This window comes from Bradyrhizobium sp. Ken64, assembly GCF_055807555.1.
On the sequence record NZ_JBVVPA010000002.1, the window covers coordinates 172788 to 229343 of the forward strand.

General features: G+C 64.3%; 54 protein-coding genes (2 of these 54 running past the window's edge). 25 read left to right on the forward strand and 29 right to left on the reverse strand.

Annotation, left to right across the window (positions count from 1 at the left end):
• Together AC0L2F_RS03980 and AC0L2F_RS03985 are read left to right on the forward strand one after the other, a co-directional pair.
• Positions 1-617, forward strand: partial view of an SDR family oxidoreductase gene (locus tag AC0L2F_RS03980; protein WP_007607946.1) — the 3' portion only. Its footprint begins 160 nt before the window's first position; the window shows 617 of its 777 coding nt (coding positions 161-777); its start codon lies beyond the left edge, outside the window; the stop codon is at positions 615-617.
• A gap of 126 nt (positions 618-743) precedes the next feature.
• Positions 744-2162, forward strand: a complete 1419-nt coding sequence (locus AC0L2F_RS03985; RefSeq protein WP_473247563.1) for an amidase — start codon at positions 744-746, stop codon at positions 2160-2162.
• 175 nt (positions 2163-2337) lie between these two features.
• Here AC0L2F_RS03985 and AC0L2F_RS03990 read toward each other — a convergent pair whose 3' ends face one another.
• Together AC0L2F_RS03990 and AC0L2F_RS03995 are read right to left on the reverse strand one after the other, a co-directional pair.
• Entirely contained in the window at positions 2338-3444 is a 1107-nt protein-coding gene (locus AC0L2F_RS03990; protein WP_473247564.1) for an amino acid ABC transporter permease, read from the reverse strand.
• 2 nt (positions 3445-3446) lie between these two features.
• On the reverse strand, positions 3447-4634 hold the full coding sequence (locus tag AC0L2F_RS03995) for an amino acid ABC transporter permease (protein WP_473247565.1): 1188 nt from the start codon (positions 4632-4634) through the stop codon (positions 3447-3449).
• 86 nt (positions 4635-4720) lie between these two features.
• Between AC0L2F_RS03995 and AC0L2F_RS04000 the strand changes: the two genes are divergently transcribed.
• From AC0L2F_RS04000 to AC0L2F_RS04015, 4 genes are all read left to right on the forward strand, one after another.
• Positions 4721-5593, forward strand: a complete 873-nt coding sequence (locus AC0L2F_RS04000) for a MurR/RpiR family transcriptional regulator (RefSeq protein ID WP_473247566.1) — start codon at positions 4721-4723, stop codon at positions 5591-5593.
• 3 nt (positions 5594-5596) lie between these two features.
• Complete coding sequence (locus AC0L2F_RS04005; RefSeq protein ID WP_473247567.1) at positions 5597-6946, forward strand: aspartate aminotransferase family protein; 1350 nt, start codon at positions 5597-5599, stop codon at positions 6944-6946.
• Between the two features lie 12 nt (positions 6947-6958).
• A complete protein-coding gene (locus tag AC0L2F_RS04010) occupies positions 6959-7972 on the forward strand; it encodes an amino acid ABC transporter substrate-binding protein (RefSeq protein ID WP_473247568.1) in 1014 nt (337 codons plus the stop codon).
• A gap of 63 nt (positions 7973-8035) precedes the next feature.
• A complete protein-coding gene (locus tag AC0L2F_RS04015; protein WP_473247569.1) occupies positions 8036-8686 on the forward strand; it encodes an aspartate/glutamate racemase family protein in 651 nt (216 codons plus the stop codon).
• Here AC0L2F_RS04015 and AC0L2F_RS04020 read toward each other — a convergent pair.
• A complete protein-coding gene (locus AC0L2F_RS04020) occupies positions 8683-9330 on the reverse strand; it encodes a TetR/AcrR family transcriptional regulator (protein WP_473247570.1) in 648 nt (215 codons plus the stop codon). The two genes, AC0L2F_RS04015 and AC0L2F_RS04020, sit on opposite strands and share 4 nt — an antisense overlap.
• 134 nt (positions 9331-9464) lie before the next feature.
• On the opposite strand from AC0L2F_RS04020, the gene AC0L2F_RS04025 reads away from it, so the two are divergent.
• The 5 genes from AC0L2F_RS04025 to AC0L2F_RS04045 are packed head-to-tail and all read left to right on the forward strand — an operon-like array spanning position 9465 to position 14226.
• Positions 9465-9674 (forward strand): ferredoxin, encoded by a 210-nt coding sequence (locus tag AC0L2F_RS04025; RefSeq protein ID WP_007607931.1) that lies wholly within the window; start codon positions 9465-9467, stop codon positions 9672-9674.
• 56 nt (positions 9675-9730) lie between these two features.
• Positions 9731-10954, forward strand: coding sequence for a cytochrome P450 (locus AC0L2F_RS04030; protein ID WP_473247571.1), 1224 nt, complete (start codon positions 9731-9733; stop codon positions 10952-10954).
• A gap of 33 nt (positions 10955-10987) precedes the next feature.
• Entirely contained in the window at positions 10988-12310 is a 1323-nt protein-coding gene (locus AC0L2F_RS04035; protein ID WP_473247572.1) for an MFS transporter, read from the forward strand.
• A gap of 3 nt (positions 12311-12313) precedes the next feature.
• Entirely contained in the window at positions 12314-12976 is a 663-nt protein-coding gene (locus AC0L2F_RS04040) for a sulfite oxidase-like oxidoreductase (protein ID WP_473247573.1), read from the forward strand.
• 26 nt (positions 12977-13002) lie between these two features.
• A complete protein-coding gene (locus AC0L2F_RS04045; protein WP_473247574.1) occupies positions 13003-14226 on the forward strand; it encodes a bifunctional alpha/beta hydrolase/OsmC family protein in 1224 nt (407 codons plus the stop codon).
• A gap of 1 nt (position 14227) precedes the next feature.
• Here AC0L2F_RS04045 and AC0L2F_RS04050 read toward each other — a convergent pair whose 3' ends face one another.
• The 16 genes from AC0L2F_RS04050 to AC0L2F_RS04125 all read right to left on the reverse strand — a co-directional run bounded on the left by AC0L2F_RS04050 (position 14228) and on the right by AC0L2F_RS04125 (position 28466).
• Positions 14228-15310 carry a YeeE/YedE family protein gene (locus tag AC0L2F_RS04050; RefSeq protein ID WP_473247575.1) on the reverse strand — a complete coding sequence of 361 codons (1083 nt, stop codon included), beginning with the start codon at positions 15308-15310 and terminating at the stop codon, positions 14228-14230.
• A 2-nt stretch (positions 15311-15312) separates the two neighbouring features.
• Complete coding sequence (locus AC0L2F_RS04055) at positions 15313-16317, reverse strand: quinone oxidoreductase family protein (protein ID WP_473247576.1); 1005 nt, start codon at positions 16315-16317, stop codon at positions 15313-15315.
• A 181-nt stretch (positions 16318-16498) separates the two neighbouring features.
• Positions 16499-17830 carry a phenylacetate--CoA ligase PaaK gene (gene paaK, locus AC0L2F_RS04060; RefSeq protein WP_473247577.1) on the reverse strand — a complete coding sequence of 444 codons (1332 nt, stop codon included), beginning with the start codon at positions 17828-17830 and terminating at the stop codon, positions 16499-16501.
• A gap of 28 nt (positions 17831-17858) precedes the next feature.
• Positions 17859-18308: a hydroxyphenylacetyl-CoA thioesterase PaaI gene (gene paaI / locus AC0L2F_RS04065; protein WP_473247578.1), complete on the reverse strand. Its 450-nt coding sequence runs from the start codon at positions 18306-18308 to the stop codon at positions 17859-17861.
• A 55-nt stretch (positions 18309-18363) separates the two neighbouring features.
• Complete coding sequence (gene paaE, locus AC0L2F_RS04070; RefSeq protein WP_473247579.1) at positions 18364-19446, reverse strand: 1,2-phenylacetyl-CoA epoxidase subunit PaaE; 1083 nt, start codon at positions 19444-19446, stop codon at positions 18364-18366.
• Between the two features lie 2 nt (positions 19447-19448).
• On the reverse strand, positions 19449-19952 hold the full coding sequence (gene paaD / locus AC0L2F_RS04075; RefSeq protein WP_473247580.1) for a 1,2-phenylacetyl-CoA epoxidase subunit PaaD: 504 nt from the start codon (positions 19950-19952) through the stop codon (positions 19449-19451).
• Positions 19946-20722, reverse strand: a complete 777-nt coding sequence (gene paaC, locus AC0L2F_RS04080) for a 1,2-phenylacetyl-CoA epoxidase subunit PaaC (RefSeq protein WP_473247581.1) — start codon at positions 20720-20722, stop codon at positions 19946-19948. The genes paaD and paaC overlap by 7 nt, the downstream gene beginning before the upstream one ends.
• Positions 20723-20852: 130 nt before the next feature.
• Positions 20853-21140, reverse strand: coding sequence for a 1,2-phenylacetyl-CoA epoxidase subunit PaaB (paaB, locus tag AC0L2F_RS04085; RefSeq protein ID WP_007607912.1), 288 nt, complete (start codon positions 21138-21140; stop codon positions 20853-20855).
• 10 nt (positions 21141-21150) lie between these two features.
• The gene (gene paaA, locus AC0L2F_RS04090) at positions 21151-22143 is read right to left on the reverse strand and encodes a 1,2-phenylacetyl-CoA epoxidase subunit PaaA (protein WP_473247801.1); all 993 of its coding nucleotides are present in this window, start codon (positions 22141-22143) and stop codon (positions 21151-21153) included.
• Positions 22144-22219: 76 nt separating this feature from the next.
• Positions 22220-23086 (reverse strand): phenylacetic acid degradation operon negative regulatory protein PaaX, encoded by an 867-nt coding sequence (gene paaX / locus AC0L2F_RS04095; RefSeq protein ID WP_473247582.1) that lies wholly within the window; start codon positions 23084-23086, stop codon positions 22220-22222.
• A 197-nt stretch (positions 23087-23283) separates the two neighbouring features.
• Entirely contained in the window at positions 23284-24054 is a 771-nt protein-coding gene (locus AC0L2F_RS04100) for an esterase/lipase family protein (RefSeq protein ID WP_007607906.1), read from the reverse strand.
• A gap of 201 nt (positions 24055-24255) precedes the next feature.
• On the reverse strand, positions 24256-25542 hold the full coding sequence (locus tag AC0L2F_RS04105) for a DUF445 domain-containing protein (protein WP_473247583.1): 1287 nt from the start codon (positions 25540-25542) through the stop codon (positions 24256-24258).
• Positions 25543-25754: 212 nt separating this feature from the next.
• Positions 25755-26210 (reverse strand): phasin, encoded by a 456-nt coding sequence (locus tag AC0L2F_RS04110; RefSeq protein WP_007607904.1) that lies wholly within the window; start codon positions 26208-26210, stop codon positions 25755-25757.
• A gap of 203 nt (positions 26211-26413) precedes the next feature.
• Positions 26414-27007 (reverse strand): GNAT family N-acetyltransferase, encoded by a 594-nt coding sequence (locus tag AC0L2F_RS04115; RefSeq protein ID WP_007593821.1) that lies wholly within the window; start codon positions 27005-27007, stop codon positions 26414-26416.
• Positions 27004-28086 carry a PHA/PHB synthase family protein gene (locus tag AC0L2F_RS04120; RefSeq protein ID WP_007607902.1) on the reverse strand — a complete coding sequence of 361 codons (1083 nt, stop codon included), beginning with the start codon at positions 28084-28086 and terminating at the stop codon, positions 27004-27006. Before AC0L2F_RS04120 ends, AC0L2F_RS04115 begins: the two co-directional genes overlap by 4 nt.
• Positions 28083-28466 (reverse strand): hypothetical protein, encoded by a 384-nt coding sequence (locus AC0L2F_RS04125; protein WP_007607901.1) that lies wholly within the window; start codon positions 28464-28466, stop codon positions 28083-28085. Before AC0L2F_RS04125 ends, AC0L2F_RS04120 begins: the two co-directional genes overlap by 4 nt.
• Positions 28467-28637: 171 nt before the next feature.
• Here AC0L2F_RS04125 and AC0L2F_RS04130 point away from each other — a divergent pair, with 171 nt between their 5' ends.
• Together AC0L2F_RS04130 and AC0L2F_RS04135 are read left to right on the forward strand one after the other, a co-directional pair.
• Positions 28638-29552, forward strand: coding sequence for an alpha/beta fold hydrolase (locus AC0L2F_RS04130; protein WP_007607895.1), 915 nt, complete (start codon positions 28638-28640; stop codon positions 29550-29552).
• Positions 29553-29698: 146 nt separating this feature from the next.
• Complete coding sequence (locus AC0L2F_RS04135) at positions 29699-30163, forward strand: nuclear transport factor 2 family protein (RefSeq protein WP_007607893.1); 465 nt, start codon at positions 29699-29701, stop codon at positions 30161-30163.
• 100 nt (positions 30164-30263) lie between these two features.
• Here the strand turns inward: AC0L2F_RS04135 and AC0L2F_RS04140 are convergent, their stop codons facing one another.
• The 6 genes from AC0L2F_RS04140 to AC0L2F_RS04165 all read right to left on the reverse strand — a co-directional run bounded on the left by AC0L2F_RS04140 (position 30264) and on the right by AC0L2F_RS04165 (position 37994).
• A complete protein-coding gene (locus tag AC0L2F_RS04140; protein ID WP_007607886.1) occupies positions 30264-30938 on the reverse strand; it encodes a spermidine synthase in 675 nt (224 codons plus the stop codon).
• Between the two features lie 31 nt (positions 30939-30969).
• Positions 30970-34203, reverse strand: coding sequence for a bifunctional cytochrome P450/NADPH--P450 reductase (locus AC0L2F_RS04145; RefSeq protein ID WP_473247584.1), 3234 nt, complete (start codon positions 34201-34203; stop codon positions 30970-30972).
• A 130-nt stretch (positions 34204-34333) separates the two neighbouring features.
• Complete coding sequence (locus tag AC0L2F_RS04150) at positions 34334-35329, reverse strand: alpha/beta fold hydrolase (protein ID WP_473247585.1); 996 nt, start codon at positions 35327-35329, stop codon at positions 34334-34336.
• 10 nt (positions 35330-35339) lie between these two features.
• Complete coding sequence (locus AC0L2F_RS04155) at positions 35340-36890, reverse strand: WS/DGAT/MGAT family O-acyltransferase (protein ID WP_007607880.1); 1551 nt, start codon at positions 36888-36890, stop codon at positions 35340-35342.
• A gap of 46 nt (positions 36891-36936) precedes the next feature.
• On the reverse strand, positions 36937-37737 hold the full coding sequence (locus tag AC0L2F_RS04160) for an esterase/lipase family protein (protein ID WP_473247586.1): 801 nt from the start codon (positions 37735-37737) through the stop codon (positions 36937-36939).
• Positions 37737-37994 (reverse strand): DUF6489 family protein, encoded by a 258-nt coding sequence (locus tag AC0L2F_RS04165; protein WP_007593837.1) that lies wholly within the window; start codon positions 37992-37994, stop codon positions 37737-37739. Before AC0L2F_RS04165 ends, AC0L2F_RS04160 begins: the two co-directional genes overlap by 1 nt.
• 302 nt (positions 37995-38296) lie before the next feature.
• On the opposite strand from AC0L2F_RS04165, the gene AC0L2F_RS04170 reads away from it, so the two are divergent.
• From AC0L2F_RS04170 to AC0L2F_RS04225, 12 genes are all read left to right on the forward strand, one after another.
• Positions 38297-39892: an ABC transporter substrate-binding protein gene (locus AC0L2F_RS04170; protein WP_007607878.1), complete on the forward strand. Its 1596-nt coding sequence runs from the start codon at positions 38297-38299 to the stop codon at positions 39890-39892.
• 105 nt (positions 39893-39997) lie between these two features.
• On the forward strand, positions 39998-40978 hold the full coding sequence (locus tag AC0L2F_RS04175) for an ABC transporter permease (RefSeq protein WP_063993200.1): 981 nt from the start codon (positions 39998-40000) through the stop codon (positions 40976-40978).
• 10 nt (positions 40979-40988) lie between these two features.
• A complete protein-coding gene (locus AC0L2F_RS04180) occupies positions 40989-41960 on the forward strand; it encodes an ABC transporter permease (RefSeq protein WP_007607876.1) in 972 nt (323 codons plus the stop codon).
• 73 nt (positions 41961-42033) lie between these two features.
• A complete protein-coding gene (locus tag AC0L2F_RS04185) occupies positions 42034-43020 on the forward strand; it encodes an ABC transporter ATP-binding protein (protein WP_473247587.1) in 987 nt (328 codons plus the stop codon).
• Positions 43017-44006 carry an ABC transporter ATP-binding protein gene (locus AC0L2F_RS04190; RefSeq protein ID WP_007607874.1) on the forward strand — a complete coding sequence of 330 codons (990 nt, stop codon included), beginning with the start codon at positions 43017-43019 and terminating at the stop codon, positions 44004-44006. The genes AC0L2F_RS04185 and AC0L2F_RS04190 overlap by 4 nt, the downstream gene beginning before the upstream one ends.
• 81 nt (positions 44007-44087) lie before the next feature.
• On the forward strand, positions 44088-45893 hold the full coding sequence (locus AC0L2F_RS04195; RefSeq protein ID WP_473247588.1) for a gamma-glutamyltransferase family protein: 1806 nt from the start codon (positions 44088-44090) through the stop codon (positions 45891-45893).
• A gap of 9 nt (positions 45894-45902) precedes the next feature.
• Positions 45903-46613, forward strand: a complete 711-nt coding sequence (locus tag AC0L2F_RS04200) for a DUF1028 domain-containing protein (RefSeq protein WP_473247589.1) — start codon at positions 45903-45905, stop codon at positions 46611-46613.
• Positions 46610-47599: an ABC transporter ATP-binding protein gene (locus tag AC0L2F_RS04205; RefSeq protein WP_473247590.1), complete on the forward strand. Its 990-nt coding sequence runs from the start codon at positions 46610-46612 to the stop codon at positions 47597-47599. The genes AC0L2F_RS04200 and AC0L2F_RS04205 overlap by 4 nt, the downstream gene beginning before the upstream one ends.
• Positions 47599-48699, forward strand: a complete 1101-nt coding sequence (locus tag AC0L2F_RS04210; protein ID WP_473247591.1) for an ABC transporter ATP-binding protein — start codon at positions 47599-47601, stop codon at positions 48697-48699. The genes AC0L2F_RS04205 and AC0L2F_RS04210 overlap by 1 nt, the downstream gene beginning before the upstream one ends.
• Positions 48700-48722: 23 nt before the next feature.
• Entirely contained in the window at positions 48723-50240 is a 1518-nt protein-coding gene (locus tag AC0L2F_RS04215) for an ABC transporter substrate-binding protein (protein ID WP_007607866.1), read from the forward strand.
• A 157-nt stretch (positions 50241-50397) separates the two neighbouring features.
• On the forward strand, positions 50398-51339 hold the full coding sequence (locus AC0L2F_RS04220; protein ID WP_063996596.1) for an ABC transporter permease: 942 nt from the start codon (positions 50398-50400) through the stop codon (positions 51337-51339).
• A gap of 4 nt (positions 51340-51343) precedes the next feature.
• Complete coding sequence (locus AC0L2F_RS04225) at positions 51344-52231, forward strand: ABC transporter permease (RefSeq protein WP_007607862.1); 888 nt, start codon at positions 51344-51346, stop codon at positions 52229-52231.
• Between the two features lie 217 nt (positions 52232-52448).
• Here the strand turns inward: AC0L2F_RS04225 and cnbZ are convergent, their stop codons facing one another.
• The 4 genes in view from cnbZ to AC0L2F_RS04245 are tightly spaced (at most 9 nt apart) and all read right to left on the reverse strand, a layout consistent with a single transcriptional unit that may run on beyond the window.
• Positions 52449-53195, reverse strand: a complete 747-nt coding sequence (gene cnbZ, locus AC0L2F_RS04230) for a 2-amino-5-chloromuconate deaminase CnbZ (protein ID WP_473247592.1) — start codon at positions 53193-53195, stop codon at positions 52449-52451.
• Between the two features lie 9 nt (positions 53196-53204).
• Positions 53205-54455: an adenylate/guanylate cyclase domain-containing protein gene (locus AC0L2F_RS04235; protein ID WP_007607859.1), complete on the reverse strand. Its 1251-nt coding sequence runs from the start codon at positions 54453-54455 to the stop codon at positions 53205-53207.
• Entirely contained in the window at positions 54452-54841 is a 390-nt protein-coding gene (locus AC0L2F_RS04240; protein WP_007607857.1) for a response regulator, read from the reverse strand. The genes AC0L2F_RS04235 and AC0L2F_RS04240 overlap by 4 nt, the downstream gene beginning before the upstream one ends.
• Positions 54838-56556: the 3' portion of a sensor histidine kinase gene (locus AC0L2F_RS04245; protein WP_473247593.1), read on the reverse strand. It continues 330 nt past the right edge of the window; 1719 of the gene's 2049 nt are visible here — the last part of the coding sequence; its start codon lies off the right edge, out of view — the gene reads right to left on this strand; its stop codon occupies positions 54838-54840. Before AC0L2F_RS04245 ends, AC0L2F_RS04240 begins: the two co-directional genes overlap by 4 nt.

The following is a 56556-nucleotide window of genomic DNA, read 5'->3' on the forward strand; positions in this document are numbered from 1 at the left end:
CGCACCAGATCGATGCCGCCACGTGCATCGTGGATCTGCGCAAGAGCGAGGATTTGACGCGGCTCGCCAAGGAAGCCGCCGACATCGACGTCCTCGTCAACAATGCCGGCGATATTCCCGGTGGCTCCATCGACAAGATCGACGAGGCGACCTGGCGCCACGCCTGGGAATTGAAAGTGTTCGGCTACATCAACCTCACGCGCATGATCTATGCGCAGATGAAGGCGAAGGGCGGCGGCGTGATCGTCAACGACATCGGCGCGGCCGGCGAGAAATTCGACGCCAACTACATTTGCGGCAGCGCCGGTAATGCGGCGCTGATGGCCTTCACCCGCGCGCTCGGGGGCAAGAGCCTCGCCGACAACATCCGCGTGGTCGGCATCAATCCCGGCCCTGTCGGCACCGACCGTCACGTCACCCTGCTGAAGACGCGGGCAAAGCACCAGTTCGGCGACGAGAGCCGCTACAAGGAATTTCAGAAGAGCCTGCCGCTCGGCAGGCCTGCCCATGCGCGCGAGATCGGCGACCTCATGGCGTTCCTGGCGTCGGATCGCGCGGGGTATACGTCGGGCGTGATTTACACGGTGGATGGCGGAATCAGCGCGGGATGGGGTTGATTGCCCCGAGATGATTTAGACGCGGTCATTCCGGGGCGATGCGAAGCATCGAACCCGGAATCTCGAGATTCCGGGTTCGCCCTTCGGTCACCCCGGAATGACAGTCCAGAGTTAGGAGTAAAATAGTTGTCTCAAGACCTGATCCGCGAAACCGCGTGCACCGTCGTCGACAAGCTGCGGTCCGGCGACGTCTCGCCACTGGAGCTCCTGGATGCACTGGAGAAGCGCATCGGTGAAGTCGACGGCAAGGTCAACGCGCTGCCGACGCTGTGCTTCGATCGCGCGCGGGAGAGCGCAAAGGCGCTGATGCGGAAGCCGGCCGGGGCGCGCGGGCTGCTTGCAGGCCTGCCGGTGCCAATCAAGGACCTGACCGATGTTGCTGGCGTGCTGAACACCCAGGGCTCGCCGATTTTCAAGGACAACATCCCGGCGACGTCCGACATCCTGGTCGAGAATCTCGAGGCCAACGGCGCGGTCGTCTATGCCAAGTCGAACACGCCGGAATTCGGTGCGGGCGCCAACACCTTCAACGAGGTGTTCGGCGCGACCCTCAATCCCTGGGATACGTCCAAATCGGCAGCCGGCTCGTCAGGCGGCGCGGCCGTTGCGCTCGCCACCGGCATGGCCTGGCTCGCGCAAGGCTCCGACATGGGAGGCAGTCTGCGCAGTCCGGCAGCTTTCTGCGGCGTCGTGGGCATGCGGCCCAGCATTGGCCGGGTCGCGCATACTCCAAAATCAGCCATCGATCGTAACCTCGGCGTCGTCGGTCCGATGGCACGCAACGTCGAGGATCTCGCGCTGCTGCTCGATGCCATGAGTGGCGACTATGCGGCCGATCCATTGTCGCTTCCCGCGCCTGCGACCTCATTCCTGTTAGCGGCACAATCGGGCAAGAAGCCGAAGCGCATCGCCTACTCGCCAGACCTCGGCATCACACCGGTGGATCCCGAAGTCAAAGCGATCACGCGGAAGGCGGCGGAACGCTTCGCCGAAGCCGGCACCATCGTCGAGGAGGCGCATCCGGATTGGCGCGAGGCGCATGAGTGCTTCCACGTACTGCGCGCGTTCGACTTCGCGATCAGCAAGGCGCAGCTGCTGCGCACCAAGCGCGACCTGCTCAAGCCCGAAGTGATCTGGAACATCGAGGAAGGCCTCAAGCTCACGATCGAGCAGCTCGAACGCGCCGAGGCGCAGCGCGTCGGCATGACCGCGCGTGCGGTCGAGTTCTTCAAGAGCTACGATCTGCTGCTGGTACCGACCACGATCGTGCCGCCCTTCCCAATCGAGCACCGCTATGTCGCCGAATGCGCCGGCAAGAGGTTCGACAATTACGTCGAGTGGCTCGGCATCGTCTATGCCATCACGCTCGCCTGCTGTCCCGCGCTGTCGCTGCCGTGCGGCTTCACCGCGTCGGGCCTGCCGGTCGGGCTGCAAATCGTCGGGGCTCCGCGCGCGGATGCGCAGGTGATCGCCGGCGCGAAGGTGCTGGAGGATATTCTGGGCGTGCGCGGCACGACGCCGATTGATCCGCGGGTGAAGAAGTAGAACGAGGAAGACGCAGCGGGCTCGGTAGACTCCCTCGCCCCGCTCTTGCGGGGAGAGGGTTGGGGTGAGGGGCTGCTTCCGCGAAGACGGTGACAGTTCAACTCGCGGAGATTCCCCCTCACCCGATCGCTTCGCGATCGACCTCTCCCCGCAAACGGGACGAGGTGAAGAATCCTCACCTTCCGCTCGTCGCCTCCAGGCTCCGGCTATACCGCGACATCGCGAAGCAGAAGACAAAATAGATCCCGGCGACGAAGATGTAGACTTCGACGGAGAATTGCTGCCACGCCGGATCGATGATCGCGGTCTTGGCCGTGGTCAGCAGGTCGAAGATACCGATGATCAGAACGAGGCTGGTGTCCTTGAAGAAGGCGATGAAGGTGTTGACCAGCGGCGGGATGACGTGGCGGATCGCCTGCGGCAGGACGATCAGCCGGTTCTTGCGCCAGTAGGACAGGCCGAGCGCGTCGGCGGCCTCGTATTGTCCGCGGGGCACGGCCTGAAGGCCGCCGCGAATGACTTCGGCAAGATAGGCACCCGCGAACAGGATGATCGCGACCTGCGCGCGCAGGAGCTTGTCGATGTTGAATCCGTTCGGCATGAATAGCGGAAACATCACGCTCGCCATGAACAGCAGACTGACCAGCGGCACGCCGCGGATCAGCTCGACATAGAGCACGCTGAGCGAGCGGATCGCCGGCAGTTTTGAGCGCCGGCCTAGTGCGACGAGGATGCCGAGCGGGAAGCCGAAGGCCAGACCGAAGGTCGCCAGGATCAGCGTCACCGGCAAGCCGCCCCAACGGTCCTGCGAGACGAACGACAAGCCGAGTATGCCGCCCCACATCAGCACGCTGATCAGCGCGAGCGCTCCGATCCAGAGATAGGCCAACTCGCGCCGCCATAAGGCGCGGCGGCCGGAGAGATAGAACAGGGTAATGAACAGCAGTACCGCCAGCGCCGGCCGCCACTGCTCGTCGAACGGATAGGTGCCAAACAGGATGAAGCGGTATTTCTCGGGGATGATCGCCCAGCATGCGCCGACGCCGCGTACCGCGCGGCAGGCGCTGGAATCGTTCGCGGGGGTGAGCCAGACCGCATTGGCGATGCCCCACTGCGCGAAGCTGAAGATGGCCTTTGCGAGCACCGCCAGCAAGATGACCGAGACGATGCCGTTCGGGATCGACGAGAACAAATTGGTGCGCAGCCAGCGGAGCACCGGGTTGCCGATCTGCGGGCGCCGGGCGGCGCGCGGTGCTTCCGGAATATCGGCGATCGCCGTCATGGTCAGCGCTCCACCAGCGCGATGCGCGAATTGTACCAGTTCATGAAGAAGCTGATGCCGAGGCTGATGGTGAGAAACACCGCCATGATCAAGGCAATGGCCTCGATCGCCTGCCCGGTCTGGTTCAACGTCGTGTTGGCGATCGAGACCACGTCCTGATAGCCGATCGCCACCGCGAGCGAGGAGTTCTTGGTCAGATTGAGGTACTGGCTCGTCATCGGCGGCACGATGACGCGCAGCGCCTGCGGCAGGATGATCTGCCGCAGCATGAAGCTGCGGCGCAATCCGAGCGCATTGGCGGCATCCCATTGGCCGCGCGGCACCGACTGGATGCCGCTGCGTACGATCTCGGCGATGAAGGCCGAAGTGTAAGTGACGAGCGCGATCAGCAGCGCAAAATATTCCGGCGCCAGCGTCAGCCCGCCGACGAAGTTGAAGCCGCGCAACTCAGGCCATTCGATCGACCAGGACACGCCGAGCAGCACGGACACCGCCGCAGGCAGCACAACGAGCAATCCGAGTCCGAAAGGCCAGGCCGGCCGCGGCTTGCCGTCGCGCATTTGCTGCGCGATGAGCCGCCGCTGGATGACATAGAATACGACAAGTCCGAGCACTGCGGTGCCGAGCACCCAAAGCTGCGGCGTCCCGATCGGAATCGCCGGCAGGATCAGACCGCGATTGGACAGGAACACGCCCTCGATCGGCCGCCATGCCGCGCGCGCGGCCGGCAGCGCCTGCATCAGCACGTACCAGAACAGGAGCTGGAGCAGCAGCGGGATGTCGCGGAGCGTTTCGACATACACCGCGGCCAGCCGCGACAGCAGCCAGTTGGCCGATAGCCGCAAGATGCCGATCACCGTGCCCAGGATCGTTGCAAGCACGATTCCGATCACGGCGACGCGCAGGGTGTTGGCGATGCCGACGACGAAGGCCCAGAGATATGAGTCTCTCGGATTGTAGGCCAGCAGGCTGTCGGAGATGGGCATGCCGGCCTCACGGCCGAGGAAGGCAAAACCGGTCGTGATGCGGCGCGCGGAGAGATTGGTGACGGTGTTGGACCAGAGAAAGACGATGACCGCGACCGCGATCCCGACCACCAGGGCCTGCCAGAACAGGCCTTTCAGCTCGCGCTGCCCGAAGGCGCCGAAGAAGCGGCGGCGCGGCGGCGGTCTCGGAGCGTCTGACGTCACAGCACAAAAATCCTTCTCGAGACAGCGATTTCCGGCGGCGTACGTCAAGTGTTGCACCAAACTCTACTTCGTGCAACAAATGTTTCATGGCCGAGCCCGCGAAATCCTCGCCGCTGAGCGAACTGCGCATTGCATTGCCATCGCTTCCGATGCGGTTGCAGGAGGTCGGGCGTTTCGTCGCGGCCAATGATTACGACGCCACGACGCGTTCGATGCGCGATCTCGCAGCGGTTGCCGGTGCCGATCCCGCCGCGTTCACGCGGCTTGCCAAGGCGATCGGCTATTCGGGCTGGGATGAGTTGCGTGCGGCGTTGACGGAGGCACGGCGGCCTTCGCAGATTGCGCCGTTCTCCGGCCGCGCCAAGGGTCGCCGCCACGGTCCGAACGCCGATGTCGCGCTGGTCACCGACAAGCTGGAGGCCGAGGCCGCCGGCCTTCCGCGCATCCCGGCCCAGCCGATTACGGAGGCGGCGCGCGCGCTGCACGACGCAAAGCGGATCTGGATCACCGGCTACCGAAGCTGCCGCAGCGTCGCGGAACTGTTGAACTACGAGCTCCGGCTGTTTCGTCCCGAACAGGTGCAACTCGTCGGCGCGTCCGGCCCCGATGATCTCGACATGGGCGCGTTCCGGCCCGGCGAGGCCGTCATCGTCGTCGGCTTCATGCCCTACACCCATGCGAGCGTCCGGGTTGCGCAGGCCGCCTATCGCTCCGGCGCGGCCTTGATCGCGATCGCCGATAGCCCTTCGGCGCCGATGGCTGAAGGCGCCGACCACGTGCTGCTGTTCGAAGCGGCCTCCTCTCCCGGCTTTTTCCCGAGCCTCACCGGCGCCATTGCGATCGCGCAATCGCTCGCCGCCGTGACGTTTTCGCTCGGCGGCACGGCGGCGAAGAAGCGCCTGGAGAATACCGAGGCGCGGCTGGCCGCGGCCTCAACTTACGTTTCAGAGAAAGGTTGACCCATGGCCGCTCGCACCAGCCGCGTGCTGCATCGCTCGCTGCGCGAAACGCCGCCCAAGGCGATCGGCGGCGAAGGCGTCTATCTCTTTGCCGAGGATGGACGCCGCGTGATCGACGCCTCCGGCGGCGCGGCAGTCTCTTGCCTCGGCCACCAGCATCCACGCGTCATCGCGGCGATGACGAAGCAGGCCTCGACGCTGGCGTACGCCCACACAGCCTTCTTCTCGTCCGAGCCGGCGGAGGCCCTTGCCGAGACGCTGGTCGGCCATGAGCCCGGCGGCCTCGCCTACGCCTATTTCGTCAGCGGCGGGTCGGAGGCGATCGAGGCCAGCATCAAGCTCGCGCGGCAGTATTTCATCGAACGCGGCGAGCCGCAGCGGCAGCATTTCATCGCCCGGCGGCAGAGCTATCACGGCAACACGCTCGGCGCGCTGGCCGCCGGCGGCAATGCCTGGCGGCGTGCGCCCTATGCGCCGCTGCTCTCCGACGCCTTCAGCCATGTGACCCCGGCCTTCGCCTATCACGAGAAGCACGAGGGCGAATCCGATGCGCAATTCGTCGCCCGGCTTGTGGCGGAGCTCGAAGCCGAGTTTCAGCGCCTCGGTCCCAATACGGTCGCCGCGTTCCTCGCCGAGCCCGTCGTCGGCGCCACCGCAGGTGCCGTGACGGCGCCGGACGGCTACTTCAAGGCGGTGCGCGAAATCTGCGACCGACACGGCGCGCTGCTCATCCTCGACGAGGTCATGTGCGGCATGGGCCGCACCGGCACCACGCATGCCTGGGAGCAGGAAGGCATCGCGCCCGACATCCAGGCGATCGCCAAGGGCCTCGGCGGCGGCTACCAGCCGATCGGCGCGATGCTCGCGAGCGGCAGGATCATCGACACAATCCGCTCAGGCTCGGGCGCCTTCCTGCACGGCCACACTTATCTCGCTCATCCCCTCGCTTGCGCCGCCGCCCTCGCGGTGCAGGACGTGATCCGCGAGGACAGCCTGCTCGACCGAGTCAAGGAGCGCGGCAAGCAGCTCGAGCAGCGGCTCACCGAGCGATTCGGCAATCACCACCATGTCGGCGATATCAGGGGCCGCGGGCTGTTCTGGGCCATCGAGCTCGTCGCCGATCGCGCCAGCCGGACCTCGTTCGATCCCGCGCTGAAGCTGAACCAGAAGATCAAGGCGGAGGCCTTCGCCAACGGCCTCGGCTGCTATCCCGGCGGCGGCACCGCGGACGGCGTCCGTGGCGACCACGTGCTGCTGGCGCCGCCCTATATCACCTCCGCGGAGGAGATCGATCTGATCGTCGACAAGCTCGGCACGGCCGTCGACAGCGTATTGCGTCGTGTCAATCACTGAGGGGAGAATAGCATGATGAGAAGAGTGGTTATCATAGCCGGCGTGCTCGCGGCATCGACGGTGGTCGCGTCGGCGGCAACGCTCGACACGGTGAAAAGCCGCGGCACGCTGATATGCGGCGTCAGCGCCGGTTTTGCCGGCTTCTCCGCGCCGGATTCGCAAGGCAACTACAAGGGTCTCGACGTCGATTATTGCCGCGCGCTCGCCGCCGGCGTGCTCGGCGATGCCAGCAAGGTGCGTTACGTCTCGCTGACCGCGCAGAACCGCTTCACCGCGCTCCAGTCCGGCGAGATCGACGTGCTCTACCGCAACTCGACGCAGACCTATCTGCGCGGCGTCACGCTGGGCCTGCGGCAAGGCCCAATCAACTTCTACGACGGTCAGGGCTTTGTCGTGAAGAAGGACCTCGGCGTGAAGGAGATCAAGGATCTCAAGGGCGCCACCGTCTGCGTCGCGCAGGGCACTACGCATGAGGTCACGCTCGGTGACTACGGCCGCGCCAACGGCATCGACTGGAAGCCACTGGTGTTCGACCGCGTCGACACCATGTACCAGACCTTCTTCGGCGGGCGTTGCGATGCCATGACCCAGGACGCTTCCGCGCTCGCAGGCGCCGTGACGACCGCGGCGCCGAGCGCGGCCGACTACGTCGTGCTGCCGCAGACCATCAGCAAGGAGCCGCTCGGCCCCTTCACCCGCAATGGCGACGAGGTCTGGAGCGACATCATCACCTGGCTGCATTACGGCTTGATCGAGGCCGAAGAGCTTGGCGTCACACAGGGCAATGTCGACGAGATGGCGAAGTCGCAGACGCCCGCGATCCAGCGCCTGCTCGGTGCTTCCGGCGATCTCGGCTCGCGGCTCGGGCTCGACAACAAATGGCTGGTCACGGCCATCAAGGCCACCGGCAATTACGGCGAGATCTACGAGCGCAATGTCGGCAAGGCGAGCCCGCTCAAGCTCGAGCGCGGCCTCAACGGCCTCTGGAGCAAGGGCGGCTTGATGTACGCGGTGCCGTTCAAGTAAACGCTTCTCGTGTCCCGGACGCGCGGCGTCCGGGGCACGCGACCTCCCATCAGGTAACGTTCAATGCCGACGTCTCCTCGCATCACCCTGATCCACGCCCTCGAGCATTCCATCGCTCCGATCGAAGCTGCGTTCGCGAAGGCGTGGCCGGAAGCGCGGCTGATGAACCTGCTCGATGACAGCCTGTCGTCGGATCTGGCGCGTGACGGCAAGCTCAACGATGCCATGACCGAACGCTTTCTTGCGCTCGGTCGTTACGCCGCGGCGACAGGCGCGGATGCGATCCTGTTCACCTGCTCGGCCTTCGGTCCCTGCATCGAGGCGGTCGCGCGCGCGCATGCGCCGATGCCGGTGCTCAAGCCGAACCAAGCCATGATCGAACGGGCGGTGACGATGGGCCAGCGCATCGGCCTGCTCTCGACCTTCCCGCCGACGCTGGCCTCGATGCCGCCGGAGTTTCCTTCCTCCGTCCAGATCGTACCGAAGCTTGCCGAAGGCGCGCTGGCCGCGCTCGACCGCGGCGACCGCGCTACGCATGACCGGCTGATCGTGGAAGCCGCACGCGATTTGCGCGATTGCGACGTCGTCGCGCTCGCGCAATTCAGCATCGCGGCAACTGCGCCCCTCGTGGCAGAAGCCACCGGCCGCGCTGTGGTGACGACGCCTGACAGCGCCGTCGAGAAGCTGATGAAGCTGTTCGCGGCGAAGGCTTAAGCGCCGGCCTTTTTCCGGCGTCGCGCGCCCTTGATCGCCGCCGCAAGCGCGACCTTGGTTTCGCTGACAAAATCCTCGACAAGGTCCTCGCGCGTGGCATGGGCCGCCTCGCCGGTGAGCAGTCCCTGCTCAGCCAGCATCACCACGCCGTGCACCGCCGCCCAGATCTTGAGCGCCTGCCGCTCGCGCAAGTAATCAACTGCCGGAGCTTCCAGCGCCTCGACCACGAGCGCAAAGGTTTCGCGCGTCGCTTCGTGCAGCTCGCTGCCTTTCGCCGCACAGGACACCGTGCGCGAGGCGAACATCAAGCGATAAATGCCATTGCGGCGTAAGCCGAAATCCAGCGTCGCCTGGGCCAGCAGCGAGAGCTTCGAGCGCTTCGACGGCTTTGCCATCGCCGCCCGCAAGATCCCGCTGAGCTGCCGGAACGCCTCCGCCGTCACCGCCGTTAGCAGCGCCTCGCGATCGGCAAAATGCCGGTAGGGCGCCGGCTGCGAGACGCCCAGCTGCTTTGCAAGCGCCTTGATGCTGATCGCCTCCGTCCCGCCCTGCTCGGCTTCGCGCAGCGCGGCCTTGATCAAGGCGTCGCGGAGATCGCCATGGTGGTAGGTATTCTCGGGCTTGCGGGCAAGTTGTGAACGCATGTTGCGCAGAGCCTATAAGTTTGCGCTTGACAGGGGAAGCCTGTCGCGAATGTAATAGCCTATAACTTGAACAAGAACTCAAATGGGAGCGCGCGCCGGCTTCGGCCGGGGCGCACACGACCGAGGAAGCCGCCATGACAGAGCGACTGAGGGTTCACGTCGATCCGGACAAATGCCAGGGGCACGCGCGCTGCAAGGCGCTGGCGCCGGAGCTGTTCGAGCTCGACGAATACGGCAACGCCCACGAAGCCGGCGACGGCACCGTCCCGCCCGGCCTCGAAGACAAGGCCTGGCTTGCCAAATCCAATTGTCCGGAAATCGCGATCGACGTGATCGAGGAGTAGCGCAGCCGCTGCCGCCCGCGTGCCTTCCACGACCACGAGCCCCAGGGGATTTCGAGATGTCCGACATCAGCCAGCCCGCCGCCCATCCGCCCGTGACCGACTGGGTCCATGATTTCGACCACACCGATCCGCAATGGACCGAAGATCCCTTCCCGATCTGGGACGAGCTGCGCGCCGCAAGCCCGGTCGTGCACACCGAGCGCTTCCTCGGCTGCTACCTGCCGACGACCTATGAAGCGGTGCGCGAGATCGCCAACGACAGCGAGCATTTCTCCTCACGCCGCATCATCGTCCGCGACGTTCGGCCGGAGATCACCAGCAGAAACTCCGCCCCGCCGATCACGTCCGATCCGCCGGTGCACAAGCCAGCCAAGCAATTGCTGCTGCCGCCGTTCACGCCGGACGCGATGAAGAAGCTGGAGCCGCGGGTGCGCGCGATCTGTAACGAGTTGATCGACGGTTTCATCGCTGAAGGCCGACTGGACGCGGCAGAGCGCTACACCAAGCACATTCCGGTTCGCGCGATCGCACACATGCTCGGCATCCCCGAGACAGACAGCGATCTCTTCATCCGCTGGATCCACATGATCCTGGAACTTGGCATCAAGGACGAAAATACGCTGCTCCAGGCGGTGCAGGAGATGACCGTCTATTTCAGCGGCCATATCGAGGCGCGCAAGACCAAGCCGACCGACGATCTTATTTCCTACCTGATGAATGCCAGGGACAAGGACGGCAACCCGCTCGAGGATTCACACGTGCTGGGCTCGCTGCGCCTGCTCCTGATTGCCGGCATCGACACCACCTGGAGCGCGATCGGCTCCTCGCTCTGGCACCTCGCCCGGACGCCCGCCGACCGCGAGCGCCTGACTGCCGAGCCCGAGTTGATCCCGACCGCGGTGGAAGAGCTCCTGCGCGCCTATTCGCCGGTGACGATGGCGCGCGAAGTGGTCAAGGAGACCACGATTTCCGGCTGCCCGGTCAAGGCGGGCAACATGGTGCTGCTGTCCTTCCCGGCCGCCAACCGTGACCCGAAAATGTTTCCGGATGCTGACAAGGTCGTGATTGACCGCCGCGAGAACCGGCACGCCGCCTTCGGCCTCGGCATCCACCGCTGCGTCGGCTCGAACCTTGCGCGCATGGAAATGCAGGTTGCACTGGAGGAATGGCTGAAGCGAATTCCGGACTTCGCCCTCGATCCGGCAGGCACGGTGACCTGGTCACAGGGAACCGTCAGAGGTCCCCGCCAGTTGCCATTTTTGCTTGGAAAGGCGATGTAGACCTCTCCAAACAGCGATACGGAGAGGCCGGACGTGACTGAGCAACTAACGCGACCGGCCTCCGACCACATTGACGTTGCCGACGCCAAGCGCCGGATCAAGGCGATCTTCATCGGCTCGATCGGCAATTTGGTCGAGTGGTACGACTTCTACGCCTACACCGCGTTTGCGCTCTATTTCGCTCCCGCCTTCTTTCCCGGCAACGACCCCGTCGTCCAGCAGTTGAATGTCGCCGTCGTATTCGCGGCGACCTTCCTGATGCGGCCCCTGGGCGGCTGGCTGTTCGGCTATATCGCCGATCATTACGGGCGGCGCATCTCGCTGACGCTGTCGGTCGTCTTCATGTGCTTCGGCTCGCTGATCATCGCGCTGACGCCGACCTACGCAACGATCGGCTTCGCCGCACCGGTGATCCTGGCGCTCGCCCGCGTCATCGAAGGCTTGAGTCTCGGCGGCGAATACGGTGCCAGCGCCACCTACCTCAGCGAGGTCGCCGACCCCAAGCATCGCGGCTTCTATTCGAGCTTCCAATACGTCACCCTGATCGGCGGCCAGCTCACCGCGATCATCGTGCTGCTGCTTCTGCAAAAGATCTTCCTCACGCCAGAGGAGCTGAGAGCCTGGGGCTGGCGCATCCCGTTTGCGATCGGTGCGGCGCTCGCGATCTTTGCCGCGGTGATGCGGCGCGGCTTGCACGAGACCGAGGCCTTCGAGGAAGCCAGGAAGGTGGTGAAGCCGACCGGCTCGCTGACCAATTTGCTGCGCTATCCCCGTGAGTTGCTCCTGGTGGTCGGCCTGACCGCGGGCGGCACCGCGGCGTTCTACACCTTCACCACCTATATGCAGACCTTCGTCAAGCTTTCGGTGGGGTTGACCGCGGACCAGACCACTTTCGTGATCTTCGGCACGCTGATCTTCGCGACCATCCTGCAGCCGATCTATGGCGCCATCTCCGACAAGATCGGCCGCAAGCCGCTGCTGATCTTCTTCGGCGTCGCGGGCACGCTCGCCACCGTGCCGCTGCTGATGACGCTGAAGGAGACCAAGTCGCCCTTCATTGCGTTCATCCTGATCTGCGCGGCCTGGCTGTTCGTCGCCGGATACACCTCGATCAACGCGGTAGTGAAGGCCGAGCTGTTCCCGACCAATGTCCGCGCCCTCGGCGTCGGCCTGCCTTATGCGATCACCGTCTCGATGTTCGGCGGCACGGCGCCGGCGATCGCGCTCTATTTCAAGAGCATCGGGCATGAGGCGTGGTTCTACTACTATCTTGCCAGCATCATCTTCCTGTCGCTGGTGATCTATTCTACCATGCGCGACACCAAGCACGCCTCCGCGATGCATCGCCACGAGTAGCCGATGGCCGAAGACAACGAGCCGCCCGACAGCAAGCTGACGCGCACCAAGGAAAAATGGGCGCGCGAAGGCCGGTTTTTGACCGGCAAGATCACGCGCTCGGAGGATCAGCGCCTGCCGCCGGGCCAGCATCTGACAAAGGACTGGCCGGTACTCGATCTCGGGGTCGTGCCGCCGGTGTCGCGCGAGCGCTGGCGGCTCGACGTCTACGGCGCAATCGAGACCCCCGTGTTCTGGACCTTTGCCGAGTTCGCCGCCCAGAAGCAGGCGCGGTTCACCTCCGACATCCACTGCGTCACCACCTGGTCGCGCTACGACAATGAGTGGGAAGGGCTCGCCACGCGCGAGCTGCTCGCGGCCTGCAAGCCGCGCGAGGACGCGCGCTTCGTCGTGCTGCATTCCCATGACGGCTACACCACCAACCTCGCGCTGGACGACTTCGCCGCCGAGGACGCATTGCTCGCCCATAGCTGGTCCGGTGAGCCATTGTCGGCCGAACATGGCGGCCCGGTGCGGCTGGTCGTGCCACATCTGTATTTCTGGAAGAGCGCCAAATGGGTTCAGTCGATCGAATTCCTGACCGAGGACGCGCCGGGCTTCTGGGAAGTCCGCGGCTATCATAATCGCGGCGACCCCTGGGCAGAGCAGCGCTATTCGGGCGATTAGGTTCAAGCAAGGAACGGGGGAAGCCCATGCCGGCAGAGCGCTTTCAATTTACCGGCGAAGGCGGCCATCAACTTTCGGCCGCGCTGGAGCTACCCGACGGCGAGCCCGCGGCCTTCGCGCTGTTCGCGCATTGCTTCACCTGCGGCAAGGACACGCTGGCCGCCAAACGCATCTCGGTCGCGCTCGCCGCCAAGGGCATCGCGGTGCTTCGCTTCGACTTCACCGGGCTCGGTTCCAGTGAAGGGGATTTTGCCAATTCGACGTTTTCCTCCAACATCGCCGATCTCGTCCGCGCCGCCGATCACCTGCGTAGCGTCCGCAAGGTGCCGTCGATCCTGATCGGTCACAGCCTCGGCGGCGCCGCGATCCTTGCGGCAGCAGGACAAATCCCGGAAGCCAAGGCGGTTGTGACCATTGCGGCACCATCCGATCCCGCCCACGTCACCGGCCTTTTCAAAGAGCATCTCGACGACATTCGCACGCAAGGTGAGGTCGAAGTCTCGCTTGCGGGACGCCCGTTCCGGATCAAGCGCGAATTCCTCGACGATGTCGCCGAGCACGAGCTGATGAAGGACGTCACCGGCCTGCACAAGGCGCTGTTGGTGATGCATTCTCCGGTCGACGATACCGTCGGCATCGACAATGCGACGAAGCTCTTCGTTTCCGCCCGGCATCCCAAGAGCTTCGTCTCGCTCGATCATGCCGATCATCTCCTGACCAAGCCGGCCGACGCGCTCTACGCAGCCGACGTGATCGCGGCCTGGGCGAGCCGATACATCGACACGGCGAAACCTGCGCAGGCGATGGATCTCCCCGAGGCGCCGCGCCGGGTCGTGGTGCAGGAGACCCGCAAGAGCAAGTTCAACCAGACCATCTCCGTCGGTCCGCATCAGCTCATCGCGGACGAGCCGGTCGCCGCCGGCGGCGAGGATGCCGGCCCTGGTCCCTACGATCTCCTGCTCGCTGGCCTCGGGGCCTGTACCTCCATGACCATGCGCCTCTATGCCGACCGCAAGTCGCTGCCGCTCGATCGTGTCACCGTCTCGCTGAAGCATTCCAAGATCTATGCAAAAGACTGCGCGGAGTGCGAGACGCGCGATGGCATGCTCGACCGGATCGAGCGCGACATCGCGATGGACGGCGCGCTCGATGCCGAGCAGCGCAAGAAACTGATGGAGATCGCCGACAAATGCCCGGTGCACCGGACGCTGACCTCGGAAATCCGCATCGTGACCAAGGCCGTGGAATGATCTAGGCGGTGCTTGACGTTGTGTCGGTTACCGGCTTGAACGGGACTACGCGCAGCATCCCGCGCAAGCCCGCCGTCGTGCCGAGCAGGATGCCGGCGACGGCGACGAACGAGCCCAGCGCGAGCGTCGACACGCCGGTTAGCCCCTGCCCGATCGAACAGCCGAAGGCCATCACACCGCCGACGCCCATCAGCGCGGCACCACCGGCCGATCGCAGCATGTGGCTTGGCGAGGAATAGCCTTCGAGATGGAAACGGCCCGTCGCAAGCGCGGTGACCAGACTGCCGGCGAAGACGCCGGCAACCGTCGCGATGCCAAAGTTCGGCGTCAAGCCGGTCGAGAGCATGGCATACTGCAGGCTGTCCGCGATCGGCGCGATGAAGGTGAGCGAGGTCACTGGGACGGGGTTGAAGTCATCCGCGCCGAGATAGCCGGTGACGAACCAGCCGCCCGCGACGAGGAGACCGACGATGACACCGGCCGCAATCTGGCCGGGCGAACGCCGGAACGCTGGGTGCGCGAAAGCAAACAGGATCAGCAAGACGACGATGACAGCAGCAGCCACCGCGCGCGAAACCGCTTCAGCCGGACCGAACATCGCCAACAGCGACGGCAACGAATTCATGTTGACCGTGGTTTGCGAGGCCTGGACCAGCGCGATGCGCGCCGGCGCAATCAGGCCCTTGAGCGTCATCTGCGCGGCGATGGCGAGCACGACCACCACGACGAAGGAGCGCAGATTGCCGCGACCGAGCAGCACCAGCGCGCGCGAACCGCAGCCGTTCGACAGCACCATGCCGTATCCGAACAGAAGTCCACCCAGAAACAGCACCGGCACCGAAAAGGACTGTTGCAGGTAGATCGATTTACCGAGATCGACCACGCCGTTGCCGGCGAGGAGTTGGCTCGCTGCGGTCGCGACCGCGATCGCCAGCGCATAGGTTCGTACCAACCGTCCATCCCCGTTCGATAGCCAACCGCGCATGCTGCTCATCAGGCAAAAGCCACTGAGCAGGCCGGTGGCGCCGTAAACCAGGCCGATGACGAGGCCCGCGAGGATGACGAGTTGGGTGGACGATTCCATGATCAAGGCTTCAGGATCACGCGGTCCCGGGACGAGCCGGCAACGGCGACATAGGCCTCCTTCGCGCGTTCGAGCGAATAGACGGCGTTCGCCTTGATGGGAAACGGTTTCAGGTACCCGCTCGCGAAGCCCGGGCCGAGGTCACGCAGCACAGCGCCTGTTGCGATCGACGACAGGCCGAGCGTGTCGATGCCGACATAGGTATGTTGCCCGCGATAGAATTCGAGGATGTTGAACTGCACGATGCGATCGATCGCGGCGATCAGGATCTGGCGGCCGCGAAGCGCGAGCGACTTGTGCGCCGCCTGGAAATAGGGATCGCCGACCGTGTTGAAGACGATGTCGGCGCCTCTACCATCCGTCAACTCGCGCACGCGTGTGGCGACGTCGGTCGCGGAAGCGTCGATCACCTCGATGGATGCGTTGGTGTGGCCCTCATAAGCTTCCGCCTTGCGCACCACGCCGATGACACGCGCACCCTGCCATGTCGCGATCTGCACCGCAGCTTGACCGACCTTGCCATTGACGCCGAACACCAGCACCGTTTCCCCGGGCTTTGGAATGCCGGCGCGGCGAAAACCCTCCATGGCGGTGACAAAGGGCACACCGATGCCGGCGGCCTCCTCCCAGGATACGGTTTTCGGCTTCTCCACCACCGCGTCGGATTCAACGACGAGATGGCTGGCGTGAGTGCCGTCGCGACGGATGCCGAGATCGCCGGAGGAGCCGAACACCTCACGGCCGATCGTACCGGCCGGCCCGTCGATCACCACGCCGGCGTAATCGCGACCCGGCGTGCGGGGGAAGACGGCATAGGGCATCAGCCCGGTCGCGGCCTTGACGTCGGACGGATTGACGGCAGCGGCCTTCACCTCGATCAGGAGTTCATTCGGACCACGCGTGAGGGTATGACGCTCGATGGCAGGTGCAAGCGCGGCGGCGTTCTCTGCCTTGGCGTTGAGGCGCACGCAGCGCGCCTCAACGGCTTTGCTCTCGGCTGGTGACATCGATGGACCCGTGATTTCTCGCGGGCCTTGTCGCCTTTGGAGAGAGCCAAGTCAACCGGCCTCGCCTCATTCTGAGGAGCCGCGCCAGCGCCGCCTCGAAGGATGAAGGCCCGCGTTGCAGCATCCTGGCCGGCATGGTTCGAGACGGCGCTGCGCGCCTCCTCACCATGAGGGGTGAGACCTAATCCTTCGGCCGCTTGTCGTAGAGACGCTTGGCCTTGCCGAGCGAGCGTTCCAGCGTGGCCGGCGCAACGACCCGCACGTTGGAGCTGATGCCGATCGTGTTCTTGACATGGGTTGAGATCCGATCGGCATGGTCGAGGAGACCCCGGCCATCCCAGCTCTCGGGCCGCGCCTCGGCAATGATGGTCAGTTCGTCCATGCGGCCTTCGCGGGTGAGTTCCAGAATGAAATGCCCGCCGCACCAGTCGGTGGCGAGCAGAACCTCCTCAATCTGGGTCGGGAACAGATTGACGCCGCGCAGGATGATCATGTCGTCGGAACGACCCGTGACCTTCTCCATCCGCCGCATGCCCGGCCGCGCCGTGCCCGGCAACAGTCGCGTCAGGTCGCGGGTGCGATAGCGGATCACCGGAAAGGCTTCCTTGGTGAGCGAAGTAAACACCAGTTCGCCCTTCTCGCCGTCGGGCAGCACCACACCGGTATCAGGGTCGATCACTTCAGGATAGAAGTGATCCTCCCAGATATGCAGGCCGTCCTTGGTCTCGATACATTCCTGCGCAACGCCGGGCCCGATCACCTCGGAAAGACCGTAGATGTCGGTCGCGTCCATGTCGAAGGCGTCTTCGATCTCGCCGCGCATCGCATTGGTCCAGGGCTCCGCGCCAAAAATGCCGACCTTGAGCGAGCATTGACGCGGATCGAGCTTCTGACGCTTGAACTCGTCGAGGATCGCCAGCATGTAGCTCGGCGTCACTGTAATGATGTCGGGCCGGAAATCGTTGATGAGCTGCACCTGCCGCTCGGTCATGCCGCCGGAGATCGGCACCACGGTGCAGCCGAGCTTTTCGGCGCCATAGTGCACCCCTAACCCGCCGGTGAAGAGACCGTAACCATAGGCATTGTGGATGATCATGCCGGTGCGACCGCCGGCGGCGCGGATCGAGCGCGCCATCACGTCCGACCATGTGTCGATGTCGCGTTGCGTATAGCCTACCACGATCGGCTTGCCCGTCGTGCCGGAGGACGCATGCACGCGCACCAGCTTTTCACGGGGCACGGCAAACATGTTGAAAGGATAGTTGTCGCGCAGATCCGTCTTCACCGTGAACGGGAATTTCGCAAGATCGGAGAGCTCGCGAAAGTCGGACGGATGCACGCCGGCCGCGTCGAAGGCCTTGCGATAATGCGGGACGTTGTCGTAGGCGTGTTTCAGCGACCAGGCCAGCCGCTGCGTCTGGAGTGCCATGATCTCGTCGCGCGATGCGCGCTCATGCGCATCCATTTCGGCGCGATAGATGTTACCACCTTCCTTGAGCCTCGACAGAGCCATCCTCGTTTCCCCGTATCATTGCTTTTCTTTATTGATTCTGCGCCGGCAGCCAATTGCCCGGAATGACCCGCGAGTGCCCGCGGAATTCGGCGATGACTGTATCGCCGGCAGTGACGCGCACGTCATAGATGCCGGACCGGCCGCCGCGCGCAACTTCGCGCGCTCTTGCGACGAGGCGATCGCCGAGCTTGCCCGGCTTGATGAAGGTGATCTGTCCCTGCGCCGCCACGACGCGGTCGTTGTGCGAGTTGCACGCGAAAGCGAACGCGGAATCGGCCAGCGTGAAGATGAAGCCGCCATGGGCGATGCGCTGGCCGTTGACCATGTCCGGCCGTACGGTCATAGCGAGCGTGGCATAGCCCGGCCCGATCTCGATGATCTCCATGCCGAGCCCCTTGGAGGCATCGTCCTCCGCCCACATCGCATCGGCGCAGGCGCGGGCAACATCCTCGGGCGACAAGGTGGCTTTGACGTTCACGCGCTCCTCCCGTCCGATTGTTTGGACACGATGTTCTGCTGCCTGGCTAAGACTGTCAAACGTGGTCGTAATCGACCACAACCCGCCCCGACGATGGCTTGGCCTGACAGGTCAGGACAAAGCCGGCCTTCAGCTCCCAGGGTTCCAGCGAGTAGTTGATGTCCATCGGCGCCTCACCTTCCACCAGTTTGGCGCGGCAGGTCGAGCACATGCCGCCCTTGCAGGCGAAGGGCAGATCGACGCCGGCGCGTAGCGCGGCATCGAGGATCGCCTCGTCCTCGGCCACCGGCACGTCGCGACGCTTGCCGTCGATGATCAGCGACGCGATCGCCTTCGGCGGCGCGTCCGGCGCAACGATCTTCTTCGGCCGCGGCTTGCCGCCGAACTCCGAGACGAAGCGCTCGACATGGATACGCTCGTCCGCGATGCCGAGCCCTCGGCAGGTCGCCTCGATGTCCTCGCTCATGCCGGACGGACCGCAGATGAAGACGTGATCGACGCTTTCCGCCGGTACCAGCGAGCGCAGCAACACCCTCACCTTGTCGCCGTCGAGCCGGCCGTGCAGGATCGGAATGTCCTGTTCCTCGCCCGAGATGACGTGGAAGATCGAGAGGCGATCGATGAAGCGATCCTTGAGCTCTTCGAGCGCCTCGAGGAACATGATGTTGTCGGTCGTGCGATTGCCGTAGAACAGGAAGAAACGGCTGTCGGCTTCGCGCGCGAGCACGCCCTTCACGATCGACAGGATCGGCGTGATGCCGGAGCCTGCGGCAAAGCCGACATGGATGCGGCCGGCGCCGGCAGGCGGGATCACGCCGAACCGTCCCGTGGGCGTCATCACGTCCAGCGCGTCGCCACACTTCAAATCGTCCGCCGCCCAGCTCGAAAACGCGCCTCCATCGACCTTCTTGACGGCGATGCGTATCTCGCCGTCGTCGGGCCCGGAGCAGATCGAATAGGAGCGGCGCACTTCCTCGCCATCCAGCATTGTGCGGAGTGTGAGGTATTGGCCGGGGGTGAAGGCGTAGTCGGTCGCAAGCTCCGTCGGGATGGCAAATGTCAGCGATACGGCGTCCGACGCCTCGCGGCGGAGGTCGTTGACGGCCAGACGATGGAAGCGCGGTGCGGCTGCTGACATGATCAATGACACTTGAAATAATCGAAGGGTTCGCGGCAGGCCCTGCAGCGCCAGAGCGCCTTGCAGGAGGTCGAGCCGAATTCGGACAGCAGCTCGGTATTCGTCGAGCCGCATTGCGGGCACGCAACGGCTTGCTCGCCGAACAGCGCGCGGCGTGAATTCGAAGCCTGCGGCGGCGCGATTCCGTAGGCGTGAAGCTTCTGGCGGCCCTCTTCGCTCATCCAGTCGGTGGTCCAGGCCGGCGACAGCACGGTGCGGACCTTTGGACTGCGGAAACCGGCGCGCTCCAGCGCGACCTCGATTTCCAATGCGATCATGTTCATGGCCGGGCAGCCCGAATAGGTCGGCGTGATCGCGACCTCGACCTGATCGCCGTCGAGGACGACATCGCGGAGGACGCCGAGATCGGCGATGGTCAAAACCGGAATTTCGGGATCGACCACACTCGCCGCGGCCTCCCAGGCCCGTTGGCGCAGTTCGCTATGGGGCTCCAGCACCGTCACCATGTCTGCCCCGGGAAGGTGCGCTGTATCGACTGCAGCTCTGAGAGAAGATGACCGAGATGCTCGCTGTGCCGGCCCACGCGGCCGCCCTGCTGCATCCAGTCGTTCTGCGGCAGCTTGAGCATTGCTTCGCCGATCACATCCGAGAGTGTCGTCAGCCAGCGACCCCGCAAGGTCCCTGGGTCTACGGCGATACCGCCATGGATCAAGGCGCGCTCGCCGTCGTCGACGGTAAACATCTCGCCGGTGAACGCCCAGAGATGATCGATGGCAGCCTGCGCGCGGGCATGGCTCTCGTCGGTGCCGTCGCCGAGCCGGATGATCCACTCCGAGGAATGCCGCAAATGATAGGCACTCTCCTTCTCCGACTTGGCGGCAATGGCCGCAAGCGCCGCGTCGCGCGAAGCCATCATCGCACGCCAGTAGAGATCGGCGAAGGCGGAGTAGAAGAATTGCCGCACTAGGGTCTGGGCGAAGTCGCCGTTCGGCTGCTCGAGGAGCAGCAGATTGCGATACTGCCTGACATCGCGCAGGTAGGCGAGCTTGTCTTCGTCGTTGTCCTTGCCTTCGGCTTTGGCTGCGTAGGTGTAGAGCTCGCGGGCCTGGCCGATGAGGTCGAGCGCGATGTTGGAGAGCGCCATGTCCTCCTCCAGCATCGGCGCGTGCCCGCACCATTCCGACAGCCGGTGGCCGAGGATCAGCGCGTCGTCGGCGCGGCGCAATGCATAGAGCACCAGCGGCGTCTCAGAGATCTGGATGTTCGCGACGGGCATCTGTCCTATCCACTTGTTCCGACATCATCCTGAGGAGGCGCGAAGCGCCGTCTCGAAGGATGGGCCGCGGGTCACGGGCCTTCATGGTTCGAGACGCCGCTTCGCGGCTCCTCACCATGAGGAGAAAGAGCTACATGTGCCCCACTTCCTCAGGCACTTCATAGAACGTCGGGTGCCGGTAGATCTTCGATTCCGCCGGCTCGAACATCATCCCCTTCTCCGCGGGATCGCTTGCGGTGATCGCAGCCGACGGCACGACCCAGATCGAAAGGCCCTCGCCGCGGCGGGTGTAGATGTCACGGGCGGCCTGCAGAGCCATGGTGGCGTCGCTTGCATGCAGCGATCCCACGTGCTTGTGCGCGAGCCCGTTGCGGCTGCGAATGAAGACTTCCCACAGCGGCGTGTTCGGCGTGGCCATCGTGATCTCCCTACTCTGCCGCTTGTGCAGTTCGACGCTGCGCGCGCTTGGCGGCATAGCTAGCTGCCGCCTCGCGCACCCAGGCGCCTTCGTCGTGCGCCTTACGGCGCGCAGCCATCCGGTCACGGTTGCAGGGGCCGTTGCCGGCGAGCACCTGCTTGAACTCGGTCCAGTCGATCTCGCTGTAACGCCAGTGCCCATCCACATCCTGAATCATGCCGGAATCGGGAATGGTGAGGCCGAGATATTGCGCCTGCGGCACGGTGGCGTCGACGAACTTCTGGCGCAGCTCGTCGTTGGAGAAACGCTTGATCTTCCACTTCGTCGAGGTGTCGCTGTGCTGGCTGGTGGCATCGGGCGGGCCGAACATCATCAGCACCGGCCACCACCAGCGGTTCAGGGCATCCTGCGCCATCGCCTTCTGCTCGTCGGAGCCGCGGCACAGCGTCAGCATGATCTCGTAGCCCTGGCGCTGGTGGAACGACTCCTCCTTGCAGACGCGGATCATCGCGCGTGCATAGGGACCGTAGGAGCAGCGGCACAGCGGGATCTGGTTCATGATCGCGGCGCCGTCGACCAGCCAGCCGATGGTGCCGATGTCGGCCCAAGTCAGCGTCGGATAGTTGAAGATCGAGGAATATTTTGCCTTGCCCGCGAGCATGGCGTCGACCAGCTCTTCGCGCGACGTGCCGAGCGTCTCGGCGGCAGCATAGAGATAAAGGCCATGGCCGCACTCGTCCTGCACCTTGGCGAGCAGCGCGGCCTTGCGGCGCAACGACGGCGCACGCGTGATCCAGTTGCCCTCGGGCAGCATGCCGACGATTTCGGAATGAGCGTGCTGGGAGATCTGACGGGTGAGCGTCTTGCGATAGGCCGCCGGCATCCAGTCGTTCGGCTCGATGCGTTCCTCGGCATCGATGCGGGCCTGGAACTGCGCAGCCTTGGCCGCGTCCTCGAGGCCGCGATCATCGCTCTCGGCCGTATTCAGCGCCTGGGTATACATGCGCATCCTCCCAATCTTATTGGGAGCAATATATAACAGAAACTAAGTCATGCAAGATATTTCTGTAACATATCGATCAGGCCGCGAACCTTCGTTCCAGAAGCTTTCGGGCCGGTGGCAATGGCCCCTTCTCATTGGTTCCATGGCCATCAAGCCATTGTTCGGAGGGGACGAGCAGCGCCCGATAGATCTCGCCGCAGAGTTCGCGGGCAGCCCTGCCCGGCCAATCGGCCGGCAGCAGGCTCTCGGGCAGCAGGGGATCGCGCAGCACGACGCGGCGGTAATGGTGGATCAGGAGGATGCGCGCGGTGAAGGCGTCGGCCTCCGACAAGTCCTTGCCCCGTGCGATCACGGCGCGCAGCGGCTCGAACGTCTTCATGAACTTCAGATAGGCGTTCGCGGTGCGATCCAGCGGCCAGCTCGCACTGAGCAGCCGGCGGCCGCTGTCATCCTCGGCCGAGACTTCCAGGCGGATGGCGCCCGCGGCCTCGTCCGGCACTGGCACGCCTGACGGCGCGACCCACACACCCGGCAGCGGGCTGCCGAAGCCGGCATTGCGGAGCGCCTCGCGCGAGGCGTCCCGATCCTCGCCATTGCCGATCAGCAGCAGCTCGAAGCGCCCGGTCCAGTCGGATGGCGGCGGATCGTAGATGTGGCGTGTCGCGGCCTCGAAGATCTGGCGGCCCTTGTCGGCCAAGCGGTAAAAACTATTGCGGCCGACCTTTTCGCGCGTCAGCCAGCCATCGGCGGCAAGCCGCGACATCGCGGTACGCACCACGCCGCTGTCGATGTCCAGGGTCTCGAAGAATTCCAGGAGCGTGCCGAGCCATACCGAGCCGCCACGCGGCACGATGGCATCGCCGAACACGGTGATGACGATAGAGCCGGTGCGCGACGGCTCGCGCTTGAGCTGCTCGATGATGCGGGACAACGGATGCGCCATGCGCGAGGCATAGCGCGTTTGGTGCGGGCGCGACAATGGACCGGTGCGACAATGCAAGAGCCGGGCTCAATCCTTCGAGACGGCGCTTCGCGCCTCCTCAGGATGAGGTCTAACTACCTACGCGCCGCGCCACGTGGTCTCAATCCTCATGGTGAGGAGCGCGGCAAAGCCGCGCGTCTCGAACCATGCAGGCCCGGCTACCGATGCGGATCGGGATAGACCACGCTGCGCCAGCCGCTGCGGTCGAAGGGCCGCCAGCTGCCTTCCTTCTGCGCAAGGCGATCAGCCACCGCGAAGACAGCGGCGGGATGATGGCCCATGCCGCAATGGCTGCTCTCGATCTCGATGCTCTCGGTCTGCGTGCCCGTCTTCTCCATGCAGCCCTGCCAGGCGCAGACGCCGTCGGTGCGGCTGAAGATCGCCGTGGTCGGCACCGGCGGCGGAACGGCGAGATCGCCGCCGAACTGCGGATCGACCTCGTCGGACTTCCGCCCGCTCGCCCATTCATAGACGCGCCAGGCGTTGGTCGAATGCGGATCGCCGGCAAAGGGGCTGCCGAGCGTGATCACCTGGCGTACGCGGTCGGGCATCATCTTGGCGAGCTGGCGCGCATAGAGTCCGCCGAGGCTCCAGCCGACCAGGCTGATCTTGCGGCCATGCCTGTCGCTGAGCTCCTGAACCAGATCCACCATCGCGTGCTGCACGCCCTCGCGCAGGCCGTAATTGCGGCCCTGGCGCCAGCCGCTCACCGCATAGCCCTTGCCGGATAGAAAGGTGCGCAGTGCACGCGTGGACCCGTCGGAGGCCACGAGGCCCGGCAGAACCAGCACCGGATGCCCATCGCCGCGCGGCGCAAGGCTGAGCAGCGGCAGCGCGCCGAGGAATGCACCGAACTCGTGGATCGCTCGCCCTTCCAGGAACATCAGGGTGCGAGACGGCGGGCTCAGTGTCTGGGCAGTAGCGGTCATCAATGGTCCCCTTGGGAGAATTGCTGAAAAGGCCACCGGTTGTTTGCCGGCAAATGGGTATGGGATTCCAACACGCCGGCTTCTTGATCGTTCCGCAACGCAACATGAATCAGCTAGGCAGCGGGTTGCCGACATTCAAGCGGGAGACACACCCGGCCACAATAGGCCCGCGCGTTAATGCTGACGTCCGTGACGCAAAAGTCACAACCATCGCAGCAGGAATTCTACGGAGTAAAGCGCAAGACCCGCAAGCCCGCCGATCAGCGAGCCGTTGAAGCGGATGTATTGCAGGTCGCGGCCAATGTTGATTTCGATCAGCGAAATCAGCTGCGCCATGTCCCACGCCTTGACCTGGTCGGAGATGAAGGTCGAGACGCCGCTCTTCTGGTCGGCGACGAAGCTGCGCAGCACCGCGACCAGACCCTTGTTGATCTCGCCGCGCAGCTCGCCATCGCCGGCAAGCGCTTCGCCCGCGGCGACACACATGCCGGCGAGATGATGCTGCAGCACCTGCGTCTCGCCGCTTGCACTCCGTTCGATGAAGGACCGCGTGTTGGCCCAGACGGTGCGGGCGAGATCGGCAAGCTCGGGACGCGCGAGCAGATCACGCTTCAAGCCATCGATGCGGTCGATATAGGCCTGGTCAGTGCCGAGTCGGTCGACGAAGCTCAGCACCATGCGATCGAACTCGCCGCGGAACGGATGTTTGGGATCGCTGCGCACCTCATTGAAGAAAGCTGTGGCGGAGGCCACGATCTTGTTCACCAGAAATTTGTCGGCCCGATAGAGCCTGAGCAAGGTCGGCAATTCCGCACGCACCTTCTCGCGGATCATCGCCATCGTCTCGGTCTGGTTCAGCGTCTCGTGCATGACGCGCAGAAGATCGTCGAACAGGATCTGGTGACGTCCCTCCGCCACGAAGCCGCGCAGCGTGCCGGCCGCGAGCGGCGCGAGGTCGATCGCCTGGAGCTGCGATGACATGCGGCGAAGGATGAAGGTCATCAGGCCCGAGCTTTCCGTCGCGGAGACGGCCTCCGGCAGCAGGCGCAGTGCAAAGCGCGCAAGATCGTCACTACGCTTGCGGTCGCGCAGCCAGTCGGCGACGAAGGAGCCGAAATCGATCTCGTTCAGCTTGGCCTCGACCGGACCAGCCTCGAGGAAATGCACCTGAATGAACTCGCCGAGCTTGTCGGCGATGCGGGCCTGATTGCTCTGGATGATCGCGGTGTGCGGGATCGGCAGGCCGAGTGGACGCTTGAACAGTGCCACCACCGCATACCAGTCGGCGAGCCCGCCGATGGTCGCGGCTTCCGCGAATGCCGCGATGAAACCGAACACCGGATGCACGGGCAGCAGCCATTTCGCGACGACGAACAGGACGAGCGTCGAGGCCAGCACCAGCGTCGCCAGCGCTTTCACGCGGCGAAGCTCGGCTGCGCGTTCGGCGTCGCCTGGGGAATCGAAGGAGAAGGTGGCGGGTGGAGTCATGGTAGATACTTAGCGCGTCGATCTCCGCGTGTCCCGGACGCGGTGCAGCGCGGAGCGATGCGCCGCAGAGCCGGGACCCAGCATGGACCCCGGATCAGCAGTGCACCACGCCGCAAACGCGGCGCGCTGCACAGCATCCGGGGAACGCAAGAGACAAAAAACAAGGCCCGCCGGAGCGGGCCTCAAATTCAGTTTTTACTCAGGGCGCCGTATCAGGCGGTCTTGTTGTAGACCTTGGCAAAGTTGTCCTGAGCGGACTTCGCACCGTTAGCGGCGAGCTTGCCGAAATAGTCGGTGGTCGCCTTGGCGCGCGAGACGAACGCTTCGCCGCGGGAGCGGAGCAGGCCGGACTGGATCTCGACAGCTTCGCTGAACGACTTGGCGGACGCGAGCTTGTCGATGCCCGCGAAGAACGCCTCGGCGTCCTCGTAGATCGCCTGCTGGATGTTGCGGCTGATCTTGCCGGCTTCGGTGACGGACTCGGTCACCGCGTTTTCGACGGCGGCAGTCACGCGCTCGGAACCAGCGAACACCTCGGCAGCACGGTCCTTGGCGGTATTGGCGGACTTCTTGACGAACTCGCGGGCGGCCTCGGGAACTTCCAGGTTCTGGATGTTCTTGAACGCGTCCTTGAAGCCTTCGAAAGCGGTGTTGGTTTCGGTGGTCATTGGGGTCTCTCCATCCTCATTGGTTGAGCTATGGGCTCACCCCGTCCGGTTTTGGCCCGGGGCACGACTTATATGGCATAGTTAATTGTGCGACGCAATATTCATATTGCAGTGCGATATCACGAAACCGTGAACAGCCTTAATGAGAGGCAATCTGGCGCCTCCCTGACCATCCGGGTTCCCGACCACCCGCCCAGCGGTTCTCAGTGCTGGACGGCGCCCGGCAGCCCATAGGCTTCCATCTGGGCCTGGACCTGCGCGATGTTGTGCCCGAGCACGACGATGTCGTGGGTCTTGCCGTCGACGTCGCGGACATGGTCGCGCAGCAGTGCCTCGGCCTTGAAGCCGAGGCTCTCGAACAGCGTGATCGCTGCCTGCTGATCGACCGTCATCTGGACCGAGAGCTTCTCGAGGCCGGCGCCGAGCGCGAGTGCGAAGGTCTCCTGAGACAGCGTCCGTCCCACCCCCTTCCCGCGCACGTCGAGCGAAACCACCATCCGGATCTCGCCGACATGGGGCGACCAGGAGTGCGGGTCGCGCACCAGCGTGCCGCAGCCGACGACCGTGCCGCCCCTGACCGCGAGCAGGCTCGTGATAGCGCCGCGCTCGATCTCCTTGACCCAGGCGGAGAGCACCTTCGGCTCACTGATATTGCGCGGCAGGAACAACAGGTCGTGGGTCGGCAGGCCCTTGCCGAAGGCGAGCACCGCGGCTTCGTCCGCCGGCGACATCAGGCGGATCTCGATATCGCCCGCGTCCGTCTTCACATGACGCGGATAGGAACGCTGCTCACTCATGTCGATCTCTTCCCCAGCCAGGAATCCAGTTTCGGCCATAGCCGCTTCACCGCATTGGCCCCGGCAACGAGCGAGACGTGACCGCCCTTCAGCATCACCTCCTCCTTGTCCTGCGATCCAATCTTGGTGATCAGGTGCTTTGCCGCATCATACGGCACGATGTGATCGTGCTCCGCCACCGCGTGCAGGAACGGCACCTTGATGTCCTCGAGCTTCGCAGCACGGCCGCCGACCGACATTGTGTCGTTGAACAGCTTGTTGTCCCACATCAGGTCCTTGGTGATGGTGCGGAAATATTCGCCGGCCAGCGGCAGCGTGTCGGTCGCCCAGCGGTCGAACATCCGGTAGGATTTAACGAACTCGTCGTTCCAGATGTTTTCCCAGAGCTGGATCTGGCTGACGGTGCGGGAGGCCGGGCGCAGCATCTCGAACGACGACAGGATCATCTCGGGCGGCACGTTGCCGACGCTGTCGACGAGGCGATCGACGTCGAAATAGCGACGGTCGGAGAAGTTCGAGAACAGCTTCATCTCGCGAAAGTCGACCGGCGTGGTGAAGCAGATCAAATTCTTCATCGGCCCGTCCCTGTGGATCGAGCCGTAGAGCAGCGACAGCACGCCGCCGAAGCAATAGCCGATGACGGAGACGTCCTGTTCGCCGGAATCCTGCTGCACGCGGCGGATGCAGTCCGGGATGAAGTCGAGGACATAGTCCTCCATGCGCAGGCTCTTCTCCTCCGGCCGTGGCGCGCTCCAGTCGAGCATGTAGACGTCGTAGCCGCGCTTCAAGAGGAACTCGATGAAACTCTGGCCGGGCACGAGGTCGAGAATGTAACCGCGATTGGTGGTCGCCATCACGATCAAGATCGGAATTCGATAGATCTCGTCGGACATCGGCCGATAATGGTAGAGGCTCATCGTGCCGCGCGAATGCAGCACGTCCTTCGGCGTCGAGCCGAGCGTGGGACCGGACGTCGAGAAATATTCGACGCCCTTGATGCTGCGCTGGATCGCGCGCTGCACCTCGGACTGGATGCGCTCCGGGATCCCTGCGAAGTCTAATCCGGCGGGTGCATTCATGTCTGCTCTCCGCCTTCAGATGGCGGGCGCTTGGTGCGCGGCCGGCGCAATGCGGTATCGGAGCCCTGAGAAATGCCGGAACTTGCAGCCATCTGGCTCAGCATCGACTTGATCTCACCGATCTGTCCCTCGATGGACTGCAGCCGTTCCGCAAGGCCGGTGACCTGGTCCCGGCTCGGCAGATTCATGGAGACTAGATATTTCTCCATGAGGTCGCCGAGTTGCTTCTGAGCACCTGCAGCAACGCCGCCGGCCCGGTTCACGGCCTGCGAAAACTCGGGCGACGACATGGCCTGATTGGCGAAGGAGTTGAACCCCTTCTCCATCTCGCCAACCATCTTCTGCCACATGGCAATGGGGTCGTTGCTCTTGTCGGTCATCGGCGTCCTCCTGAACTCGAGAGCTTCGATGCCCTTCCTTTTTTCGCCATACCACACCGTTGCGCGGTGCCGGTCAACCGGCAAGCAGCGGGTCCGGTGTCGCGAACGCGGCTTCATTGCGAGGGGAAACCGTGCGATACAGCATTAATCAAAAGCCGAGGGAACGCAGCCGTGAACGCCTATCATCCGCCGCAAACCGTCCACGCCAACGGCATCGACATCTGTTACGAGATTTTCGGCAACGACAATGCCGAGCCGTTGCTGCTGATCATGGGGTTAGGCGCCCAGATGATCCACTGGGACGATGCGTTCTGCGAGCAGCTGGCCGCGCAGGGCTTTCGCGTCATCCGGTTCGACAATCGCGACATCGGCAAGTCGAGCCATCTCACCGGCGGCAAGCGTCTGACGCCGCTCGAACTGTTGAAGCTGCGGTTCCTCAGAATTCCCGTGGCCGCAACCTACAAGCTGATCGACATGGCGAAAGACACGGTCGGACTGATGGACGCACTCGACATCAAGTCGGCGCATCTGGTCGGGGCGTCCATGGGCGGCATGATTGCGCAAGAAGTGACGTTGTCGTTTCCCGAGCGCGTGCGCTCACTGACATCGATCATGTCGACGACCGGCAATCCGCGCGTGCCGCCGCCGACACGTGAGGCCGCCGCGATGCTGATGGCGCCGCCGCCGCGCAGCAAGGAGGAGTTCATCGTCCGCTACGGCCAGACCTGGAACGTGTTGCGGGCCGGGTCCTTTCCGGAGGAAGAGGCGCTCGATCCCGGTCGTGCCGAGCGCGTGTTCGCGCGCGGGCTCAATCCGGCCGGCGTCGGTCGGCAGCTCCGTGCGGTGCTTGCCTCCGGCAGCCGCAAGGAGCGGCTGCACGGCGTCAAGACGCCGACGCTGGTCATCCATGGCACCGTCGATCCGCTGGTCCGCCCCGAGGGCGGCAAGGACACGGCAGAGTCCATTCCGGGCGCCAAGCTGTTGATGATCGAAGGCATGGGCCACGCGCTGCCGATGCGCTTCTGGCCGGAGATCATCGGCGCCATCGCCAAGCACGCGCATGGCGCAGCAGCGCAGGCGGCGTAGATTGACCGGCGCAGAAGGTCTCCTCGCGGTGACCATGTGAGCTGCCGGTTACTCTCTTAACGGAAGCCGGCGCGAAGGCTATACAGGTCTCCTTCATTCGCCGAGAACCTCAATCGCCAACGAGGCTGCCGCCTCTCGGAGTTCACATGCATCTCTTCGTCCGGTCGGCCGCAGTCGTCGCTGCTTCAGTCCTCACGCTGTCCCTCGCCAGTGGCGTCGCGATGGCGGGTAGCGCGCAAGAAGAAGCCAATCGCAAGACTGTCCTTGCGTTCTACGAGAAGGGGCTCAACCAAAAGGACGCCGATGCAGCCCTCGCCCATGTCGGCGACCGCTACGTCCAGCACAATCCCAACGCGGCAGATGGTCCGGACGGATTCCGAAAGTTCATCGGTTTCCTTCGCGAAAAATTCCCGAACTCGCACAGCGAGATCAAGCGCAGCTTCGTGGATGGGGACTACGTCATTCTGCACGTTCACGCGGTTCGCGAGCCCGGCAGCAGGGGCAACGCGATCGTCGACATCTTCAAGCTGGAGAACGGCAAAGTCGTCGAACACTGGGACGTCGTTCAACCGATCCCGGAAATTCCGGCGAACAACAACACGATGTTCTAGCTCGGAGCCGTAGCCCGGATGGAGCGCAGCGCAATCCGGGTTCTTGCGCGGATCGACCGTCCCGGATTTCGCTGCGCTCATCCGGGCTACAAATAGCCGCCTAGCTCTTCCTCGCCATCCAGATCACGTGACGTGCGCCACCGCCTCTTCCGGTGGCGCGGATATTGACTTCGTTGACGTCGAAGCCGGCGCTACCGAGCCGCTTGGCGAAGGCCGGGTTGGGTCCCGAGGACCAGACCGCGAGCACGCCTCCCGGCCGCAGCGCCGTCTTCGCTGCTTTCAACCCGCTCGCATTATAGAGCGCATCATTGCCCTTCCGGGTCAGCCCTTCCGGTCCGTTGTCGACGTCGAGGAGGATGGCATCGAATGCCGACCGCTGCGCCCGGATGATTTCGCCAACGTCGGTTTCCCGTATGCTCACCCTGACATCATCGAGACTGTCGCCGAACACCTGCGCCATCGGGCCCCGCGCCCAGGCGACCACCGCCGGCACGAGCTCTGAGACCACAATCTTCGCCTTGCCTCCCAGCACGGTCAGCGCCGCACGCAGCGTAAAACCCATGCCCAGGCCCCCAATGAGGACGACGGGTTTTGCGACCGCCTCGATCTGCTTCGCCGCCAGCGTGGCGAGCGCGGCTTCCGAGCCCGACAGGCGGTTGTTCATCAGCTCGTTGGTGCCGAGCTTGATGGAAAACTCCTTGCCTCGCCGCATCAGGCGAAGCTCTTCATCGGAGCCGGGGATTTTGGCGGTATCGATCTTTTCCCAAGGAATCATGCGAGAGCTTTAGCACGTCCCGGCCAGCGGCCTACCCTCCTGCCCACACGTCCAGCACATACCTGTTCCTGGCGCCCATTTCCTCGATCCAGCGGGCAGCCGTGGCGGCATCGCTGCCGCTCTTCTGGCGATGGATCGCGACCAGCGCCGCCTTTACATCGGGCTCCATCTTGCTGCCGTCGCCACAGACATAGACGATCGCGCCCTGCTCGATCAGCGGCCAGACCTTGTCCTTCTGCGCGGCGAGGACGTGCTGAACATAGGTCTTCGGACCCTCCGCGCGCGAGAACGCGGTGAACAGCTCCGTGATGCCGCTTGCCGCCAGCGCCTTCAGCTCGTCCGCGTAGAGAAAATCCTGATCGGGATGACGGCAGCCGAAAAACAGCATGGCCGGACCGAGCGCGGCGCCCTTTGCCTTGCGGGCGGCGCGCTCCTGGAGGAAGCCGCGGAACGGCGCCAGTCCCGTCCCCGGGCCGATCATGACGATCGGCACGGATGGATCGTCCGGGAGCCGGAAGCCGGCCTTGGTCTCACGCACGGTTGCATGGATCACGTCGCCCGCGCGTCGATTGGCGAGATAGTTCGAGCAGATACCCTTGTAGGTGCCGCGGCCCGAGGCGGCCGGCCCTTCGACCACGCCGACCGTGACGCTGCAACGAACAGGGTCGACCGACGGCGAAGACGAGATCGAATAGTAACGCGGCGCCAGCAGCGAGAGCATTTCCAGATAAACGTGGAACGGCAATTCGCAGGCCGGATATTCGAGCAGCAAATCGAACACCGATTTCCGCCTGGCCAGGATCTCGCTGCGATAACGCTCGAGCGTTTCAGGCTCCTCGCCCACGAAGGCCAGCAGCTTCGGCTGGGTCACCGGGCAGCGGGTGTGCTCGGCCATGATCTGGATCTGCTTCCGCGTCGCCACTTGCTGGAGCTCGACGAACTCGCTGAGCAGGCGGCCGACCGACACGGCATCCCCGACCGGCAATTGCGCGCGGCGGCCTTCGGCAACCTGAAGCCTGATCTGGTCGGCCGGCAGGAAGCCGAAGCGGCGGGCGACCGAATCCACCAGCGTCGGATCGTTGCGCGGAACCACGCTCAGATGATCACCGACGCGGTAATTGATGTTGGACGGCAGCTGCACCTCGATGTGGCGCGTCGAACGCTCTGACGGATTGGAACCGGCCTTGTTCTGAAGCTCGTCATTGACCAGCACCTTCATGGCCACCGCGCCGCCCTGGGCGACGATGGTGTTGACGGCGGTCACCGCGACCGGCTCGATCGCGTAGAGCGGATCGTCCTCCGCGGTACGGGTGAAATTCCAGTCGATGCCGAATTCCTTGGTCGCGACCTGGGCGGCTGCCGGGAACCATTTCTGGAACTGGCCGTCGAGATCGCTGCGCGCATCGCCTTCGCCGCGCGGATAGACCGCGCGCGCGCCATGTGCCGACAATTGCTCATCGATGAAGCGCGGCACCGACTGATAGGTCGCGGCCCAGTCGCTGTTGCCGCAGCCGAACACGGCGTAGCGCACATTGGCAAACGCATCCTTCGGCAGCTCGTCGCCGAGCCATTTGACAAATTGCGTCGCGTTGTCCGGCGGCGCGCCGTTATAGGAGGCGCAGATGATCAGCACGCCGCCCTCCCGCCGCAACTTGCCGACGTAATCGTCGAGCGGCCCCAGATGCACGGCAAAGCCGTTGATCTCGGCAAGGTCGGCCATGCGCGTCGCGAGCTCCTCGGCGGTGCCGAGATTGGAGCCGTAAAGCACCAGCATCGGCGTGTTGTGGCCGGGCCGCGCGGTGGGCTGACGCGGGGCCTTCGGCGCCGACGACACCGCCACAGGTCCGCCATAGGCACCGCGCTCGCGATCAGCGCGCGGACGGACCTTGATCTTGAAGCCGTCCGGCTTCATCGTCAGCGTTTCCTTCAGATGCATCTGGTAGCGCTGGTGATCGATCAGCTTGAAGCGCTGGAGGATCATGCCGAGTGCGAGCGCGGCCTCGTGCATGGCGAAGCCGCGGCCGATGCAGGCGCGCTGGCCGTTGCCGAACGGCTTCCAGGCATTGATCGGCCGTTTGGCTTCCGCCTCCCGGCTGAAATTCTCCGGATCGAACGCGTCCGGGTTCGGGCCCCAGACCGAGGGATCACGATGCAGCGCGGTCACCAGGATGGTCGTGAACGTACCCTTCCGAAGCTTGTACTTGCCGCCGCCGATGGTCTCGTCGTTCAGCGGCGAGATGCCATAGGCCGGCGCCGGCGGCCATAGCCGCAGCGCCTCCTTCAGGATCTGCGTGATGTAGGTGAGCTGCGTGACCTGTTGATAGGTCGGCCGCACGTCGACATTGGGACCGAGAACGCGATCGACCTCGTCATAGGCTTTCTTGAGAATGTCGGGGTGCTTGAGTAACGCATACAGCGTGCAGGACAACAGGCCGCTGGTGGTCTCGTGGCCTGCGATCAGGAACGTGTTGATCTGGTAGCGGATGTTGACGTCGTCGAGCTGCTCGCCGGTCGAGCGATCGACGCCGGTCATCATCGCCGCAAGCATATCCTTCTTGTCGTCGGTCGCATCGCCTCCCTTGCGGCGCTCCGCAATGATCTCGTCGACCATCTTGTTCATGAAGTCGACGTCTTCAGCCATGGTCTTGCGCCGCTTCTGCATCCAGAGCTGCTCGAGCGGCAGGCCACGCGTCATCATGATGGTTTCGAGCGAGCGCACCAGCGACTCGACGAAAGGATGGTAATCGCGCCGGTAGAACGAATTGAAGCGGTAGTCGAAGCCGCACAGCCCGATCGTGTCCAGCGTCAGTGCCGTCATGTCGTGGACGACGTCGATCTCGTCGTCGGCGTTGAGCCGTTCCCATTTGCCGACGAGCTGCTCGGCGATGTCGACCATGCTCGGGTGATAGGATTGCATCGCGCGGTTGCCGAAAGGCTGGAGCAGGATGTTGTGCGCCTTGCTCCAGTTCGGCTCCCTGGTGTCGGCCGTGAACAGGCCGTCGCCGCCGACCGCGCGCACCCGCCGCAGCGCACCGCGCACCGTCTTGTCGAATCGCTTCTCGTCGGAGAGCTCGTCGACGAGATCGTGGCCGGAGACGACCACGATCGGCGAGCCCATCATGTCGAGCCAGAAGATCGGCCCCAGCTCCTTGGCAAGCCGGGTCAGATGCTGCACCGGCGCGGCCGAATCCAGGGACAGCATGTTGCCGACCACCGGCTTGGTCGGCGGCTGCGGTATCGGATCCAGACGGTTCTTGGATGACATCGAAATGTAGTCCCCCTGCCTCAGTGTCGTCATTGCGAGCGAAGCGAAGCAATCCAGAAATTTGTCGGCGAAGGCAGCCTGGATTGCTTCGTCGCTTCGCTCCTCGCAATGACGAGTTCGCAATGGTCAGCTAGCCAAACCGCCTTCTACGCCATTCGATCAGCTTCGCGCTGACCTCCTCCGGCTTCTCCTGCTGCGTCCAATGGCCGCTGTCTTTCACAAGATATTTCTCGAGATCAGATATCAGCGTCTCCATGCCGTCGGCCGCCGACGGCGGCAGCACGGCATCGTTCTCCGCCATGATCATCAATGACGGCACGTGCACGTGATGGTCCAGGCCTTTCGCGCGCTCCCAATTGCGGGTGAAGTTGCGATACCAGTTGATGCCGCCGGTGAAGCCGGTTTTCGTGAACGTATCGACGAACACCTTCTTCTCGTCGGCCGACAGGATCGGCGTACGCGGATCGTGCTTTGCATCGTAGGCCGCGATCATCTGCGGGAACGCCAGATTGGTCTTTGACGAGGCGCCGACACCAGCGATCGGCGGCTCCTCCGGTTTCGCCGCCGGCCGCGCCAGCGGCTTGCGCATGAACGCGTCGAACGTCTGCTCGACGCGGCTGCCGAATATCCTGTCCGGCTCACGCGCGGGATCCTGGAATTGGACGATATACATCTGATCGCCGAAGCGTTGGCGGAACAGCGCGATCGGATCGATCGGCGCGCGGTCCCAATGCGGCGTGTTGACGCCGACCACACCGGCGACGCGCGAAGGATGCCGCAGCGGCATCTGCCAGACGACGAATCCGCCCCAGTCGTGACCGACAAAGATCGCCTTGTCGATCCCGAGATGATCGAGCAGCCCGACGAGATCGCCGGTCAAATTCTCCATGTCATAAGCCTCGACCGGCTCCGGCCGGTCGGTCGCGCCGTAGCCGCGCTGGTCCGGCGCGATCACACGGATGCCGGCCTCGCTCAGCGCCTTGATCTGGTGGCGCCAGGAAAATGCGAGTTCGGGCCAGCCATGGCACAGCACGATCGGCGGCTTGTCCGTGACAGGGCCCGCCTCGTAGTAGCCCATGCGGATTCCGTTCGTCTGCGCGAACTTGAGCGGCGGCATTTCAATCATCGGAACATTCCTACTCGGCGGCGCCCTTGATGTCCGCCGCGGGCGAAGCATAGGCAGCCTCCAGCGCGGCAAACTCCTCCGGCAGCATGTCGCACATCACCTGCACGTGCGGAATGATGTTGGCGCCGACGATGAAGCCGAAATCGAGCTGGTCGCGATAGCTCTGCACGGTGATGTTGAGCGCCTGTCCGTGCGTCGAAATCGACACCGGGAAGATGTGCAACAGCTCCGCGCCCGCGGCGTAGAGCGTCTGCCGCGGCCCCGGCACGTTGGACACCGTGATGTTCGCAGCCGGCGGCAGCACATTCGACAAATCGGAGCGGCTGTAGAGCAGCGCCATGATCTGGACGATGATCGGCGCGCCCAGCATCGAGATGTTGGAGACCTGCGGCATCAGCGCCCGCAGCGGATGCGACATCTCCTTGGACTTGGTCGATTGCGCGATGATGGCTTCCAGGCGCGCCTTGGGATCGTCGATGTTGGTCGCGATCGAACAGATCATCCCGAACACTTGGTTGTTGGCTTCGGTGTTGCCTTCCTCGCGCAGCGAGATCGGCACGGCAGCGGTCAAGGACTTCGCCGGCAGCGTTCCGTGTTGCAGGAGGTAGCGCCGGACCACGCCGGAGGCGAGCGCCAGCACGACGTCGTTGAGCTTGCCGCCGGCCTGCTTGGCCAGCGCCTTGGATCGCGACAGCGAGATCGAGACGCCGGCGAAGCTGCGCTCGGACGAGATCGATTTGTTGAGCATGGTCGGCGGCGACACCATGCTGGCGAGGCTCTCGCGCGATTTTGGATCGGATATCTTGCCGAGCACGTCCGAGACGCTCTTGACCATGGTCGGGATGTTGCCGGCAAAGCGCACGGCGCTCTCGATCTGGTACATCGCATTGTCGAACAGGATCGAACCGATGTCGCTCTTGCCGGTGCGCGGCAGTTGCAGGTTCTTCGCGGCCGCCGATGCATCGAGCGGCTGGGTGAAAAGCTGCTGGTAGGAATCGACCAGGTTCGCTGCGATGTCGCGCGGCTCCTGCCCGGGCTTCGCGCCCGCGATCGGCGGATCGACCTTCCGCGGGATCGGCGAGATATCGTAGATCATGTTGGTCAGCGCCGCACCGGCGCCGCCGTCGATGGCGGCATGATGCATCTTCGAATAAAGCCCGACCTCGTTGTTCTTCATGCCCTCGAACACGTAGAACTCCCAGAGCGGGCGGGCGCGGTTCAAGAGCTTGGCGTGCATCCACCCCACGATGCGTTCGAGCGTGGCGCGGTCGCGCGGCTGCGGCAGGCTGGCGCGGAAGATGTGACGGTCGATGTCGAACTGATCGTCCTCCACCCAGGAGGGATGATCGATGTCGAGCGGCGCCTTCTCCAGGCGCGCCTTGAGGATCGGCGCGATGTGCAGGCGCGAGACGATCATCGCCTTGAAATCTTCGAAGAAGTCGCCCTTGTAGTCGTCCGGCAGGCGAAAGATCGCCATGCTCCCGACATGCATCGGCATTTCCGGCGTTTCCAGATAGAGAAACGACGCGTCCAGCGACGACAGCTTCTTACCGTCAGCCATAGTTCCCTCCCGAGTATTTGACGGGCACCTTAGGCGGCGCTTCTCGTCAGGCCGATACTGCCTGTTCCGGCGGGGCATATGCAATGGCAAACGGCCCTGCCCGGTCAAATGGCCAGAACTCCCCCTCCGGTTGCGCAAGGCGGTCCGCGACGGCCCACAGCGCTGCAGGGTTCACCCCAAGCCCGATGTGGCTCGCCAGGTGCACCTCGATGTTCTCGGCACGGTCGGAGGGACGCAGCAGGCAAGTCCGCCAGTTCACGATGCCGTCGGCGCGCGAATAGATCGACGTCGCCGACACCGGAAGATCGCCGGCGATCGCTTCGCGCAGCTCGGCGAAATCCTCCACTCGCTCGCCGGACATCATCTCGTAGAGCCGCGTCGCATTGGTCGCCCGTATGTCATTGGCAAAAGGGCTGCCGAGCGTGATGACGTTGCGGACCATGTCGGGCGCCTGGAGCGCGAGATCGCGCGCATAGACGCCGCCGAGACTCCATCCGACCAGGCTGACCTTGCGTCCGCTCGCAGCATGGATTTCGGCGAGACGGGCGCGCAACGAATCCCGCATCCGTCCGAGCCCGCCGAAATTACGGCCCATTCGCCAGGCATGTGCCTCATAGCCGAGCTCGCTGAGATAGCGCCGCATCGGCGCCATCGAGAGGTCGCTGGCGAGGAAGCCAGGCAGCGCCAGCACCGGATGGCCATCGCCTTTGGGTGCCCGCATCAGGACCGGCGACAGCAGCAGGCTGGCGTTGAGTTCGAGCAACCCACGGGCTTCGGCGAGCAGCAAGGCAAGGCCGGGCGGACGAAGCTGGCCCGAGGTCTGCGGCCCGTCCGGACCGGGCGGCATTATTTCTTCTTGTCGCCGCTGCGCGTGCCGCCGAGGCCGGCCATGGTGACGAACATGTCCTGAAACCGCTCGGCAAGCTTGGGATCGAAGGTGAACCAGCTCTGGATCAGCGACTCCGGCGAGACCTTGTCGATGTTGCTCAAGACCTGCTGCTGCAGCTTGTCCATCACCGCCGTCTGCATCGGTGCCAGATCGGGCAATCCGATGAACTGACGGGCTTCGAGGGGGGTGCAGTCGATTTCGATATTAACTTTCATGTCCCCTCCAGATGAGATTCGAGCGGCCTGCCGCAGTATCGCCGCGAGACGGTGTGCAACGCAAGCGACCTGAGGCCGGCGGCGGCCTCCGGCTTCGTCGATCGGCGGATATGGTCAATCAAAATTGCCCGCCCGCGCCCATCCACCCCTCAATGCCGGTCACCATTGCTGCACAGCGGTGCAACTTGGCGCGTTCCTTGCTGGAATGGCGCTTGCACGGGTCGAGAAGTCTGGGCAACATGGATTGGGACGCCCGCCGAACAATCAAAAATCACGGCGCGGCAGAGTTGAGAGGGTCAAGAATGTCAGTCGGTCGAACTCTGTTTGCGGCGACGCTCGCCGGTATGCTTGCGTTGACGATGTCGCCCGCGTCGAGCCAGACGCTACGCTATGCCAACCAGGGCGACCTGAAGTCGCTTGATCCCTACTCGCTGAACGAGTCCACCACCCACGCCCATCTCGGTCACGTCTATCAGGGCCTCACCGCGCGGGACAAGGACCTCAAGATCATTCCGGCGCTGGCGGAGAGCTGGGAAACTCCGGAGCCGACCCGGTGGCGCTTCCATTTGCGCAAGGGCGTCAAATTCCACAACGGCGACCCCTTCACCGCCGACGACGTGCTGTTCTCCGCCGATCGCGTCCGCAACAAAAACTCGAACATGCAGACCCGCCTGGCGCCCAACGTCAAGGTCGTCAAGGTCGACGACTACACGGTCGATTTCGTCCTGCCCTCGCCCAATCCCATCCTGCATTCGTCGTGGGATGTCTGGTACATCATGGACAAGAAATGGGCTGAGGAGAACAAAGCGGTCGAGCCGACGCCAGTGTCCGCGACCTCTCCGAGCTATGCCTCGCTTCACGAGAACGGCACCGGCCCCTTCATCATCGAGAGCCATCAGCCCGGTGTGAAGACCGTGTTCAAGGCCAATCCCAACTACTGGGGCAAGATGGAAGGTAACCTGAAGGAGATCATCTTCACCCCGATCTCGTCCGATGCCACCCGCGTCGCCGCGCTGCTCTCGGGCGAAGTGGACGTCATCGAGCCGGTGCCGATCCAGGACATCTCCCGCGTCGATGCGAGCCCGAATGCCCAGGTGCTGAAGGCCCCTGAGTTGCGCACCATCTTCATCGGATTCGATCAGACGCGTGACGAGCTGCTCTACTCCAACATCAAAGGCAAGAACCCGTTCAAGGACGTCAAGGTCCGCGAAGCCTTCTACAAAGCGATCGACATCGAGCTGATCAAGACGCGGGTGATGCGCGGGCTGTCGACGCCCTCGGCGCTGATGATCGCTCCGGAATTGTTCGCGCTGTCCAAGGAGTTCACCCGGCCGAAGTTCGATCCAGATGGTGCCAAGAAGCTCCTGGCCGAGGCCGGGTACCCCGAAGGCTTCGAGGTCACCATGGACTGCCCGAACGATCGGTACGTCAACGACGCCGCGATCTGCCAGGCCGTCGTGGGCATGCTTGCCCGCATCGGCGTCAAGATCAATCTGCTGGCGCAGCCCAAGGCGCAATACTTCGCCAAGGTGTTGAAGCAGGGCGGCTATCAGACCTCGTTCTACATGCTGGGCTGGACGCCGAGCACGATGGACTCCCATAATGTGCTCTACGACATCATGGGCTGTCGCGACGATGCGAAATCATCGCGCGGCGAGGCCAATCTCGGCGGCTATTGCAACAAGGAATTCGACGCCATCACCGACAAGGTGCTGGTCGAAACCGACACGGCCAAACGCAATCAGCTGATCAAGCAGGCGTATGAGATCAGCATCAAGGACTGGGCTTATATTCCGCTGCACCAGCAGGCGCTGGCCTGGGGCGTATCGAAAAAGGTCAACCTGCCGCAGCGCGCCGACAATCTGGTCATGTTCCACTGGGCGACCAAGAAGGAATAGCGTCAGTTGAACACAAGGTCCCGGCAGCGTCAGGCTACCGGGACCTTTCCTTTTTGCGGCTGACAAAGACGTCGGCCGGACGCACACTCAAGGAAAGTGGAAGGCATGCTCGCTTTCACTCTTCGCCGGGCCGTTCAGGCCATCGGCGTCATGTTCGCCGTCGGCATCATCGCGTTCTCGATGTTCCGCTTCGCCGGCGACCCTATCAACCAGATCGTCTCGCTCGATACGCCGGCGGCCGAACGCGCAGCCGTGCGCAAGTCGCTGGGGCTCGATGATCCCGTGCCGGTGCAGTTCGTGCGCTATTTCGCAGATGCCGCGCAATTCAAGTTCGGCGTCTCCTATCAGTTCCGCCAGCCGGTCTCGACGCTGTTGATGGAGCGTATGCCCGCAACGCTGGAACTCGCGATCTGCGCGACCGTATTTGCAATGGTCTCCGGCATCCTGATGGGCGTCTATTCGGCGCTCAGGCGCGACACCCTGCTCGCCAAATTATTCCAGGCGGTTTCGCTGATCGGCATCTCGCTGCCGACTTTCCTGATCGGCATCCTTCTGATCTACCTGTTCGCGGTGACGTTGGGCTGGTTGCCCTCGTTCGGCCGCGGCGAAGTCATCAAGCTCGGCTGGTGGACCACGGGCCTGCTCACATTGTCGGGCCTGAAGGCGCTGATCATGCCCTCGATCACGCTCGGCCTGTTCCAGATGACCCTGATCATGCGGCTGGTGCGCGCGGAGATGCTGGAAGTGCTTCGGACCGACTATATCCGCTTCGCCCGCGCCCGCGGGCTGACAACCCGTGCCATTCATTTCGGCCACGCGCTGAAGAACACGCTGATTCCCGTGATCACGGTGGCCGGACTTCAGTTTGGCTCGGTTATTGCATTTTCGATCATCACCGAAACCGTGTTCCAATGGCCCGGCATGGGACTTCTGTTCGTGCAGGCCGTGCAAAACGTCGATATCCCGATTATGGCTGCCTACCTGCTGATGGTCTCGCTGATTTTCGTCACCATCAATCTGGTGGTCGACATCCTCTACACCGTCGTCGATCCGCGCCTGCGCGCGACCGTCGGCCGCGCCACATAAGGCAGCCTGTATGTCCGAAGTGGTCGCCTCCAATCCCGACAAGCCGAGCACGCTGCCGACGCATGCCGCCCGCAGCTGGTTCAGCCGCGCACTCGACAGCGACGTCTTCTACTCGTTTCGCCGATCCAAGCTGACCATGGTCGCGGCAGCCATTACCGTGCTGTTCTTCCTGCTCGCGATCTTTGCCTCCGCGCTCGCGGTGCAGGACCCTTTCGATCCGGCACAGCTCCAATTGATGAATTCCAGGATCTCACCGCTGTGGACCGCTGAGGGGCAGAGCCCGTTCCTGCTCGGCACGGACGAGCAGGGCCGCGATGTGTTCTCCGCCATTCTCTACGGGCTGCGCATTTCGCTCGCTGTCGGCGTGGCCGGCGTGATCTTCGCGGGCGCGCTCGGCATCGCGCTTGGCCTGGTCGCCGGCTATTTCGGCGGCGCGGTGGACGGCGTGATCATGCGGATCGCCGACGTGCAACTCACTTTCCCCGCCATCCTGATCGCGCTGCTGGTCAACGGCATCGCGAAATCGATTCTCGGCAACCGGCTGGATGCAACCAGCATGCTGATCGTGCTGGTGATCTCGATCGGCCTGAGTTTCTGGGTCGGGTATGCCCGGACGGTGCGCGGTTCCGTGATGGTCGAGAAGAACAAGGACTACGTGGCCGCCGCGCAATTGATCGGCCTTCCCGCACCAAAGATCATGTTCCGCCATGTGCTGCCAAACACGATGGGTCCGATCCTGGTCATCGCGACGATCAACCTCGCGCTCGCCATCATCACCGAGGCGACGCTGTCTTTCCTCGGCGTCGGCCTGCCCGACACAATGCCCTCGCTCGGCACGTTGATCCGCATCGGCAACAACTACCTGTTCGCGGGCGAATGGTGGATCGTGGCCTTCCCCGGTATCGCGCTCGCCGCCCTGATCCTGTCGATCAACCTGCTCGGCGACTGGCTGCGCGACGCGCTCAACCCGAAGCTCCGATGAGCAAAATTTCAAAGAGCGAAATCTGGATGAGCAAAACTTGGATGAGCAAAACTTGGATGAGAGCGTCTCGCTCATGACCGACCCCATCCTCTCCGTGCGTAATCTTCAGGTCGAGTTCGCCTCCCGCCGCGGCACGCTGCGCGCCATCGACGGTGTCTCCTTCGACATCGCCAAGGGCGAGGTACTCGGCGTGGTCGGCGAATCCGGCGCCGGCAAGTCCGTCACGGGTCTGGCCGTGATCGGCCTGATCGATCCGCCCGGCCGCATCGCCGGCGGCGAGATTCGTCTTGCGGGCCTGCGCATCGACAATTTGCCGGCGGAGGAGCTGCGCCGTATCCGGGGAAAACGGATCGGCATGATCTTCCAGGATCCCCTGACATCGCTCAATCCGCTCTACCGCGTCGGCGATCAGTTGATCGAGACGATCAGAACCCATCTGAACCTGTCCGAGACCGCCGCGCGCCGCCGCGCCATCGACCTGCTCGCCGAAGTCGGAATCCCCGCACCCGAAAAGCGCATTGACGGCTATCCCCACGAATTCTCCGGTGGCATGCGCCAGCGCGTGGTCATTGCGCTCGCGATCTGTGCCGAGCCGGAGCTGATCATCGCGGACGAGCCGACCACCGCACTCGACGTCTCCGTACAGGCGCAGATCATCTCGCTGATCAAGCGACTCGGACGCGACCACGGCACCGCCGTGATGCTGGTGACCCACGACATGGGCGTCATCGCGGAGGCGTCCGACCGCGTCGCGGTGATGTATGCCGGCCGCGTTGCCGAGATCGGTCCGGTGCAGGACGTCGTCAGGAACCCGCTGCACCCTTATGCCAAGGGCCTGATGGGCGCGATCCCCACCCTTGCCGGCGACGACAAGCGTCTGGTGCAGATCCCCGGCTCCATGCCGCGCCTGTCGGCGATCCCACGCGGCTGTTCGTTCAATCCGCGCTGCGCATTCGCATTCGACCGATGCCGCGTGGAGAAGCCGGAGCCACTACCGCGCGGCACGCAATCCGTCGCGTGCCACCTCTATGACAGTGTGCCGGCGGAGAGCGCGGCATGAGCACTTCCTTCGTCCAGGCCACAAATCTGCGGCGCGTCTTCGACGTCTCGAAACCCTGGCTCAACCGCGTGCTCGAGGGCGGCCATCTCGAATACCTCAAGGCCGTCGACGGCGTCACCTTCGACATCAGGAAGGGCGAGACCTTCGCGCTGGTCGGCGAGTCCGGCTCGGGCAAGACCACGGTCGCACGGATGGTCGTGGGCCTGCTGCCGCCGAGCTCCGGCGACGTCCTGATCGACGGCGTCTCGATGACCGACCCGAGGCAGGCACCGGCACGCCGAAAGCTCCGCCGCCGCATCCAGATGATCTTCCAGGATCCCTATGCGAGCCTGAACCCACGCTTCCGGGTCGACGCCATCATCTCCGAGCCGATCCGCGCTTTCGACCTGATCGAGGGCGAGCGCGACATCCAGGCGCGCGTCGGCGAACTCCTCAGCCTTGTCGGCCTGCATCCCGACGACCGGCTGAAATTTCCGCACGAATTCTCGGGCGGCCAACGTCAGCGCATCGCGATCGCTCGCGCGCTCGCCTCCGACGCGGAGTTCATTGTCTGCGACGAGCCGACCTCCGCGCTCGACGTCTCCGTGCAAGCGCAGATCCTGAACCTGATGCGCGACCTCCAGGACAAGTTCGGCCTGACCTACATGTTCATCAGCCACAACCTCGCCGTGGTCCGCCACATGGCCAGCCGCGTCGGCGTGATGTATCTCGGACGCATTGTCGAGATCGCGGAAGGACGTGAGCTGTTTGCTCGTCCTCGCATGCCCTACACCAAGATGCTGCTCGGCGCCGTGCCCGATCTTGCCATGAGCGGCCGCCAGCGCATTCCCGTGAAGGGCGAGATCCCGAACCCGATCAATCCGCCGCCTGGGTGCGCCTTCAATCCACGCTGCCCGCTGGCGTTCGATCTCTGCCGCAAGGAAGCACCTGAATTGATCGACGGCGTCGCCTGCCATGCGGTCAACACCGCGCCGGTACCGGCGTGACGCGCGCGTGCCATGCAGCCTGCGCATTTGGCGGCGGCCTGGCCCTGTGATCAATTGCGCGCGCCGCACATGAGGTAGTCCATGGCCAGCATCGTCAATCCCGATCCCTTCACGACACGCCCCGAGATCGAAGGCACCTTCGGCGTCGTCGCGACCACGCACTGGATCGCGACCGCTATCGGCATGGCCATCCTGGAAAAGGGCGGCAATGCCTTTGACGCCGGCGTCGCCACCGCTTTCACGCTCCAGGTGGTCGAGCCGCATCTGAACGGCCCAGGCGGCGACGTTCCGATCATCGTGCACGACGTGAAGCGCGGCCGCACCGAGGTGATCTGCGGCCAGGGTCCGGCACCGGCCCGCGCCACCATCGCGCATTACAAGAGCGAAGGCCTCGACATGGTGCCCGGCACCGGCCTGCTCGCGGCCTGCGTCCCCGGCACCTTCGAATCCTGGATGATGCTGCTGCGTGACTACGGCACGATGCGCGTGCGCGACGTGCTGGAGCCGGCGATCTCCTATGCGCGCGACGGCTATCCGCTGGTCGAGCGCGCCTGCGCCACGATCCAGACCGTCGAGCAATTATTCCGCAAGCACTGGCCGACATCAGCCGCCGTCTATCTGCCGAACGACGAAGTGCCAAAGCCCGGCACGCTCTTCACCAACAAGACGCTTGCAGCGACCTACGCACGAATCCTGAGCGAGGCCGAAAGCGATGGCGGCGGCCGCGATGCCGAGATCGAGCGCGCGCGAAAGGCGTGGTCGCAGGGCTTCGTCGCGGAAGCCATCGACAAATTCTGCCGGACGCAGGAGGTGATGGACGTCAGCGGCTCGCCGCACCGCGGCGTGCTGTCGGCCGATGACATGGCGCGCTGGCAACCGACGGTCGAGGCCCCGCTCACCTATGATTATGGCCGCTACACTGTCTGCAAGGCCGGGGTCTGGAGCCAGGGTCCGGTGACGCTGCAGCAGCTCGCGCTGCTGAAGGGCTTTGCGCTCGATGGGCTGGACCCGACCGGGCCTGAATTCATCCATCTCCAGATCGAATGCGCCAAGCTCGCCTTCGCCGACCGCGAGAAATTCTACGGCGATCCTGAGTTCAGCGAGATCCCGATCGGAACGCTGCTGTCGGATCCCTACAACAACGAGCGCCGCAAGCTCGTCACCGACAAGGCCTCGCTCGATCTCCGGCCCGGTGCGATCGAGGGGTTTGGCGGCGTGGTCAAGCTGCGCCGCGCCGAGGGCCAGCGCGAGGCTGTCGGCGCGCTCGGCGCCGGTGAACCGACGGTGGGCCGGTTCGGCGAGGTGCGCGGCGACACCGTGCATTTCGACATCATCGACAAGGCCGGCAACATGGTGTCCTCGACACCATCAGGCGGCTGGCTGCAATCATCGCCGATCATCCCCGAGCTCGGCTTCTGCCTCGGCAGCCGCGCGCAGATGTTCGATCTGGAGGAGAACCAACCGAGTTCGCTCGCGCCCGGCAAGCGGCCACGCACCACTTTGTCGCCGACCATGGCGCTGCGCGATGGCGAACCCTATCTCGCCTGGGGCTCGCCCGGCGGCGACCAGCAGGACCAGTGGATCACGCAGTTTTTCCTGCGGCACGTCCATTGCAATCTGAATCTTCAGGAAGCCATCGACGCCCCGGCCTGGCACTCCGAGCATTTCCCGATCTCGTTCTGGCCCCGCACCGCGCGCCCCGGCGTGCTCGTGGTCGAGAACCGCGTGCCGAAGGCGACGATCGCGAATCTTCGCGAACGCGGACATATCGTCGAGGTCGGACCGGATTGGTCGGAAGGCCGCCTGACCGCGGCCTCGCGCGTCGGAGCACGCCGCCGCGCCGCCGCCAATCCGCGCGGCATGCAAGGCTACGCCGCAGGGCGCTGAAGGCAGCACATGACCTGGTCGATCATCGCGCGCGATTCCGCTACCGGCCAGTTCGGCATCGCCGTTGCTACGCGCTTCTTCGCCGTCGGCGCGCGTGTCCCCTACATCGCGGCGGGACTTGGCGCCATTGCGACGCAGGCCTTCGTCAATCCGTATTACGGCATCGACGGCGTCAAGCTGCTGCGGGAAGGTCTCAACGCGCACGACGTGCTGGCCGCCCTGCTCGCGACCGACGATGGCCGCGACAGCCGCCAGATCCATATCATGGACGCCAGTGGCGCGATTGCCGCGCATACCGGGGGCGACTGCGTGGATTGGTGCCGGCACATTGCGGGCAGCGACTTCTCGATCGCCGGCAACATGCTCGCGGGCGCCGATGTGCTCGAGGAGACCGCAAAAACCTATATCGCCAATGACAGCCTGCCCTTCCCGCGCCGGCTGCTCGCCGCGATGCGCGCTGGCGAAGCCGCCGGCGGCGACAAGCGCGGCAAGCAGTCCGCCGCGCTCCTGATCCACGGCGAGGAGGAATGGCCGGCATTGGACCTGCGCGCCGACGATCATCCCGATCCGCTCGGTGAGCTCGAGCGGCTCGAGCGCGTCAGCCACGAGCTCTGGGTCCACTTCCGCGCTTCCATGCCGACGCGGCAGAACCCGGCCGGCAACACCGATCGCAGCGTCATCGACGCCAGCATCGCCGCAGCGCGCGTAAACCGATCATGAACCCGAGCCCCCTTATCGAGATCAGCGATCTGCGCATTCGCTTTCACGGCGACGACGGCCGCGTCACCCACGCGGTCGACGGCGTCGATCTCAGCGTCGCCAATGGCGCGACGCTCGGCCTCGTTGGTGAATCCGGCTGCGGCAAGAGCGTGACGTCGCTGGCCATCATGGGCCTGCTGCCGAAGCAGAGCGCGGAGATCTCCGGCGCGATCCGCTTCGACGGTTTCGACCTGCTCAAGACGTCCGACCAAACGTTGCGCGACCTTCGCGGCAACAGGCTCGCGATGATCTTCCAGGAGCCGATGACCTCACTCAATCCGAGTTTCACCATCGGCGATCAGATCGTCGAGACGATTCTGCGCCACCGCGGCGGTTCGCGAAGGAGTGCGCGTGAGCGGGCGATCGAACTCTTGCGTCGCGTCCACATCCCCTCGCCCGAGCGGCGGATCGACGAATATCCGCACAAGCTCTCCGGCGGCATGCGCCAGCGCGTCATGATCGCGATGGCGCTGGCTTGCGACCCGCGGCTGCTGATCGCGGACGAGCCGACCACCGCGCTCGACGTCACCCTGCAGGCGCAGATCCTGGAGCTGATGCGCGAGTTGAAGGCGGCGAGCGGCGCGGCCATCATCCTGATCACCCACGATCTCGGCGTCGTCGCCGAAGTCTGCGACGAGGTCGCAGTGATGTATGCCGGCGAGATCGTCGAGCGCGCGGCGGTGGACGAGCTGTTCTCGATGCCGCAGCATCCCTACACCGTCGGCCTGCTCGGCTCGATCCCGCGGCTCGACCATCGCGCCGAACAGCTCGCCACGATCGAGGGCATGGTGCCGAACATGGCGCAGCCGCCCGCCGGCTGTCGCTTCGCCGCACGCTGCCCCTTCGTGCTGGAGGCCTGCACCAAGGCGCCGCCGCCGCTGCTCGAAGTCAGTCCCGGCCACCTCTCGCGTTGCATCCGCGCGCCGCTCGAACGTCTGGTGTCGTGATGGCTCTGCTCGAGGTCGATGGTCTGGTCAAGCATTTCGTCGCCGAGCGTTCGCTGTTCGGCCGGGCGCTGGCGCATGTCAAAGCCGTTGATGGCGTTTCCTTCTCGCTCGATGCCGGCAAGACGCTGGCGCTGGTCGGCGAATCCGGCTGCGGCAAATCCACCGTCAGCCGCCTGGTGCTGCGGCTGATCGAGCCGGATGCAGGCACAATCCGTTTCGAGGGCCGCGATCTGCTCTCGCTCGACGCCGGCGCGCTGCGTGCCTTTCGCCGCGAGGCCCAGATCATCTTCCAGGATCCCTACGCCTCGCTCAATCCGCGCATGACCGTCGGCCAGATTCTGACCGAGCCGCTGGCGCTGCACAATCTGGTGCCGCCCGCCCGGCGGCGCGAACGCATCGAGGATATCTTGCGGCTGGTCGGGCTGGAGCCGCGGCTGGCGCGGCGTTATCCGCACGAGTTTTCCGGCGGCCAGCGCCAGCGCATCGCCATCGCCCGCGCGCTCGCGGTCGAGCCGAAACTGATCATCTGCGATGAGCCGGTCTCGGCGCTCGACGTCTCGATCCGCTCGCAGATCCTCAATCTGCTGCGCGAGCTTCAGGACCGGCTCGGGCTGGCCTACATTTTCGTCTCGCACGACCTCGCGGTGGTCAAGCACATCGCCGACCACGTGGCGGTGATGAATCTCGGCCAGATCGTCGAAACGGCGGCGGCGGACGCGCTGTTCGCCGCACCGCGTCATCCCTACAGCCGGGCTCTATTGTCCGCGATCCCGGTGCCTAAACCGCGGGCAAAGCGCAGCCGGATTGTGCTGCAGGGAGAGATCCCCAGCGCGCTCAATCCGCCGCCGGGATGCCGCTTCCACACCCGCTGCCCCTACGTGGTCGACCGTTGCCGCAGCGAAATGCCTCAGCTCGTGCGGGATGGCATCGGACATGCAACGGCGTGCCACCGAACGTCGGAACTGCCGTCGTCCGAGGCGATCGTCCCGACGGACGGCGGCTTCTCCCCGGTTCTCGAAAAATTGGTCGCCGCCTTCAGCGGCGGCCCGGAAGCAGTCCGCGGCAGCGGGGTTAGTCCATTGGGGACGAACCCGGCATAGCCGCAAAACAGAGGTTGAGAGCGATGAGTCCTATGCGTTTGGCACTCCTGGCGTCGGCATTGCTGACGTCGCTCGCAGGCGCGGCCCAGGCCCAGGCCCAGACCACGCTTCGCATCGGCATTGCCGAGGATCCTGACATCCTCGATCCCAGCATCGGCCGCACCTATGTCGGCCGCATCGTGTTCTCTGCCTTCTGCGACAAGCTGTTCGACATCGACGAGAAGCTCAACATCGTGCCGCAGCTCGCGCTGTCGCATGAGACGTCGGCCGACGGCAAGGAGATGACGATCAAGCTCCGGCCCAACGTGAAATTCCACGACGGCGAGCCGCTCGACGCGGAAGCTGCGAAGTTCTCGATCGAGCGCCATATGACGCTGCCGACCTCGTTCCGCAAGTCCGAGCTCGCGAGCGTCGACCATGTCGAAGTCGTAGACCCCCTGACCATCAAGCTGGTGCTCAAGACGCCTTACTCCCCGTTGATCGCCCAGCTGACTGATCGCTCCGGCATGATGGTCTCACCGAAGGCCGCGAAGGAAGCCGGCGACAAGTTCGGCCTGCATCCGGTCTGCGCCGGTCCCTACAAGTTCGTCGAGCGCGTGCAGCAGGACCGCATGGTCTTCGAAAAATTCGCCGACTACTGGAACAAGGACAACATCCATATCGACCGCGTGGTGTTCCTGCCGATCGTCGATGCCACGGTGCGCCTTGCCAACCTGAAGTCCGGCGGGCTCGATCTGATCGAGCGCGTGCTCGCCACCGACATCAAGGATGTGCGTGCAGATTCGCGGCTCGTGCTGTCGACGGCGCCCGAGCTCGGCTATTATGGCCTGACCGTCAATATCGGCAACGACAAAGCGAAAGGGCCGCTGAGCCAGTCGGCGAAAGTACGCCAAGCGCTCGATCTGTCGATCGATCGCGAAGCTCTCAATCAAGTCGTCTTCAACGGCGAGTTCACGCCCGGCAACCAGTGGGTCAGCCCGACCCATCCCTATTACCAGAAGGCCTTTCCGGTCCGTGGCCGCGACGTCGCAAAGGCCAAGGCGCTTCTGAAGGAAGCCGGCGTCACCCTGCCGGTGACCGTGGACTACATGATTCCCAAAGGCGCGGAGAACGAAGCGGTCGCCCAGGTGATCCAGTCGATGGCCGCGGAAGCGGGCTTCGACATCAAGATCCGCGCGGTCGAATTCGCGACCACCTTCAAGCAGGCCCAGGCCGGCGAGTTCCAGATCTTCCAGATCAACTGGAGCGGCCGTATCGATCCCGACGGCAACTCCTATATCTTCATGCGCAGCAAGGCACCGCAGAACGATGGCGTCTATTCGAATCCGGAAGCCGACAAGCTGCTGGAAGAAGGAAGGGCGACATCCAACGTCGAGGAGCGGAAGGCGATCTACGCCAAGCTGAACAAGATCCTGCTCGACGACCTGCCGATCATATACATCTATCACCGCACGCTCCTGATCGCGCACACGACCAAGCTCCAGGGCTATAAGCAGGTGCCAGATGGCCTCGTGCGCGTGGTCGGGCTGAAGTTCAAGTGATGCCTCCGGCGGTGAACGCGTGTCCCGGACGCGGCGCAGCGCGCAAGCGCTGCTCCGCAGAGCCGGGACCCATAGCGACGGCACACCATGATAGATGGGTCCCGGTTCAGCAGCGCAACATTGCATGTTGCGCTGCGCCCGGGACACGACGGCCGCCATGCTGAGCTTCCTCGCCCGCCGCATTGTGCAGATCGTGCCGACACTGTTCTTCGTGTCGGTGCTGATCTTCTCGCTCCAGCAATTGTTGCCGGGTGATCCGGCGCTGGTGATGGCCGGTGAGGAGCGCGACCCCGCCGTGATCGAGCAGATTCGCCAGCAATACCGGCTCGATCAGCCGATTCCCGTGCAGTACGTCTACTGGCTCAAGGGAGTCCTGACTGGCAATTTCGGTGAATCGCTCCGCAACAAGATGCCGGTGCGCGAGCTGATCGCGCAGAAGCTGCCGGTGACGCTCCAGCTCGGCTCGATGGCGATGTTGATCGCGCTCCTGATCGGAATTCCTGCCGGCATCGTCTCCGCCGTGAAGAAGGGCACCGTCTGGGACTACGGCGCCAATTTGTTCGCGTTGTGGGGCATCTCGACGCCGAATTTCTGGCTCGGCATCATGCTCATCTTCCTGTTCTCGATCGAACTCGGCTGGCTGCCGGCGTCCGGCTACGTGCCGCTGACCGAGAACTGGCGTGCGAGCCTCGCCGCGACCATCATGCCGGCCTTCGTGCTTGGCAACGCGATTTCCGCGGTCCTGATGCGGCACACCCGGAGCGCCATGCTCCAGGTGCTGGAAAGCGACTATGTCCGCACCGCGCGCGCCAAGGGATTGTCCGAACGCTCGGTCATCCTCAAGCACGCCATGCGCAACGCACTCACGCCGATCATCACGCTCGGCGCGCTCGAGCTCGGCACGCTATTGTCGGGAGCGGTTCTGACCGAGCAGATCTTCTCCATTCCCGGCTTCGGCAAACTGATCGTGGACGCCGTGTTCAACCGCGACTACGCGGTCGTACAGGGCGTCGTGCTGGTGACGGCGACGGTCTACATCACGTTGAACCTGGTTGCCGACATCGCCTACATCCTCGTCAATCCACGGCTGCGGGGCTAGACACATGACCGATGCCGTCCTGCCCGCTGCTCTCGTCGCGCAAGCTGACGAGCTGGACAGCCCGGCGCGTCGCGCCCGGCGGCGCCTGTTCAAACGCAAGGCCGCAGTGTTCGGACTTGTCATGATCAGTTTGTTCGTCGGCTTCGCGGCTCTCGCGCCGCTCGTCGTGCCCTACGATCCCATCGCGACGAGCTGGAGCCTGGTCCGCAAGCCGCCCACGGCGGCGCACTGGTTCGGCACCGACGAGCTCGGTCGCGACATCCTGAGCCGCGTCGTCTACGGTGCCCGGGCGTCGTTGCTCGCGGGCCTCATCTCGGTCGCGATCGCGCTGGGCGTCGGCGTCCCCCTCGGCCTGCTTGCCGGCTATCGCGGCGGCTTCGTCGATGCACTGATCAGCCGGATGACCGACGCGATGCTGGCCTGCCCATTCCTGATACTGGCGATCGCGCTCGCCGCATTCCTTGGTCCGAGCCTCGGCAATGCCATGATCGCGATCGGCATCTCGGCAACCCCGATCTTCATCCGCCTGACCCGCGGCCAGGTGTTGAACGTCAAGGCCGAGGACTATGTCGAGGCGGCGCGCGCGCTCGGCAATCCGCCGTGGCGAATCGCGTTCTCGCACATCCTGCCGAACATCCTGCCGGCGCTGCTGGTGCAGGCGACGCTGTCGATTGCGGCCGCCATCATCGCCGAAGCCGCGCTGTCCTTCCTTGGCCTCGGCCAGCAGCCGCCGGCGCCATCTTGGGGCAGCATGCTCAACGCAGCGCAGCGCTTCCTGACCCAGGCGCCCTGGATGGCGATCTGGCCGGGGCTCGCGATCTTCCTCGTGGTGCTGTCGCTGAACCTGCTCGGCGACGGCCTGCGAGACGCGCTCGATCCAAGGCAGCGCTAGAGCGGAATGAGAATAGGTTGAATTAAGCGGCTCCGGGCTCGGTGCACCTCTCCCGCTTGCGGGAGAGGTCGGCGCAAGGCGCCGGGTGAGGGCTCTCTCCTCTTGGGGTTCTCGATTGCGGAAATACCCTCTCCCCAACCCTCCCCCGCAAGCGGGGGAGGGAGCACACTTCCCCCGTTGCAGCAAACGAGCCTGATCTCACCGGTCCTTGGTCTAGCTAGATCACGGTCTCCCGCATCACGCGGCGGCAATCCATCTCGTATTCGAGATCGACCACCGGCGGCCGGGCATAGTGCCAGGTCAGGCCGGATCGCAACGCCCCGCGGCGGACGAGTTCGTCGACCAGGGCGTGGTGGAAGTCGTGCACGGAATAGGCCTGCACGCCGGTCGTGTCCTTCCAGCCGAAGCCGAAGGCCGTCATCCTGTTCTCCATCTGGGAGGTCGTCGTGAAGCGCACCTTCTCGCGAAGGCCGTCCGGGCTGAGGTCGCGGTAGCGCACGGTGCGCTCGACATAGGTCCCATTGCCCTCGCGCGCCTCGGCGCCGCCTGATATCACGAAGCTCGGCGTCTTCGAGCTTGTCGGCCGCGTGAAGGAGAACGCGTAGAACGACGGCTCGGCCGGTGGATCGATCTCCGGACAGACATTGCTGCGCGCCACCGGATTGGTGGTGCCGTCGAAGATGTTCCATTCGGACAACGTCTTCACATAGTGCAGGTTGAACGCGCGAAAGCCTTCCTCGCTGAAGGCCGCGGGCGAGCGCAGTTCGCAGGCGCAGAACGCCGTGAGCGGCCGCCCCGCCTCCTGAATATACTTCGCGGCAAGCGCAAACCCTTCCGCAAGCGGCACCAGGCGGTCGAAACGGACGCGCTCGATCTCATAGCCGTCATTCGCGGCCGCACCGGCCGAATACTGGAATACGGACGGAATGAAACGGTAATTGCCGGTGGAGAATTCACCAATCATGTCGGACTCCTATTCCAGTTGCATGCGAATGCCCTTGGCGCCGTTGAGCAGGCGCCTCAGGTGAAAGCCGGCCAGGGAATCGTCGGCATGCGTGCCGACAAGCGCGGCGAAGGCCGGCATGGCGGCGGCATCACCGGCCTCCATCTTGGCAAATGCCTCGGAATACAGCGCCGTTTCCGGCGCAGCGAATTGGGCCGGCGTCAGCGGCTCGAACGCGCGCAACGGCTCGCTGCGTCCACGCAGCATCAGCTCCCCGACGGAACGACCTCGAAAATTCTCAGCCGCCTCGGCGATGCCGGCACTGACGCAAATGCGCGTGCCCAGATGCTTGTTCGCGGCTTCCAGTCGCGCCGCGATGTTGATGGAGTCGCCATACGCGGTGTAGTCGAAAAACCGGTTGCCGCCGAAATTTCCGACCAGCGCCGGCCCGGCGTGAATGCCGATGCGGGTGGCGCCGAAATTCACGCCTCTCGTTTTCCAACGCGCGGAAAAATCCTCCGCCCAGACGTCGAGATCGTGCGCACAGGCGACCGCACGCGTCGCATAGTCGGGCTGATCTCCGGGCGCGTTGAAGAGCACCTGGATCGCATCGCCGATGATCTTGGCAACCGTCCCCTCATGCGCGAAGACGATTTCGGTCATGCCGCCGACATATTCGTTGAGAAGCGCACCCAGCGTCTCCGGCGGCGCAGTTTCGACCAGCGAGGTGAAGCCGGTAATATCAGTGAAAATGGTCGCGATATCGCGCCACTGCACTTCGATGCCCTCGCTCTCACCGCCGGCCGCCAAACGCTTGGCGAGCTCGGGCGAAAAATGACGCGAGAGCGCGGCATGGGCGCGCTCCGCCTCCGCCTGGCGGCCCCGCACCTCCCGCAGCATTTCGATATGGCGGATGGTCTTCTGGATCGTCATCTCCAGGTCGGCGAAGTCGATCGGCTTGGTCAGGAAGTCGAACGCGCCGCGGTTCATGGCAGTGCGAATATTACTCATGTCGCCATAGGCCGAGACGATGATGGTGGACTTCTTGTCTTCGGCTTCCTGGAGCTTCGCCAGCAGCGACAGCCCGTCCATCCTGGGCATGTTGATGTCGGAGACCACCATGTCGACATGCGGGTTCTGCTCGAGCGACTGCAGCGCTTCGAGGCCGTCGCGGGCGAACATGATGGTCACCAACCCATCGCGAATCTGCTTGCGGAATTTTTGCAGGACCAACGCCTCGAGATCCGGCTCGTCGTCGACGAAGAGGATGGTCGCGGTCATGCGGCTTGCCCGAGCCTCGTGTCGATTTCCTGCCGCAGCAGCGCGAAATCGATCGGCTTGGTGAGAAGTCCGACTGCGCCGCGCTCGATCGCCTTCCGACGCGTCTCGGCATCGCCATAGGCGGTGATCATGATGACGGGAACGTCCGGATGCGCATCACGCACCTTCGGCAGCATGTCGAGCCCGCTCATGCCGGGCATGTTGATGTCGGACAAAACCAGGATCAACGAGGGATCGCGAACCTCCGCGGCGAGCTTCAGCGCATCGGGTGCGGACGGCGCGAATTCCATCTGGAAGCGGCCGGCGCGCAAATCGCGCCGAAACTGCTGCCGGAACAGCGCCTCGACGTCGGGCTCGTCATCGACGACCAGGATGTAAACGTTCAAGTCTTGCCTCCGGAAGTGTCGCCCGCCGCCATCATGCGCGGCAGGGTAATGATGAACTCGGTGAACACACCGGGCTCGGTGTTCACGTCGATCGTGCCGCCGTGCTGATTCACGACGATGTCATGGCTCATGGAAAGGCCAAGGCCGGTGCCCTCGCCGGCGGGCTTGGTGGTGAAGAAGGGATTGAACATCTTCTCCCTCACCTCCGACGGGATCCCGGTGCCGTTGTCGCGAATGCGGATCTCGAGCTTGTCGCCGAGAGTTTTGGTTGCCGCGCGCAAGGTGGGCTCGAAGGCGTCTGCGGCGCTCTCCTTGCGCTTGGCGGTGGCGTAGAAGCCGTTCGAGATCAGATTGAGGAAGACGCGCGTGATTTCCTGCGGATAAACGTCGACCATGCCCGCCGCGGGGTCGAAGCCGCGCTCGATCGTGACGTTGAAGCCGGGCCTTTCGACACGGGCGCCGTGATAGGCGAGATTAAGGCTCTCCTCCAGGATCGCGTTGATATCGCTGGGGCGATGCTCGCCGGAGCCCTCGCGCGAATGCAGCAGCATGTTCCTGACGATGGAATCGGCGCGCTTGCCGTGCTGCACCACCTTTTCGAGGTTGCTCTTGAGCATGCCGGTCAGCTCGTCGACCTCCTCCTTTGTCTTGCCGTCGAGCGAGGCCCCTTGCAGGGCCTCGTTGAGCTCGTCGATCAGTTCCGTCGACACCGCCGAGAAATTGTTGACGAAATTGAGCGGGTTCTTGATCTCGTGCGCGATGCCCGCCGTGAGCTGGCCGAGGGACGCGAGCTTCTCGGTCTGAATCAGGCGGTCCTGCGCGGTGCGAAGATCGTTGAGGGATTGCCGGAGTTCTGCGGTCCGCTGCTCCACCTTGTTCTCGAGGTCGGCATACGATTCCTGCAGGCGCTCGCCCATGTGGTTGAACTGGTCTGCGAGGCCCTCGAGCTCGTCGCCGGTTCTGATCGAGATGCGCTGGGAGAAATCGCCGCTGCCGATGCGCTCGGCGCCGCTCCGCAGCGCCTGGATCGGCCCGACCATGCGGCGCGCGAGGAATATCCCGGCAAGCACCGCGAAGATCGACGCCGCGAGCAGCACGAATGCAAGCCGTTCCAACGCGGCATAGAGCGCCGCATAGGCCTCCTCGACCGGGAGCTCGACGAACATGGTCCAGTGCAGCGGCGCGATCGGGGCCGACGCGGTCAGCACCTTCTGTCCCTGGAGATTGCGCGCTTCGGAAAGGGCGTCGAGCGTGGCGCTACCTCCGGCAAGCGCGGCGCGCACCTGGCTGAGACCAGACATATCGGTGTTGCGCAGGACCAGGCTAATATCGGGATGCGCGATCAGGCGTCCCTCCGGACCGACTACATAGGCATGTCCGTGCTCGCCGACCTTGATCTGGGACACGACGTCCCAGATCAGCTTGAGATTGACCTCCGCGATACTGACGCCAGCATCCTTGCGCGACCCGGCCTGCGCCAGGGTCATATACGGCTCGGACTCCCTGCGGAAATAGACCGGACCGTAAAAAACCTTGTGGGCGACCGCCTCGGTGAACTTCGGATCGTCTGACAGGTCGATCCCGCTGTCGATCGCGTCCATGGCGAGCCGCGACACCCGCAGCCGCTCCCTGCCGGTTGCATCGACCTGGGCGAGCTCGGTGACCGCGGGGACTTGGCGCAGCAGCCGCAGCGCGTCGAACCGGCGCTGCTCGAT

Bases quoted from the DNA above. Each gene is read 5' to 3' on its own strand.
- AC0L2F_RS03990 (WP_473247564.1), bottom strand. From the start codon at position 3,444: ATGACGGCGATCGCCGATATTCCGGAAGCACCGCGCGCCGCCCGGCGC.
- AC0L2F_RS04000 (WP_473247566.1), top strand. From the start codon at position 4,721: ATGGCCGAGCCCGCGAAATCCTCGCCGCTGAGCGAACTGCGCATTGCA.
- AC0L2F_RS04005 (WP_473247567.1), top strand. From the start codon at position 5,597: ATGGCCGCTCGCACCAGCCGCGTGCTGCATCGCTCGCTGCGCGAAACG.
- AC0L2F_RS04010 (WP_473247568.1), top strand. From the start codon at position 6,959: ATGATGAGAAGAGTGGTTATCATAGCCGGCGTGCTCGCGGCATCGACG.
- AC0L2F_RS04015 (WP_473247569.1), top strand. From the start codon at position 8,036: ATGCCGACGTCTCCTCGCATCACCCTGATCCACGCCCTCGAGCATTCC.
- AC0L2F_RS04020 (WP_473247570.1), bottom strand. From the start codon at position 9,330: ATGCGTTCACAACTTGCCCGCAAGCCCGAGAATACCTACCACCATGGC.
- AC0L2F_RS04025 (WP_007607931.1), top strand. From the start codon at position 9,465: ATGACAGAGCGACTGAGGGTTCACGTCGATCCGGACAAATGCCAGGGG.
- AC0L2F_RS04030 (WP_473247571.1), top strand. From the start codon at position 9,731: ATGTCCGACATCAGCCAGCCCGCCGCCCATCCGCCCGTGACCGACTGG.
- AC0L2F_RS04040 (WP_473247573.1), top strand. From the start codon at position 12,314: ATGGCCGAAGACAACGAGCCGCCCGACAGCAAGCTGACGCGCACCAAG.
- AC0L2F_RS04045 (WP_473247574.1), top strand. From the start codon at position 13,003: ATGCCGGCAGAGCGCTTTCAATTTACCGGCGAAGGCGGCCATCAACTT.
- AC0L2F_RS04050 (WP_473247575.1), bottom strand. From the start codon at position 15,310: ATGGAATCGTCCACCCAACTCGTCATCCTCGCGGGCCTCGTCATCGGC.
- AC0L2F_RS04055 (WP_473247576.1), bottom strand. From the start codon at position 16,317: ATGTCACCAGCCGAGAGCAAAGCCGTTGAGGCGCGCTGCGTGCGCCTC.
- paaK (WP_473247577.1), bottom strand. From the start codon at position 17,830: ATGGCTCTGTCGAGGCTCAAGGAAGGTGGTAACATCTATCGCGCCGAA.
- paaE (WP_473247579.1), bottom strand. From the start codon at position 19,446: ATGTCAGCAGCCGCACCGCGCTTCCATCGTCTGGCCGTCAACGACCTC.
- paaD (WP_473247580.1), bottom strand. From the start codon at position 19,952: ATGGTGACGGTGCTGGAGCCCCATAGCGAACTGCGCCAACGGGCCTGG.
- paaC (WP_473247581.1), bottom strand. From the start codon at position 20,722: ATGCCCGTCGCGAACATCCAGATCTCTGAGACGCCGCTGGTGCTCTAT.
- paaB (WP_007607912.1), bottom strand. From the start codon at position 21,140: ATGGCCACGCCGAACACGCCGCTGTGGGAAGTCTTCATTCGCAGCCGC.
- paaA (WP_473247801.1), bottom strand. From the start codon at position 22,143: ATGTATACCCAGGCGCTGAATACGGCCGAGAGCGATGATCGCGGCCTC.
- paaX (WP_473247582.1), bottom strand. From the start codon at position 23,086: ATGGCGCATCCGTTGTCCCGCATCATCGAGCAGCTCAAGCGCGAGCCG.
- AC0L2F_RS04100 (WP_007607906.1), bottom strand. From the start codon at position 24,054: ATGACCGCTACTGCCCAGACACTGAGCCCGCCGTCTCGCACCCTGATG.
- AC0L2F_RS04105 (WP_473247583.1), bottom strand. From the start codon at position 25,542: ATGACTCCACCCGCCACCTTCTCCTTCGATTCCCCAGGCGACGCCGAA.
- AC0L2F_RS04110 (WP_007607904.1), bottom strand. From the start codon at position 26,210: ATGACCACCGAAACCAACACCGCTTTCGAAGGCTTCAAGGACGCGTTC.
- AC0L2F_RS04115 (WP_007593821.1), bottom strand. From the start codon at position 27,007: ATGAGTGAGCAGCGTTCCTATCCGCGTCATGTGAAGACGGACGCGGGC.
- AC0L2F_RS04120 (WP_007607902.1), bottom strand. From the start codon at position 28,086: ATGAATGCACCCGCCGGATTAGACTTCGCAGGGATCCCGGAGCGCATC.
- AC0L2F_RS04125 (WP_007607901.1), bottom strand. From the start codon at position 28,466: ATGACCGACAAGAGCAACGACCCCATTGCCATGTGGCAGAAGATGGTT.
- AC0L2F_RS04135 (WP_007607893.1), top strand. From the start codon at position 29,699: ATGCATCTCTTCGTCCGGTCGGCCGCAGTCGTCGCTGCTTCAGTCCTC.
- AC0L2F_RS04140 (WP_007607886.1), bottom strand. From the start codon at position 30,938: ATGATTCCTTGGGAAAAGATCGATACCGCCAAAATCCCCGGCTCCGAT.
- AC0L2F_RS04145 (WP_473247584.1), bottom strand. From the start codon at position 34,203: ATGTCATCCAAGAACCGTCTGGATCCGATACCGCAGCCGCCGACCAAG.
- AC0L2F_RS04150 (WP_473247585.1), bottom strand. From the start codon at position 35,329: ATGATTGAAATGCCGCCGCTCAAGTTCGCGCAGACGAACGGAATCCGC.
- AC0L2F_RS04155 (WP_007607880.1), bottom strand. From the start codon at position 36,890: ATGGCTGACGGTAAGAAGCTGTCGTCGCTGGACGCGTCGTTTCTCTAT.
- AC0L2F_RS04160 (WP_473247586.1), bottom strand. From the start codon at position 37,737: ATGCCGCCCGGTCCGGACGGGCCGCAGACCTCGGGCCAGCTTCGTCCG.
- AC0L2F_RS04165 (WP_007593837.1), bottom strand. From the start codon at position 37,994: ATGAAAGTTAATATCGAAATCGACTGCACCCCCCTCGAAGCCCGTCAG.
- AC0L2F_RS04170 (WP_007607878.1), top strand. From the start codon at position 38,297: ATGTCAGTCGGTCGAACTCTGTTTGCGGCGACGCTCGCCGGTATGCTT.
- AC0L2F_RS04175 (WP_063993200.1), top strand. From the start codon at position 39,998: ATGCTCGCTTTCACTCTTCGCCGGGCCGTTCAGGCCATCGGCGTCATG.
- AC0L2F_RS04180 (WP_007607876.1), top strand. From the start codon at position 40,989: ATGTCCGAAGTGGTCGCCTCCAATCCCGACAAGCCGAGCACGCTGCCG.
- AC0L2F_RS04185 (WP_473247587.1), top strand. From the start codon at position 42,034: ATGACCGACCCCATCCTCTCCGTGCGTAATCTTCAGGTCGAGTTCGCC.
- AC0L2F_RS04190 (WP_007607874.1), top strand. From the start codon at position 43,017: ATGAGCACTTCCTTCGTCCAGGCCACAAATCTGCGGCGCGTCTTCGAC.
- AC0L2F_RS04195 (WP_473247588.1), top strand. From the start codon at position 44,088: ATGGCCAGCATCGTCAATCCCGATCCCTTCACGACACGCCCCGAGATC.
- AC0L2F_RS04200 (WP_473247589.1), top strand. From the start codon at position 45,903: ATGACCTGGTCGATCATCGCGCGCGATTCCGCTACCGGCCAGTTCGGC.
- AC0L2F_RS04205 (WP_473247590.1), top strand. From the start codon at position 46,610: ATGAACCCGAGCCCCCTTATCGAGATCAGCGATCTGCGCATTCGCTTT.
- AC0L2F_RS04210 (WP_473247591.1), top strand. From the start codon at position 47,599: ATGGCTCTGCTCGAGGTCGATGGTCTGGTCAAGCATTTCGTCGCCGAG.
- AC0L2F_RS04215 (WP_007607866.1), top strand. From the start codon at position 48,723: ATGAGTCCTATGCGTTTGGCACTCCTGGCGTCGGCATTGCTGACGTCG.
- AC0L2F_RS04220 (WP_063996596.1), top strand. From the start codon at position 50,398: ATGCTGAGCTTCCTCGCCCGCCGCATTGTGCAGATCGTGCCGACACTG.
- AC0L2F_RS04225 (WP_007607862.1), top strand. From the start codon at position 51,344: ATGACCGATGCCGTCCTGCCCGCTGCTCTCGTCGCGCAAGCTGACGAG.
- cnbZ (WP_473247592.1), bottom strand. From the start codon at position 53,195: ATGATTGGTGAATTCTCCACCGGCAATTACCGTTTCATTCCGTCCGTA.
- AC0L2F_RS04235 (WP_007607859.1), bottom strand. From the start codon at position 54,455: ATGACCGCGACCATCCTCTTCGTCGACGACGAGCCGGATCTCGAGGCG.